Here is a 57671-nt window from a genome sequence, read left to right on the forward strand (position 1 = left end):
AGATCGCATCGGTGGCAAGCGTGGCCGCCAGCGGAATGGTGCCACCGGTCAAGCCTTTCGAGGTGCACAGGATGTCTGGAGAAATCGATGCCTGCTCGCAGGCGAACATGCTCCCGGTGCGGCCCCAGCCGGTCATCACCTCGTCGGCAATCAGCAGCGTGCCGGAGGCTTCGGCAATCTTCTTCAATCCGGTCAGAACCGAGGCCGGATACATCAGCATGCCGCCGGCGCCAAGCACGAGCGGTTCGACGATCAGCGCGGCGGCGCGCCGGTCGCGGGCAACTGCCTCGAACCGATCCAGCGTTTCCTGCTCGCGGCCGGCGGCCGGGAAGGGAATGGTGTCGACCTCGAACAGCAAGGGTTCGTAGGCGGCGTTGAACACGCCACGCGCACCGACGCTCATCGTGCCGATCGTGTCGCCGTGATAGCTGTGCTCCATGACGACGATGCGCGAGCGGGGCGCGCCGATGTTGCGGAAATAACCGAGCGCCATCTTCAACGCGACTTCGACGCAGGTCGAGCCGCTGTCGGAATAGAACACCCGGTCGAGGCCGGCGGGAGCGAGGCCGACAAGCGCCTTGGCCAGGCGTTCGGCCGGCTCGTGCGTGAAACCTGCGAAGATGATCTGGTCGAGGCTCGAGGCGGTCGTCTCGATTGCCTTCATAATGCGCGGATGGCGGTGGCCATGCGTGACGACCCACCAGGATGAGATGGCGTCCAGGATGCGCGCGCCATTGGCTTTGTGGAGATAGGCGCCTTCAGCCAGGACGATTTCAGGGATCGCCGGCTCGAGCGCGTGCTGGGTGAAGGGATGCCACACACGGGATTGCGGCATTATCCGCCTCCGGCAATCAAAGCGAGGTCGAAGCCGGCAATCATCGCTTGTCTCAGCGTTTTGTCCGTCAGCGGATCGAGCTGCGGCAGCCTGCCAAGCTGCTTCGTTGCCGATGAAGGCGATGCCGGCCAGCGGGATGGCGCGCGCCCGCAGGGCCTCGATCGACAGCAGGGTGTGGTTGATGGTTCCGAGCGCGGTGCGGGCGCACAGAATGACCGGCAACTGCCATTGCTCGAATATGTCGATGAACCTTGTCCGGCGGTTCAGCGGCACCATCAGCCCGCCCGCACCTTCGATGACGAGCGGTGTCGGCAGAACCGGAAATGAAAGATCGGCAGCCTCGATCGAAACGCCGTCGATTTCGGCCGAGCGATGCGGCGAGAGCGGCTTCCTCAAACGGTAGATCTCCGGCAGCACGCGTCCCATGGGCAGGCCGGCAAGCCGCCCGACAATCTCGCTGTCGGTCTTCATTGATTGCGACGCCTACCTTCAATGAGATCGACGACCGCACGGGCGGCATCCAGGACATGCGTGCCCGGGCCAAACACTGCGGCCACCCCATGATCCATGAGGAGCTGATAGTCCTGGCGCGGCACCACGCCACCGCACACAACGATGATGTTTTCAGCGCCTTTTGCTTTCAGTGCCTCGACGAGCTGCGGCAGGAGCGTCTTGTGCCCGGCCGCCAGCGAAGATGCGCCGACGACATGAACCTCAGAGGCCACGGCCATGGCTGCGGCTTCTTCCGGTGTTTGGAAAAGCGGCCCCACGACCACATCGAAACCGAGATCGCCGAAGGCCGACGCGATCACTTTGGCCCCGCGGTCGTGGCCATCCTGACCGAGCTTGGCCACCATCAGCTTCGGCCTCCTGCCGAGCGACATGGCGGCGTCCCCGATCCGGGAAACCAGCGTCCTATATTCCGGCTCCTCCCGGAAGGCGGCTCCGTAGACCTCCGCAATCACCTCGGGAACGGCCGCGTGATCCCCGAAAGCGCGGCGTAAGACATCGGAAATCTCTCCCACCGTCGCGCGGGCGCGCACCGCTTCGACCGTTGCCTCGAGTATATTGCCCTTGCCGCTGGCCGCGGTTTCACCAAGCGCGGCAAGGGCCGCGTCGACGCGCTTGGGGTCGCGCTGACGCTTTGTTTGTTCGAGACGACGGATCTGCGCCTCGCGCACAGCCGCATTGTCTATCTCAAGGACATCCATCGGGGCCTCGTTTTCCAACCGGTACTTGTTGACGCCGACGATCACCTCGTCGCCGAGATCGATCGCCGCCTGGCGGCGGGTCGCCGCCGCCTCGATTAGGCGTTTTGGCAAACCTTCGAGAACGGCCTTGGTCATGCCGCCGACGGCCTCGATATCCTCGATGTGCGCCCACGCCTTATCAGCAAGTTCGGCGGTCAGGCTTTCGACGTAATAGGAGCCGGCCAGCGGATCGACGACTTTGGTGACGCCGGTCTCGTGCTGAAGGATAAGCTGCGTGTTTCGCGCGATGCGTGCGGAAAACTCAGTCGGCAGCGCGATCGCCTCATCGAAAGAATTGGTGTGGAGCGATTGCGTTCCGCCGAGAACCGCGGCGAGCGCCTCATAAGCGGTGCGCACGATATTATTGTAGGGATCCTGCTCGTGCAGCGACACGCCTGATGTCTGGCAATGCGTGCGCAGCATCAGCGACGAAGGCTGCTTCGGTTGGAACTCTTCCATGATACGCGACCACAGAAGTCGCGCTGCCCGCAGCTTGGCGGCCTCCATGAAGAAATTCATTCCAATCGCAAAGAAGAACGAGAGCCGTCCGGCAAAATCGTCGACGTCGAGGCCCTTCTTCAACGCCGCCCGGACATATTCGCGTCCATTGGCCAGGGTGAAGGCGAGTTCCTGCACCAGCGTCGCGCCGGCCTCCTGCATGTGATAGCCGGAGATGGAGATCGAGTTGAACTTCGGCATCTCCTTTGCGGTGTACTCGATGATGTCGGCGACGATGCGCATCGAGGGTTCGGGCGGATAGATGTAGGTGTTGCGGACCATGAACTCCTTCAGGATGTCGTTCTGGATGGTCCCAGAAAGCTGGGCCGGCAAGCAGCCCTGTTCCTCGCCAGCGACGATGAAGCAAGCGAGGATCGGGATGACCGCACCGTTCATGGTCATGGAGACGGACATCTCTTTCAGGGGAATGCCGTCGAATAGGATCTTCATATCCTCCACCGAGTCGATCGCAACACCGGCCTTGCCGACGTCCCCCTCCACGCGGGGATGATCTGAATCGTACCCACGGTGGGTGGCAAGATCAAAGGCTACTGACAGACCCTTCTGGCCAACCAGCAGCGCCTTGCGGTAGAAGGCGTTGGATTCTTCCGCTGTCGAGAAGCCAGCATACTGCCGGATGGTCCACGGACGCCCTGCATACATGGTTGCCCGCGGCCCGCGCAGGAACGGTTTTATCCCGGGCAGCGTGCCGAGGTGGCCGGCCGTATCCAGATCGGCCTCGGTGTAGAGCGATTTGACCGCAATGCCTTCCGGCGTATTCCAGACCAAGCTGTCGAGCGACGCCTTGATTTCGTGCTCGGCGAGTTTTCGCCAGTCCCCGTAGGCTGCGCGGTTGGCCATTTGTCCTACCCTTAATCAAATTCCATGATCAGTTCATCGACAGCCATGTTCATGCCGGCAGTCGCGACGATGTGCTTCACCGTGCCCTTACGTTCGGCGCGCAGCACGTTCTCCATTTTCATCGCCTCCACCGTTGCAAGAATCTGGCCAGCCTCGACCGGCTCTCCTTCGGAAACGGCAATCGTGGTGACTACACCGGGCATCGGGCAAAGCAGCAGCTTGGAGGTATCCGGCGGCAGTTTCTTCGGCATCAACCGCGCCAGTTCGGCAATAGGTGGGCTGCGTACATGGGCAACAACATCCATGCCTCGCCAGCGCAGTCGGTAGCCGGTTCCTGACCGTGACGTTTTGACCGTCGTGCTGTCTGCGCCAATTTGAAAGTGCGCGATTGGCCGTCCCGGCAGCCAGTCGCTTGCGACGGTCAGCACCGAGCCGTCATCGAATGACACCGCGGTTCCGTTTTCGTGGTCGCACACGGCGACCGGAAAGGCATGATTGCCGAGCGTGACGATCCAATCGCTGGAGACTTTCCGACGATGATTGTCCATCGCCCCGGAGATCAGGACATTACGGTGCTGGAGTTTCCAGTTGATCTGTGTCGCGACCGCCGCGAGCTTGCGCTCATCCGCATCGGTTGCGGCCACACCTGCGAAGCCGTCCGGAAACTCCTCGGCGATAAAGGCTGTGCTTAGCCGCCCCTCTCGAAACCGGGGACGGTCCATGACAGCGGAGAGAAACGGCAGGTTATTGCCGATGCCTTCTACTTCGAAATCATCCAACGCAGCGGTCATGGCGTTGATCGCGCCCAGCCGGTTGGGCGCCCAGGCGCAGAGCTTGGCAATCATGGGATCATAGTGCATCGAAATTTCCGAGCCCTCCACCACACCGGTATCGTTGCGGATGAGTGAGCCGTCCCCACGTTTACCCGCAGTGGGGGGCCGGTAGCGTGTCAGACGACCGATCGAGGGCAGGAAGTTGCGATACGGGTCTTCGGCATAGAGCCGGCTTTCGATCGCCCAGCCGTTCAGCCTCACATCCTCCTGGGCAAAGCGCAGCTTTTCGCCGGCCGCAATGCGGATCATTTCCTCGACCAGATCGATGCCGGTAACAAGTTCGGTGACCGGATGCTCGACCTGAAGCCGCGTGTTCATCTCGAGGAAGTAGAAGTTGCGCTCGCGATCGACGATGAATTCAACGGTACCTGCCGAGTGGTAGCCGACCGCCTTGGCAAGAGCGATGGCCTGGTCCCCCATCGCATGTCGAGTTGCTTCGTTGATGAACGGTGACGGTGCCTCCTCGATGATCTTCTGGTTGCGGCGCTGGATCGAGCATTCCCGCTCTCCGAGGTGGACGATATTGCCGTACTGATCGCCGAGCACCTGGATTTCGATGTGACGTGGCTCGGTAACGAATTTCTCGATGAAGATACGATCATCACCAAAGGCGTTCTTGGCCTCGTTTCGCGAGGAGTGATATCCTTCGCGCGCCTCGACCTCGTTCCAGGCAATGCGCATGCCCTTGCCGCCACCGCCGGCGGAGGCCTTGATCATGACAGGAAAGCCAATCTCTGCGGCGATGCGCAGCGCTTCCTCTGCATCCTCGATCAGGGCCATGTGGCCGGGCACGGTCGAGACACTGGCGGATGCCGCAATCCTTTTCGACGTGATCTTGTCGCCCATCGCCTCCATGGAGACCGGCGAGGGCCCGATGAAGGCGATGCCATTGGCTTTGAGCGCGTCGGCAAAATTCGAATTCTCGGACAGGAAACCGTAGCCCGGATGAACCGCATCAGCACCCGTAGCGGAGACGGCATCGAGGATGTTCGCGATGCCAAGATAGGACTGGGCTGAGGCGGCGGGACCGATATGGACCGCTTCATCGGCTTGCCGGACGTGCAAGGCGTCGCGGTCAGCGTCGGAATAGACGGCGACGGTGGCTATGCCGAGCCTGTGCGCCGTCTTGATCACCCGGCACGCGATCTCGCCACGATTGGCAATCAGGATCTTCTTGAACATTTTTGCGCACTCAAAGCGGGATCGTGTCGTGCTTCTTCCAGCGCGTCTCGATGCTCTTGCCGCGCAGAGCGGCAAAGGCACGCGCGATCCGCTTGCGTGAGGAATGTGGCATGATCACCTCGTCAATGAAGCCGCGCTCGGCGGCAATGAAGGGATTGGCGAAACGCTGCTCGTATTCCTTGGTGCGAGCCGCCAGCCTCTTGGGATCGCCGAGTTCGGACCGGTAGAGGATCTCGGCCGCGCCCTTTGCGCCCATCACCGCGATTTCGGCGGTGGGCCAGGCGTAGTTGATGTCGGCGCCGATATGTTTGGAAGCCATCACGTCGTAGGCGCCGCCATAGGCCTTGCGTGTGATCAGTGTGACCATCGGCACAGTCGCCTGCGAATAGGCAAACAGCAGCTTGGCGCCGTGCTTGATGACGCCGCCATATTCCTGGGCAGTGCCCGGCAGGAAACCTGGCACATCGACGAGCGTCAGGATCGGGATGTCGAAGGCGTTGCAGAAGCGAACGAAACGCGCCGCCTTGCGGGAGGAATCAATGTCCAGGCATCCGGCCAGCACCATGGGCTGGTTGGCCACCGCTCCGACCGTCCTGCCCTCGATGCGAACAAATCCGGTGATGATGTTGCGGGCGAAGGCGGCCTGAAGCTCGAAGAAATCGCCTTCATCGGCGATCGCGAGGATCAGTTCCTTCATGTCGTAGGGCTTGTTGGCGCTCTCCGGCGCCAGCGTGTCGAGGCGCAACTCGATCCGCTCGGGATCGTCATAAAACGGCCGCACGGGCGGCTTTTCCCGATTGTTCAGCGGCAGGAAATCAAAGAGGCGCCGGACCTCTTCCAAAGCCTCTATATCGTTTTCGAAAGCCCCGTCCGCAACAGAGGACTTTTGCGTGTGTGTTGCCGCGCCGCCTAGTTCCTCCGCGGTCACGATCTCGTTTGTGACCGTCTTGACCACATCGGGACCAGTCACAAACATGTATGAGGAATCCCGGACCATGAAGATGAAATCGGTCATGGCCGGCGAATAGACCGCGCCGCCGGCGCAAGGCCCCATGATCACCGAAATCTGCGGAATGACGCCGGAAGCATCGACATTGCGCTTGAAGACGTCGGCATACCCGGCAAGTGAGGCGACACCCTCTTGGATGCGAGCCCCGCCGGAATCATTGAGACCGATTACCGGCGCCCCATTGCGCACCGCCATGTCCATGATCTTGCAGATCTTCTGAGCGTGCGTCTCGGACAGCGATCCGCCAAGGACCGTGAAGTCTTGAGAGAAGACGTAAACGAGCCTGCCGTTGATCGTACCCCAGCCTGTGACCACGCCATCGCCAGCCACCTTCTGGGCATCCATGCCGAAGTCTGTTGCACGATGCGTGACATACATATCGTATTCTTCGAAGGAGCCTTCATCGAGAAGCACCACGAGGCGCTCTCGGGCCGTCAGCTTGCCTTTGGCGTGCTGGGCATCGATACGCTTCTGTCCTCCGCCCATGCGAGCCTGCGCACGACGGACCTCGAGTTGTTCGAGAACGCCTCGCATCAACGGCCCGTCTCCGCTTCAAAGTTCAAAGCCGTCGGCCACCGCAGTGCGGTAATCTGGCGTTTCCTCAAACTCGGGTTTGCTTCGCTGGAAAATCGCATGAACGCCTCCACTGGAATTACGCACCGCATTAGTTCGTCGGCAATGAAGGGAAAAGGATTGACCGGGTGCGATTGCGAAATGTATGAAATTGCGAACAGCAATATGCGAATTTGCAAATGGCAAACGGTAAGCTTTTCATTGGGCGGCGCGTACGCGAACTGCGGGACGCCAGCAAGGCCACCCAGGCGGTCTTCGCCGAGCGTATGGGGATTTCGACCAGCTATCTGAACCAGATAGAAAATAACCAACGACCAGTGTCAGCCGCCGTGCTTCTTGCGCTGGCCGAGAAATTCCATGTGGATATCGCTTCGATCGGCGGCAGCGAGGCCGACCGGCTGCTCTCGGCACTGAGCGAGGCACTCGCTGACCCCGTATTTGGCGGTGTTTCAGTCGGATTTCAGGAGCTCAAGCTCGTTGCCCAAAACGCACCATCTCTCGCTCATGCACTGATCACCTGTCATCAGGCATATCGCAGAAATAGTGAGCAGCTTGCCAGCTTCGACGACCAGCTGATCAGAACCAATGCTTTTGCCGAGCCGACACCATATGAGGAAGTGCGGGACTTCTTTCATTTTGTTGACAACTACATCGATGAGCTCGACCGGGCGGCCGAGCATCTGGTGAAAGCCCTGGGCGTGCCGGATCGAGATGTCGGTACGGCCTTCGCAGACCACTTGGAAGAGCATCATCATGTTCGTCTAGCGCGCGCTGGCAGTGGCGAGCGGGTAATCAGGCGCTTCGACGCCTCCGCGCGCGTGCTGTACGTGAACTCTTACTCGCCTGCATCGACGCGCTGTTTTCAGATGGCATTCCAGATCGGCGCCTTGGAGCACCGGGCGGAGATGGACGCCATCATCGAGCGAGCGCGATTCCGTACCTCCGAAGCGGCAGAGATATGTAGGATCGGCCTCCAGAATTATTTTGCCGGGGCGCTTATGTTGCCATACCGACCCTTCCTGGCCACGGCAAAAACACTTCGGCACGACCTCCACCTGCTCGCAGTGCGTTTCGGCGCCAGCCTTGAGCAGGTGGCGCATCGGCTCTCAACGTTGCAAAGACCCCGGATGAAAGGTGTTCCGGTCTTTTTCGCGCGCATCGACCGAGCTGGCAATATCACCAAGCGCCACAGCGCCGCGAAGTTGCAGTTTGCCCGCTACGGCGCAGCTTGCCCGTTGTGGAATGCCCACCAGGCGTTCGAAACCCCAGGCCGCATGAATTGCCAGCTGGCCGAGACGCCAGACGGCGTGCGCTATCTCAGTATCGCCACAGAAATCACCAAGGCGGACGGTGGGTTTGGCTCTCCTCATCGACGCTATGCGATCGCGCTCGGATGCGAGATTTCCGATGCGGGCGATTTCGTCTACGCAGACCGGCTGGATTTTGCCAACAACTCAGCGTTCGAGCCCATCGGCGTTTCATGCCGAATTTGTGAGCGGATAAACTGCATCCAACGCGCGGTTCCGCCGCTCAAGAGCACGATTACGATCGACCACGACCGACGCAGTGAACTGCCATACACGATTTGCTCGTTTAGAGTGTGACCGCCGGGAGGGCGCCACAAGCCAACTTCCTTCGGCATGCATCTTGCGGGTGGTGAGGCGGACACGCTCTTTCCCTCTGCTGTCGCAAGGGTGTACCGTACACGCGCCAAGAATGTCGGCTGAGGGGCGCTCGATGGGACGGGACCGTCGGGCTGTTGGTCAAGGGGCTTCGCAGAGGCGTTTGAGGCGATTGTGCAATGGAATTGCGCATCCAGAGTGGTGGGTGGGCTCTTCATACCACCCAATAATCAAAAAAGCCGACGACGGACAATCAACAGAGTGGACCCTGCAAATGTCAATCGAACTCTCAATGTCTGCCAAGCTTCGTGACGCGACGCGCGCCCCGGCCGCGCAAGCCAGTCGGCCGGGGCAGCCCGACACGTTGCTCAACATACGCAACCTCCGGATTGAGGCGACGGTCCACCCACCGGGCGAGAGCCCAAAGAACGCAACTCTCGTCCACGACGTTTCGCTGACCTGAAACGGGGCAGGGTTTTGGGTCTGATTGGTGAATCTGGCGCTGGCAAATCCACCATAGGTCTGGCCAGCATGGGTTATGGTCGTGGCGGGGTGAAAATAACTGGCGGCGAGGTTCATCCTCAACGACCGTGACATCCTGAAGATCGGAGCAAGCGGCATCCGCAAACTCCGAGGCAGCGAGGTCTGCTATGTTGCGCAGTCCGCGGCCGCCGCATTTAACCCCGCCCACCCGCTGATGGAGGCGGCGCTTCTGCACGGCATGTCAACCCGGACCGAAGCCGAGAAGCGAGCGATTGCACTGTTCAAAAAGCTGGGTCTTCCTGATCCTGAGAGCATCGGCGCGTTTCCCCCATCAGGTTTCGGGCGGTCAGCTGCAGCGCGTTATGACCGCTATGGCGCTCTGCTCTGAGCCTGACCTCATCGTCTTCGACGAGCCGACTACAGTGCTCGACGCCACACAAATCGATGTGCTGGCCGCAATCCGGGACGCCATTCGTGATACCGGTGTCGCGGCACTCTATATCACCCACGACTTGGCGGTTGTGGCGCAGGTCGCAGACGAGATCATGGTTCTGCGGCATGGCCAACTCGTAGAGCGGGGAATGACGCAGCAGATCATCAACCAACCGCACGAGCAATACACGCGAGCTCTCGTTTCGGTGCATCACATCGATTATGACCAGAAGGATTGCGGTACTTCGCCTGTTCTATCAGTCAAAGGCGTGACAGCAGGTTACGGCGACGCAGCAGTCTTGCAGGATGTTTCCCTGGACCTTCATCCTGGGCAGACGCTCGCGGTGGTCGGAGAATCGGGCTCGGGTAAATCAACGCTGGCGCGGGTGATCGAGCTCCCCGGCGGCTGGCCGAGCCCTCGAAGGAGGACCTTCGGCGGCTTCAGATGATCTACCAAATGGCCGATACCGCGATGAATTGAATGGGGGGCATCAGCAAAGGATGCCTTATCTCTCCTTGAGTGCGACCCGGCCGAGGGCTACAGGTGCGCCAACTGCAGCTTGAAAGTTGCGGATCAACTCGAGTCGACCACAATAATCGGACGCCATTTCTTAGCCCGCCGGTGGTTCAAGTTAAATGCAACGCCTTTCATCTCGTTCGTCGCCGCTGACCTGCCACTGAACATTCATCCAGCGGCGATTAGAGTCTTGGCGGAGTTGCTCCGATACCATTCTCTGGACCGCCGGAAGGTAGAGTTTCCCGGCAGTATGACGCCTTCGAAGGACATGCGCCTAGCTCCAATTCAACTTCGGTATGTTTTATATGCGGGGAAGCGGGGCTACGCTGCCGAAACAAATTCACTAGGCAGATTACTTTTTTGCGCTCTCCCAATCCTGAGGAGTGATGCTATCGCTGATCTTCGAACCTCTGCAGCTGCGACTTTAGATGCGACATGAAGTAGGCTTGCCGGTGTCGGGCCTGGGCCCGCTGAGCCCGAGATAGAAAGCTGTCAAAAGTTAACCGCCGAAGGAATAGTGTGATGGACCGAATTACCGCTGAGACCACCGAGTATGAGCACCTCCTGTATGAGGTGGATGCGGAACACGTCTGCTGGCTGACCCTCAATCGGCCAGAGAAAATCAACGCCATGAATGAGCGTCTGATCGCTGAGCTCCGGGCCGGCCTTCTTCGTGCCGACCAAGATGACAATGTGAATGTAATGGTTATTCGCGGCGCCGGCCGCGGGTTCTGCTCGGGCCACGATCTCGATGAGGACACGGCCGATGATCGCACGTCCATCTACGAATATCGCCTGAAGTACATTCGTCAGTTTGAGCAATTCACGACCCCTTGGACCGTCAGCAAACCGGTTATAGCTTCCGTCCACAAGTATGCGATCGGCAAGGGGTTTGAGCTATCTCTATTTTGCGACGTCTCCATCGTCACTTCGGATACTAAGATGGGCTATAGCGAGGTTCGCTACGGCCTCTCCGGTCATTGCATGTTCATGCCCTGGCTGGTGAACATGAAGACCGCAAAGGACATTCTGCTCACAGGGCGTGATGTGTCGGCAAAAGAAGCCAAGGAGATGGGACTGGTCACCGAGGTTGTTTCGCCTGAGGACCTTCACGAAGCCACCCGCCGGAAAGCCACGCTCATGGCGCGAATGCCGCGCGAAATGCAACGGATGCACAAGATGTATCTCAATCGCGTTTATGAAATACAAGGTCTCAAGAGCGCGACTGACTTCTACCTAGAGCAGGTAGCAATTATGGGCGCACAGCCGCTTCCCGAGTACGTCGAGTTAACCAAGATGACAATTGAGAAGGGTCTGAGAGCAGCGTTGGACCATGCTCAAGCGCGTTATAAAGGACTTGACTGACGGTTGCTGGAGGCTCGGCTGTCCGCGCCCGACGTCGTCGGCAACACGTTGATCGTCAACGAGATGCTGCGCGGAAGTGACACCTGATTCGGCGTGACTTCGACGATACACGGCGAGGCCGCTCCCGACCAATATCCAAGCTGTGTGGAAATGCGCATCAACCGAATAACGCTCTACTCAGTGCCGGTGCATGTGGGCATGAACCTGACGAGGTATGTTGCGAGCCAGTCCATCGGTCCCACCTTGGACGACTTGGTCGTCAAAATCGAAACGGACAGCGGTCTAGTGGGCTGGGGTGAGGTCTCGTCGGCGCCACCATTCTATCTTCCGGACCTTTCCGCCGGCGCGCGGGAGAGCATCCTCCACGTATCGCCCGTCGTGCTGGGCCGCGATCCTCGACAAATTGCGACGATCCTTCACGACATCTCCGCGGCCCTCCGAGGCCATGGAATGCCAAAACCGGCCTGGAAATGGCACTGTGGGACTTGGCAGCCAAGGCGTATGGCATTCCTCTCGTGGATCTTTGGGGGGGGCGGGTATCCTAGAGCCTTCCGGTCCTGTCCGTCGTCCGTATTGGCACCTGCGAGCAAACGCTCGCTTCTTTCGAAGCTGAACGGGCTAAGGGCTATACGCGATTCAAATTAAGGTGGGAGCTGGCGAAGCCCATCAGGATATAGCGACCATCCGCATGGTGCAGGAGATGACGTTGCCCCACGAGCGTGTCTGGCACGATCCAAACCGTGGATGGCTTGTCGATGACGCAATCCGCATCATCTCGGCCGTCCGGCATCTTTCCCCCATGATCGAAAATCCCTGCGAGGGCTACGAGGAATGTCGAACTGTCGTCAGGCGAACCGGGATACCGATAATGCTGGACGAGGTGATCGACAGCCCCCGTCGCTTTCTTGAGGCGGTTAAAGACGGCGTTCTTGACGTTGCGTCGCTGAAAACCTCGTGCGTTGGGGGAATAGAGGCAACGCGGCAGGCGATGGGTTTGGCAAAAATACTTGGAGTTCCCGTGCGCATCGAAGATTTTCACGGCAAAGGAATTCTTTTGGCGTGCGTCACTCAGATGGCGCACACTCTGCCGCCCAACCTGGTGTTCGGACTCTACAACTATGTCAACGATGAATCGCCGCTGGTAAAAAAGCCATTGCCGGTGATTGCTGGCGAGATCCGGCTTCCGGACGATTGCGGTCCTGGCCTGGGTGTTGAGGTTAATGAGGCAATTCTAAAAGATCTAGTGGCCGTCATCAAAGCGTCTCATACCTGACGCGCCGGATCGATCTAACTAGCAGAAGCTCGATGCGACGAAAACGGACGCTTGCATTGCAAGCTTGGCATCGTCGTCGTCGATCAAGAGAAACCTGGTTTCGACCGGTGGCTCGCTGACGATATCTGCTTGTTTATTAGGAGAGCAGGGATGAGAAGGAGTTCAAAGTGAGGTTCCAGCCAAAGGCGAGCCATTTCATTGACGGGGAATATGTCGAGAGCGCGGCCGGTCAGGCGATCGATGTTATCTACCCAGCCACGGGTGAGACGATCGCTCGACTTCAGGCCGCGACACCTGCCGTTGTTGAAAGGGCGCTGCAATCAGCAACGGCCGCCCGGAAGAGTTGGGCTGCTATGACCGGAACCGAGCGAGGACGCGTCCTGCGTCGTGCCGCAGAAATCTTGCGTGCTCGCAACTATGATCTATCGGTGCTTGAGACTCACGACACCGGCAAGCCCATCCAGGAAACCATCGTAGCAGATGCGTCCGCCGGCGCCGACGCGCTGGAGTATTTCGGCGGGCTCGCCGGCAGCCTGACTGGTGAGTACATTCCGCTCGCCAATGGGGACTTTGCCTACACGATACGAGAGCCGCTTGGCGTTTGTGTGGGTATAGGCGCCTGGAATTACCCCATTCAGATTGCCTGCTTCAAAGCGGCACCTGCGCTGGCCTGCGGCAACGTGATGGTATTCAAACCGTCCGAAACGACACCGCTCTCGGCGCTGAAACTCGCCGAGGCGCTGATGGAAGCTGGCGCTCCGAAAGGCATCTTCAACGTCGTACAGGGCTACGGCGATGTAGGGGCAGCACTTGTATCCGATCGCCGCGTGGCGAAAGTGTCTTTGACAGGGTCGGTCCCAACCGGTCGCAAGGTGTACGCGGCTGCAGCAGAGGGGATGAAACATGTCACTATGGAACTTGGCGGTAAATCGCCTTTGATTATTTTCGACGATGCGGATCTCGAAAACGCAGTAAGTGGCGCCATCATAGGAAACTTCTACTCATCGGGGCAAATTTGCTCAAATGGCACTCGTGTGTTCGTGCAAAGAGGGATTAAGATCGCGTTCCTCGATCGGCTTTCGGCAAGGCTTGCCGCCGCAAAAATCGGCGATCCCATGGATCCGGCAGTGAACTTGGGCCCTATGGTGAGCGAACGCCAGATGGAAATCGTGAAGGCCTATATTGCCAAAGGGATTGAGGAAGGGGCGCGGCTCGCCTACGGGGGGCGCCAACTGGATCGACCAGGTTTCTACCTGGAGCCGACGGTCTTCGCTGACGTGGCAGATGGGATGGCAATAGCGCGGGAAGAGATTTTCGGTCCGGTTATGTCGGTTATGGATTTCGACACGGAGGAGGAAGTGCTGGCGCGAGCTAACGCTACGGAATTCGGCCTGGCTGCAGGTGTTTTCACCAAGGATCTTTCGCGCGCCCACCGCGTGGCGAAAGATTTTGAGGCCGGCACCTGCTATATCAACACATACAATCTTGCGCCGGCCGAAGCGCCGTTCGGCGGTTCAAAGCTGTCTGGAGTCGGCCGCGAGAACTCTAAGTTGGCGATCAATCACTTCAGCGAGATGAAGACCGTTTACATCTCAATGAACGATCTGCGGGCTCCTTACTAGCGGGAAAGCTGGCGGGAATTCGTCGGCCGTGAACTGTCCGCAAGTCGTTGATCTGACATCCTGATTCAGGCGGACAGCGGCTTTGGAATTTCAGGATTTGCGGTGTTTGAGCGCTGTTTTCCTGCAATTCGGTTTTGCGATTCTCTTGTGCTGCGGAGCGTGATTCATGTGTGGATGCCCCCGGTTTTGCAAGTTGGTTTTGAACAGCGCAGAGCATGCGATCGAGTGCGGTCATGTGTCAGGCCTCACAACTGCGGCTCGTTGACATGGCCGCGGGCCGGTATGGAGATGCGCGGATCAGGTTCCAAATCACTGTGGGCGAGCTCGTGGCTCCGTGAATCACACTGGCTTTCCTGATCCCGATCTGATCGATCATTTGCCCTTACCGTTCGCGACCTCCTCGCAACACCGATGGACGATTGGCCCGATCAGGCTGCCGCCACCGGATTCCAATAATTCTCCTTCTTCGTGAGCATGGCCCATACAGCTCGTGCCATCTTGTTAGCCAGCGCGATGGCGACCACCAGGCGAGGCTTGCGACCGATCAGGCCGGCCAGCCAAGATCCCTTCGGCGCGCCGCGGCGGGCGGTCCATCGCACCACGGCCATGGCGCCGATGATCAGCAGTCTGCGGATGTCGCGCTGACCCATTTTCGAGGTCTTGCCAAGGATCTGCTTGCCGCCGGTTGACTTCTGCAGAGGCACAAGCCCGAGCCAGGCGGAGAAGTCGCGACCGCGTCGAAAGCTTTCCATCGGCGGGGCAAACGCTTCGATAGCCAAGGCCGTGACCGGCCCGATCCCCGGCATAGTCTGCAGCCGCTTCGTCACCTCACCCCCTGCCGCATTCGCACGAAGTTTCTTCTCAAGATCGGCGATCTCGTCAGTGTAGACGGCAATTTGGTCGAGATAGGTCCGCCCGATCTCCCGGACCATCGGCGGCAGTCCCGTCTCCAACTCATCGATCGCATCATTCAGCTTCTCGAGATGGACGGGACCCTTCGCCACCACGATGCCGAATTCGGCCAGATGACCGCGTAGCGCATTGATCAACTGCGTGCGTTGGCGCACCAGCAGGTCGCGTGCGCGGAAGATCATCGCCCGGGCCTGCTGCTCCTCGCTCTTCACGGCAACAAATCGCATGGTCGGGCGCGATCCGGCTTCCGCAATGGCTTCGGCATCCGCCGCGTCATTCTTGTGCCGCTTCACGAAGGGCTTCACGTAAATTGGCGGGATCAGCCGGACGGTGTGCCCCAGCTTCATGATCTCGCGTCCCCAGTAGTGCGACGTCGCGCAAGCTTCCATAGCCACGAGGCAGGCCGGCTGCCGGCTCAGGAACGACCGAAACTGCGAACGCGACAGCTTCTTGCGAAAGACAACCGACCCCTCAGCCGCGGCGCCATGAACCTGAAAAGCCTGCTTTGCCAGTTCAACGGCGATAATGCTAACTTCCTTCATGGATGCCCTCTCCGTGTTGGATGATTCCGACATCACCAATTTGGCACATTGCGATAATGCCGTCGGGTGGGGGCATCCACTCCATCACTTGGTCGGCGGGGCGAATCGAGAGGGGATGGCGGTGTCCAGGCCACGCGAGAAGCGCAAGACGGGAGAGCAGGACCTGTTCCGCTCCAGGCTCGATCAGATCATCAACATGAAGCACGAGCTGGTGCGGCTGGCGCAGGCGATCGACTGGCCGGCGCTGGAGGCGCGTTTGGGCGCGGTCTATTCGGACGGCCCTGGCATGCCGCCCTTACCGACCCGGCTGATGGCGGGGCTGGCGATCCTCAAGCTACACCTTCAACCTGTCGGACGAGGTGCTGTGCGAGCGCTGGGTGGAGAACCTCTACTTCCAGTATCTTTGCGGCGAGGCGTTCTTCTGCCATGCGCTGCCGTTCGACCGCTCGTCGATGACGCGCTGGCGCAGCCGCATGGGCGAGGAGCGGATCGTCGCGCTTTTGCAGGAAAGCCTCAGCATTGCAGTCAAGACCGGGGCGATGAAGCCGACCGACACGTGCCAAGTGATCGTGGACACGACCGTGCAGCCGAAGAACGTGATGTTCCCTACCGACGCCAAGCTCATCCATCGCGCCCGCGAGCGGCTGGTGCGGCTGGCGAAGAAGACGCGGCTCGACCTGCGCCAGACCTATGTGCGGGTCGGCAAGCTGGCGCTGACCAAGCACCAGCGCTACGCCCACGCCAAGCAATTCAAGCGGGCCAACAAGGCCCTGCGCAGGCTCAGGACGTATCTGGGGCGCACCGTCCGCGACATCTCCCGTCAGATCGCCAGCGACGCGGAGCTGGACGCGATCTTCAAGTGGCCGCTCTACCAGGCCTCCACCGTTCTCGAGCAGCGGCAGCGCCAGCGCGGCCGCAAAATCTACAGCCTGCATGCGCACGAGGTGGAATGCATCGGTAAGGGCAAGGCGCATGCGCCCTACGAGTTCGGGGTGAAGGTGTCGGTGGCCACCACGCTGAAGCGCTCAAAGGGTGGCCAGTTCGCCCTGCATGCAAAAGCGCTGCCCGGCAATCCCTATGACGGCCACACGCTCGCAGCGATCATCCCTGACATGGAAAAGACCATCGGTAACGAGATCGGCGGCGTTCTCGCCGACGCCGGCTATCGCGGCCACAACGCACCGGAAAGCCACACCTTCAGGGTCTGTAAGCGCCACGCCGCTCCCCTCGTGCGGCGCATGAGGTGAATGTGCGAAGAATCCCCCCGATCGCGAGAGACGGAGGGCCTACGTGGGAGCAGACGGCAAAATGGACGTCGATTTGGACGTCCCAACAGCTGGCTACGCAGGCCGGCTCGAGGTTCTGGACGGTCCAACGGGACGGCGGGTTCGCTCGGAGGCCGAGAGAGCCCGGATTGCGGCCGAGAGCCTGATGCCGGGGGTGCAGGTGGCGGCGGTCGCGCGCAAGCATGGCGCGACCCGCTGGCAGGTCTATGATTGGCGGCGTCGCCTTCGTCAGGGGCAACTGGCACTGCCGGAAAGCATGGGGCCGATGTTCGCGCAGTTGATGGTGGACGACTCATCGGCGCCTCAGCGGAGGATGAGGCCATCGAAATCGACGCCGGCGAAGGTGGAAATCGTGATCGACGACATGGTGATCCGAATGGCGGTTGACCTCGAGCAGCTGTCGCAGGTGATCCGAGCGGTTCGGGCCTCGCGATGATTGCACCGGGCAACGATCTGAAGATCTACGTGGCGACCCGGCCGGTTGACTTCCGGCGCGGCATGGACGGATTGGCATTGGCTGTGCAGGAGATGCTAGGCCTCGACCCGTTCTGTGGGGCAGCCTTCGTCTTCCGGGCCAAAAGGGCTGACAGGATCAAGATTTTGGTGTGGGATCGCACCGGCCTTGTGCTCGTTCACAAGCGGCTCGAGGGCTCGAAGTTCGTCTGGCCGCAGGTTCGCGACGGCGTGATGCGCATGTCGCCGGCGATGTTCGCGGCCTTGTTCGAAGGGCTGGATTGGAGACTGGTTCGCCCCGAGCGGGCACGGCGTCCGCAGCTTGCCGGATGAGTGTGGCACAGTGACTCAGGTGCCTTGTCTCCAATGGCGTTATCGGCACTCATGTGGTTGATTTAGTGCATGAATCTGACGGTTCTCCAGGAAGAGAACGAGCGTTTGAAGGCGCTCTTGGCCCAGACGCAAGCGACCCTGGCCGAGCACCAGGCTGCCTTAGCTGCATCCGAGGAGGCGCGCCGCCGGCTGGAGAGCGTCGTCAGCCAGCTCAATCACGAGAAGTTCGGCGCCAAGTCCGAGAAGCTGCATCCCGATCAATACCACCTGCCACTCGAAGACGTGGAGATCGCGCAGGGTGTGCTCGATGCCGCGCAGGAAAAGGCGCAGCGGGTCATCCAGGGGCGTTCGGACGGCTCGTCCGGTTCGCGCCAGCGCAATCGCGGCCACTTGCCTGCCCATCTGCCGCGAGTGGAGCGGATCATCGAGCCCAAGAGCACGCTGTGTCCGTGCGGCTGCGGCGAGATGGCCAGGATCGGCGAGGATGTCAGCGAGCGGCTCGACGCAATCCCGGCGCAGTTGCGCGTGCTGGTCACGCGCCGCCCGAAATACGCTTGCCGGCGCTGCTCGAGCGCCGTCGTGCAGGCGCATGCGCCCGAGCATATCGTGTCTGGCGGGCTGCCGACCGAGGCGCTGATCGCCCAGGTCATCGTCGCCAAGTTCGGTGATCATTTGCCGTTCTACCGGCAGGCCGAGATCTACGCCCGCCAGGGCATCCAGCTGGATCGGGCGACACTGGGCAACTGGGCAGGCCGGGCCTGCTTCCATCTCAAGCCCATAGCCGACCACATGCGCGGGCATCTGGCTGCGGCCGAGCGCCTGTTCATGGACGAGACCACCGCGCCGGTACTCGATCCCGGACGCGGCAAGGTCAAGAAGGGCTTCTTCTGGGCAATCGCTTCCGATGACCGCGGCCATGGTGGCCAAGGCCCGCCCATCGTGCTGTTCCACTATGCGCCGGGACGCGGCGGCGAGCATGCCGAACGCTTCCTTCAAGGCTTCGGCGGACAATTCCTGCAGGTTGACGCCTATGAGGGCTATGACCGGCTGACACGCCTGGAGCGGCCACAAGGACCGTGGCTGCTCGTCCATTGCTGGAGCCACCTGCGCCGACGTTTTGTGAAGCTGGCGCGCAACACCAAGTCCCCGATCGCCGAAGCTGCCGTGCGCCAGATCGCTACGCTCTACGCCGTCGAGGCGACGGTGCGCGGCATGACGCCACAAGCTCGGCTCGCCGCCCGACAGCAGTACTCCACCCCGATCATCGCCGCCTTGAAGCCGTGGTTTGAAAAGCAATTGTCGATGATCTCCTCGGGCTCAAAGCTGGCCGAAGACATCCGCTATGGTCTTGCCCATTGGGAAGGGCTCACCCGCTTCCTCGGCGACGGCCGGCTCGAGCTCGACACCAACCCGGTCGAAAACGCCATCCGGCCCGTATGCTTGACCAGAAAAAATGCTCTCTTTGCTGGCCATGAGATCGGGGCCGAAAACTGGGCGCTGCTCTCATCCGTCGTGGCCACCTGCAGGCTCAACGACGTCAATCCCGTTGCCTACCTTGCCGAAACCCTCGAGGCCATCATCAACGGCCATCCACAGAGCCAGATCGAGGAACTCATGCCCTGGCGATTCCGGAAAACATCAAGCCCAAACCCATAGGTGATCGGCGAGGCGCTTACCAGGGTCTTCACCAGCGGCCAGAAACGCCGTGTCACCCCAGCCATCAAGCGCCAGCTTGCGGCGCCGCGCCGCGATCGAGCCCGTGATCGGGCCACATCAAGGCTGAGCACCGTATGGGCCGCAATTATCTCGCCGGCCAGCAGGGCGACGCCGTCAACGCCATCCTGGCCGCCGCCGGCTACAACTTCTCGCTCCTGCTCAGGTGGCTGAAGGCTCTTTTGTGGCTGCTCATCGCCGCCCTCCGAAGTCAGCCGAATTGGTAGCCTTTGGCGGCACCGACATGCAGACCAGCGAGCCCTAGTCCTTCAGCCCACTCGCAGAGTGTAGGAACCAGTCCACGACCATATTGACGCCTACCGCGAGCAGGCCGATCGCGCCAGCTGGGAGCAACGGTGTGATATCGCCATAAACAATCAAGGTGGCAGTATCACGTACCATTGAGCCCCAGTCCGCAGTCGGCGGCTGGATACCCAGGCCAAGAAAGGAGAGCCCGCTAATGAGCAGGAAAACGAAACAAAACCGCAGGCCAAACTCAGATACGAGCATGGGAGCGATGTTCGGTAGGATCTCTCGTGTCATAATCCAAATCGGCCCTTCACCGCGGAGCCTGGCTACTTCAACGTAGTCAGAAACGGCGGCGTTAATCGCAACGGCCCGCGTGAGCCGAAACACGCGCGTGGAATCCAGAACGGCAATAATGATCACGAGCGTGGGAATCGATGTGCCGAAGATGGACAGAAGGAGCAGTGCGAAAATTAGTTGCGGTATCGACATCAGAACATCGACGAGGCGTGACAGGATCTGATCGGTCCAACCTCCGAAGGTGGCAGCAGTCAACCCAGCTGAAGCGCCAATAGAGAAGGCGAGGGCAGTTGTCATCAACGCTATCCCGATCGTGTTTCGGGCGCCGAACACAAGTCTTGTGAACATGTCGCGGCCTAAGTTGTCAGTGCCCAGCCAGAACTGAGCGCTCCACGGTTCGAATTGTGTGCCGACAATCTCGGCTTCACCGTACGGCGCCAAATGAGGAGCGAAAAGCGCCGTCAACACATATAGTGTGACGACGGCGATCCCGAATTTTGCGCTCAGTGGTGCCGAAGCCAGTTTACTGGCTCCTGTCCTAATGACCCTTGGCGCCTGCAGAAATGTCATGGTGTATAGCCCAAGGTTGTCCGCGAACTGATTGCGCGTTATTTCGGATGCATCAGGCGCGGATTCATGATTATTGATAATACGTCGGCCGTTAGATTGAGCAGAACATACGTTGCCGCGAATATAAGACTGCAGGCCTGGACAACCGGAATGTCTCTCTTCTGCACTGAATCGACAATTAGCTGCCCAAGTCCTGGATAAACAAAGACGACCTCAACTACCACGACGCCGGTAATAAGATATGCGAGGTTGAGGACGACGACAGTGGCGATGGGCGCCAGTGCATTAGGCAATGCATGTCTGACAAGGACGCGCCACTCCGGCAGCCCCTTAAGCCTCGCTGTCTCGATATACTGATTGCCCAGCAGATTGACAATTGAGGTTTTTGTCATCCTCATCATATGCGCCATCACTACCACCGCAAGGGTGAGCGCTGGCAGGGCAGTTGCAGTCAGACGGTCAAGGAAGGTCGTATCGGAATCGACGTCGGAGAGGCTAGGAAGGACGCCGGCATGAACCGCAAGAATCAAGATAAGGATGTAAGCCACAAAAAACTCAGGGAATGAGATGGAAGCAAGTGTGACAACATTAACCGCACGATCGATGAACGTGTTCCTGTAGAGCGCGGCCACGATCCCCCCAAGCAGAGCCAGAGGAACCGAAATCACTGCAGCACTCGTGGCAAGAACCAGAGTATTAAAAAGCCGCGGACCGATGAGCTCAGCTATGTCCCTGCCGCTGGCGAGCGCCGTCCCGAAATTGCCGTGCAGTATCGATCCCAGCCAGTCAAGGTACCGCAGATAGACCGGTATATCGAGTCCGAGGCTCTTCCGGAGCGCTGCGACAGCCTCGGGTGTCGCCGACTGCCCAAGTAACTCCGTCGCAAGATCACCGGGAAGGAATTGAATCCCGGCGAAAATGATGAGCGACACGATCCACAATGTCAGCGCGCCCAAGGCGACGCGCTGACCGATTATTTTTGCTATTGAGGTCATTGTTTGGCAAGCAACCCCTACGCGTCCGTGAGCCACCAGCGTTCCAAGCAGCGGAAACTGTCCAAATCCCAATTCGAGCCGATCTTGTTGTGGCCGACTTTGGTCGACAGCCCGTTGGTGTAGTTCGCAAACACAGGAATTACGGCACCACCGTCGTCCCGGCAGAGGCTTTGCATCTCAGTGTACATCTCGAGCCGCTTGGCATCGTCGAGTTCTCCCCTCGCAGCTATCAGCAGCTGGTTGAAGCGCGGATTTTTCCAATGGGTTTCGTTCCATGACGCTCTCTCAGCATAAACCTGTGAGAACATCCAGTCCGCAGTAGGCCGGCCGCCCCAATAGGCAGCCCACCAGGGCTTCTTCATCCAGACGTTGCCGTAGTAGCCGTCAGCCGGCTCGCGCACGACCTCAATCGTGATGCCCACCTTGGCGGCGTCCTGCTGATAGAGCACTGCTGCGTCTACGGCGCCGGTGAAGGCAGCATCGGAAGTTGACAATTTCACCTTCAAGTCAGATAGCCCGGCCTTCTTAAGATGGAATCGTGCCTTGTCCAAGTCCTGCTCGCGCTGCGGGAGGTTCTTCGCGAAGAAGCGATTCGTGGCGGCGATGGGATGGTCGTTTCCAAGCTCCCCGTAGCCCCCTAGCAGGGTGTCTAGCAGGCGCTTTCGATCGAGAGCATATTTGAGGGCGAGACGCACATCCAGTTTGTCGAATGGAGCAACGTCAACGACCATTGGAAATATGTAATGCTGTGTGCCTGCAATCGACGTTATCTCAAGGCTTTTATTCCGTGCAAGAAGGTGGATGGTCCTTAGATCGCACTTGTCCATTGCGTGGATCTGTCCGGTCGTCAGGGCGTTCGTCCGCGCTGCAACGTCATGTATCGCTAGCACCTCAATTGAGTCGAACCAAGCCGCATTCGGCTTCCAATAGTTCGCAAAACGTTTGGAAGTGGCTTTCACGCCGTAGTCGATGCTATCCAGCAAATAGCCACCGCAACCCACCCCAGAAAGATCAGGTTTTCCATCCTTGACCGGCATAATGGGCAGCTGAAAATGCTCCAAGAGGTACGGAAAATCTACGTTGGCTTCCCGTAGCGAGATAACAACAGTCCCAGGGCCATCCGCACCGATTTCTTCGACAGCGTTGACGACGACCTTTGCACCGGATGTGGACTCCTCGCCCCTGTGATGATTGATCGAAGCGATAACGTCATCTGCCGTCAGCGTCTTGCCGTTGTGGAACTCTACGCCCGGGCGCAGTTTGAACGTCCAGGTTTTCGCGTCCTTCGATGGCTCCCACGATTCTGCGAGTTCACCGATCAGATTGCCGTCGGGGTCTATCTCGGTCAGGTAGCCATGCAGACCATGGGCGAATATGTACATGAACGACTCTAGATACCTGGTTGGATCGAGCGAATCGGATGTAGACCCAGAGCCCACGCCAATTTTGAAATGCCCACCCTTCTTTGGGGCGGGCACTTGAGCGACCGACGGAAGAATTCCACTGGATGAACCGATAGCCATAGCTCCGGCAGCCGCCGCGGATTTGAGAAAACGCCTGCGGCTAACGTCCGAGACGAGCGGCGAATAATTACCCCATTTGACCATTGTAGTTCTCCTCTCTTGATCGTCTTTTCTTGGTGACGTCCGGTTCTTTTTTTAAACCCGGCGGAAAAGTGGCAGCGCGATAACGCGCCAACCAGCGTCTTCAGCGGACAACCGGTCGTTGTCGATCAATCCTGCACGAAGGATCCCGCCCTCAGCCGGTTCAAAACTCACGCTATCACGAACTACAGGCCCGGGAGTCGCACAAAAAGTCATCTGCCGAATGAGATTAATTCGGATTTCCAGGCCCCCTTCGTGCATATACCCAGTTCGTCATTGATTTCAGTGGGCAAAACCACGCATTCGACACTAGCAGGAGTTATCGATTGGATTACCAAGCAGGGCCGAACAGCCGGAGTGAGCGTCTCAAGCGCATGTTAACGCCGCGAAGCGCGGTATTTCTCGGCGGGGCAGCGATGATTCCTGCAATTGAGTATTGCCGTGCTCGCGGCTTTCGTGGCCGCATCCATGTTGTCAATCCGCGCCGGAGCGAACTGGCTGGCATTCCTTGCTTGCCCAGCGTAGCCAGCTTACCAGACGCGCCGGATATGGCCTACGTGGCCGTGCCGCGAGAAAATGCGATCGACCTCGTCCGAGAGCTGTCACAATTCGGTGTGGCGGGCGCGGTTTGCAACACCTCTGGCTTCTCTGAGATGCAAGGTGGGCAACGATCCCAACTCGATCTTGTGGAAGCGGCAGGCGACATGCCAATCATCGGGCCGAATTGCCCAGGAGTGGCCAACTTTGCAGATCGATCCGTCTTCATAATGGATCATTTCGGTGATCATGACACGGACGGCAGCGTTGCAGTCGTGAGCAACGGTGGCGCCTATCTTTCTGACATGGGCTGTTCTGACCGGGGGCTTCCTTTAGCCTATTCGGTCGGCTTGGGCAATCAGGCGATGGTCACTGTCGCCGACATTATGGATGTCGTTCTTGATGATGGTCGTGTGCGAGCGATCAATCTCTATATCGAGGGCATTGCTGACGCGGCAGCGCTCGCCACTGCCGGCCTGAAGGCCGCACGTAGGGGTATTCCGGTCGTCGTCGTTAAGGGCGGCCGTACAGGCGCAGGCCGCCGCGCCAGTCAATCGCACACTGCCTCACTTGCGGGTGACGACGTTGTTGCGTCAGCATTGTTCCGCCGGCTCGGGTTCGTCGAAGTGCGCACACCGAGCGAGGCACTGGAAACATTGAAGATGCTGTTGTGTACGCCACGCCCGCAAGGTCGGCGGACTGCATTTGCGACGAGTTCCGGCTCATATGCAGTTCTGGGCTCCGACATCGCTGAGACTAACGGCCTTGATCTGCCGCCGCCGTCATTGGAAGCGGCGGCGGAATTGAAAAAAAACTTGCCGCCTTTCGTCCATCCAGCCAATCCGCTCGACATCTCTTCCGCTCACGGCGCAGAGTTTGATCTGCAACTCAGCATATACAGAGCCTACCTGTCCGATGAACGTGACATGGCTGTGCAGGTGATGTGTTTCCCACCTGTCGGCGGCTCGGATCCGGAAAGCTGGATGACAACGACCAAGGCGTTTGCTCAAGCGGCATCTGAGCGGCGTATTCCTGCTGCTTTCGTCAACACTTTGCCCGAGCCCCTACCCATTGCCGCCCGAGAGCAAATGTTGGCTGCTGGTGTGGCGCCTTTGAGCGGCATCGAGGACGGGTTGCGTGCCGTCGCAAATGCAGCGCGTTTCTCGGAAGTGGCAAACGACCTTGCTCAGCGGCCCGACGAGGAAATTCTCCTACCTGGATGTATAGGGGATGTCAGGGAGGGGAGTGCTCTTAATGAAGCGGCTGCCAAATCGGAGCTAGCCCAAGCTGGAATTGCTGTGCCGCGCGGCCTCGTCGTCGGGCCTGATGAAGCCGCTGATTTGAATGAGCTTGCATTTCCGGTAGTGGTCAAAGCACTTAGCGCGGAGCTGGCGCACAAAAGCGAGCTCGGAGCCGTTGCACTGCGCTTGGCTACACCGGATGACGTCCGGCAAACCGTGCGCGAAATGGCCGAAAAGTTGAAACTTAGCGTCCCCGACCTTTCCATTCGGAACTACCTAGTGGAAGAGATGGTGAAAGACGGGGTCGGGGAGTTACTCGTTGGAATACGCAGAGTGGATTCCGTCGGCCTCGCCCTAACGATTGGAATGGGCGGCACGGAAGCCGAACTCCTACGGGATACTGCTACGGTCCTGTTGCCGGCTTCGCGCAGAATGATTACCGAGGCACTCCGTAGCCTGAGGCTTTTTCCTCTCCTCGATGGTTGGCGCGGTCGGCGAAAGGGCGACGTCGAGGCGGCAATTGACGCCATCCAGAATTTCGCACGGTTTGCGATCGCAAACAAAGATGTTTTCATCGAAGCCGAAATCAATCCGCTGATCGTGCGCCCAGAAGGCCTGGGAGCGGTTGCCGTCGATGCGGTGATGCGGCTCGCCCAACCGCAACGAGGCGCTGACCTGTTGAGTGTGGACGTTCAGATGGAAACGGATTGATTGATGGGCGTTTTGGAAGTGTGAAGGTCGTCGGCAGGAGCCGGCCTCTGGCCGCATCCTGCAGAGTGTTGCTTACCGCTCAGCCGGATTCCGACTTCGGCTAGATCGAGGATGGGTCTATGTCGCGGCCTGCTGCAACTGCATTGGCACGGTCAAGGATATGCTCTGTGGAATGCTGATTGGAGACCTTGCGACTGGCACTGGGGAACCCTTGGCCGCCGATGCTCTGAGAACCCGCTTCCGTTGAACTTCATCCGAAGCCCTGATTTCGGTCACCGTGCCCTTAAATTTAGCCATGGGAGGCGCACTGGCCAGAGCCTTAGGTTTAAGCGTTTCGCTCTTCAGCCGCTTCTCCCGTAACCCTTCGCGCAGTAGCTCTGGCCGCCGGCGACAGCCTCCTGGCCTGCTGCCGGTTCCATAGACCCCGAGTTAAGGTGTTGAAGATGGAACCGGAGTTTTCCCATGGAGAGAAGAAAGTTCAGCGAGAGTTCAAGCTTGAGGCTACGAGGATTGTGAAGGAACGAGGTGTTGCGGTCGCCCAGGCGGTGCGGGACCTCGACCTCCAGGAGAATATGCTGCGCGAATGGATTCGCGATCTGTCGGCCGATCGGCAGCATGCGTTTCCCGGTCATGGACAGATGAAGCCCGAGCAGCTCGAGTTCGACAAGCTGGGGCGCGAAGTGGCGAAGCTGAAGGCGGAGCGCGATTCCTAAAAAACTCTGGCAGGCCTTTGCCCGCCTGCGCGCCGTAAACAGCCCCATGAACTCGTACTTTAGAGGGTAGCGGCCGTCAGCTTATTGGAGGCACAGTCCCCGTTAAAAAACGTGGTCCACGGGTGCATGCGAACTTGGCGGCTGATTAGGAAGATGATGATTGGCATAGCCCAGACCCTCCTGCCGACAATCGGATGGAGGATTTGCTATGCCCAAAAAGACGACTAGCTAAGCTAGTGACCGCCCGGAATTGAAACCGATCAACGTTGGTGCCGCCGCCATCGACATTGATCAAAAATGCACACGCCGCGGTCGACCCGACCTGCAATGACACGCCAATACGTGCGTTCGGCACATTTACGCATGATCTGCACGATTGGCGGGCTGGTTCAAAGCGTGTGGCGTGACCAGTGTGGCGACGGAATCCACTGGGGTCATTGAATCGATGCAGGCGTCGGCAAAGCGCAGTCTGGCAACGGCGAGCCGGTTGGTCAGACGCTTGTCGGCACGCATAGCGGCTTCACGATCGAGCATCAAGCCGAGCCACTCGTCGGCTGAGATCGTCGGCGTTGCTCTGGTCGGCCAGGTCCCGGTAGGCGGCCATTCCGCCAAGGCCGAGAGCCTGCATCGGGTCGAGGGTTGGATGTGTCAGCATGGTTGGTTTGATTTCCTGTAATAGGAGCCGCCGCGGATGTTGGTGTGCAATGGCGTGGGCTTGACCGGCTCGGCCGCGGGCGGCACGCGGTCGAGGCCGGATTTGAGGATGGCGTTGACGGAGGAGTAGGTGATCGCATTGATGGTCAGTGCCCGCGCGCAGGCCGCCTCGAGCCGACCCCGCTCGTAGCGACGAGCCAGCGAGAGGATGCCAAACGCGGAGCGGTATCCCTGCTCGGGATGGGGACGGTCGCGCATCACCCGCTCGACCAGAATGGCGGTGTTGGCGCCGATCCCGACTGCCTGCCGGATCAGGTTCGCCGGCGTCGTATTGGCATAGCGCTGGTGCGCCTTGGGCATGTGCTCGTTGACGGTGACATGGCCGCACCGCTGCGAACGGCGGACATGGCTGGCGACGCGCGTGTGATCATGGAAGAGCTCGACCACCCGGTGGGTGAGACGCACATCCACGCGCCGCCCGATCAGCGCGTGCGGCATCGAATAGAAGGTCCTGTCGATCTCGACATGGTAGTCGGGATGCACCTTGGCCGATTTCCACTCCGCATATTCGAACGGCGCCGGCGGCAGCGGTGCCAGAGCCGACCGCTCGATCTCCTCGAACAGTTCGCGGCGGCTTTTGCCGACATGGCGCATGGGGCGGTTGTTGAGACCCTCCAGCAACCCCGCAATAGCGGCGTTGAGATCGCCGAGACTGAAGAAGCGCCGGTTGCGCAGCCGGGCTAGGACCCAGCGCTCGACGATCAGCACCGCGCCCTCGACCTTGCCCTTGTCGCGCGGCTTGCGGCTGCGGGTCGGCAGGATCGTCGTGTCGTAATGTTCGGCCATGGCGAAGGTCTGGTTGAGGGTCGGCTCGAACCACAGCGCCTTGGCGACGCCGGCCTTCAGATTGTCGCAGACGATCGCCTTTAGTTACCCCGCCGAAGAAGGTGAGTGCCCGGCACTGGCCCTCGATCCAGTCGGGCAGTTTTTGGCTGAAGCTGGCATAGGCGAAGGTGAAGGACGAGGCGCCCAGCACCGCGACGAAGATCTGCCTGGTAGATGACGCCAGTATCGGGATCGACAATGGGCACGGTGTGGCCCGCATAGTCGGTCTGCATCACCGCGCCCGCCTCGTAGCGGTTGCGGAACGTCGCGCTCGACCGGCGCTGGAAAGCCGGTCACAAAACCAGGTGTAGCCATAACCATCGGGGTGCGCCGCGCGGTATTCCTGCCACAACAACGTCAGCGTCACGCCCTTGCGCTTCAGCTCGCGCGAGATCATCGCCCAATCGGGCTCGTCCAGATGCTGCGGCGGACGGCCAACCCGGCGAAACAGAAGCCGCTCAAGCAATACGTCATAGCCCGGCGGCAGCGGCCAGTCCGAGATGCCAGCCTCACGCGCCCGCAACAGATAGGTCGAAGCCGAAGTCTTGCTGATCTTCAGCCGTTCCGACACCGCTCGCACCGAGAGGGCCTGCTCATGCGTCAGGCGCAGGATGGATCGTAGGCTTTCACTGTCGTTCGTCTCGCTTGCTTCCGTCTTAGGCCCCTCTCAACCCGATGATGAGAGGGCAAAATGCCAGAACGGCGCTCCCGAGAACCGACCGTTATCCGCCCCGAAGACTGTCCGCGATTAGCGGAATCACTGTCCCGTAATTACTGAAATCCGTGTCCGCGAATTAGCGGAATGGGTGTCCGCGAATTTCTGAAACACGCACGCGTTACGCCAAGAACGTGCCTGGGCGCAAGACAGATGTGAGCGATGCCGCATGGCTGCAGCTCCATTCCTCCGATCTGTTACGCGGGAGCTTCCGCCCTGATGCTGAGGTTGCGACCCTGCGCGCCTATCTGCGTCAACGGGGGCGGCTCGTGGAATACGCAGCCGCCCACATTCAGCACATGCAAAAGGCCCTGATGGAGATGAACCTGCAACTTCATCACGTCGTCTACGACATTACCGGTGCGACCGGGATGCGAATTATCCGGTTAAGGGCAATCCCGACGTGTTGGCGACCTACCGCGATGTGCGCTGCCATTCCTCCATCGAGAGGATCCGCGCCGCGCTCGTGGGCAACGGTCGAGACGAACATGTCTCGCGCTGACCCATTCGCTGGAGCTACGACGCCTACCAGGCCAAGATGCTGGACTGCGATCGCAAGCTGGAATCCTTGGTAGCGGCGCTGCCTGACAAAGGTGCCAACGCCGGTCGGGAAACTATCCAAGGCATGCGTTAAGACCAAGCAGGTCAATACACCTCGTTCAATGTGAGGACCGCTCAATACGGCGTGCTTGGCATCAATGTGACCGAGATGGATGGGTTGGGTCCTCACTCGCGTTGAAGCTCATTGGCGAGTGCGGGATGGATCTGAGGCCACGGCCGACCGCGAAGCACTTCACCTCATGGCTGTGCCTGGCGCCGGGGGACAAAATCTCGGGCGGCAGGGTGCTCTCCTCCCGCAAACGGAGATCGTCAAGTCGGGCAGCAGCATTGTTGCGGTTGGCGGCCGCGACCATTGGGCGGAGCGATATGGCGCTTGGCGAGCACCTACGGCACACGTCGGGTCTGGCGCGACGTCCTGGCGGAAGGGCCTGCCCTGCGGCCTCATGCAGGAGAACGGTGCGCATTTCGCAAAAACGGGACAGTCGTTCCGCTAATTTTGCGGACAGCAGTTTCACTAGACTAATTCCCGGACAGCTGGATGTGTCGGTTTTCGGTTGCCTGGTATGGCAGCTTCACGATCGAGCATCAGGCCAAGCCACTCGTCGCGGCTGAAATCGTCGGCTTTGCTTTGTTCGGCCAGCTCCCGGTAGGCGCTCGCCATTCCGCCGAGGCTGACGGCCTGCATCTGGTCAGGGTAGGATCTGTCAGCATGGGTTGGTTCCTTTCATTCATTTATAGTAGGAGCCGCCGGGGATGTTGGTATGCGGCGGCGCGGGTTTGCTCGGCCGAGGGCCTTGCCCGATCAAGGCCGGATTCGAGGATGGCGGTCACCGAGGAATAGGTGATCGCATTGATGGTCAGCGCCCGTTCACAGGCCGCTTCCAGACGCTCCCGCTCATAGCGGCTGGAAAGCGAGATGATGGCGAAGGCGAAACGATATGCTTGCTCTGGATGAGGACGATCCCGCATCATCCGCTCGACCAGCGGTGTTGGCGCCAATCCCAGCCGCCCGCATGTGCTCGTGACGGTGACATGGCCGGAACGCTGGGAACGCCGCACATGGCCGGCGATCCGCTTGTGGTCATGGAAGACCTCGACCACCCGGTGCGTGAGCCGCACGTCCACGCGGCGGCCGATCAAGCCATGCGGCAGGGAATAGAAGGTCCTGTCGACCTCGACATGATAGTCGGGATGAACCTTCGCCGATTTCCACTCGGCATATTCGAAGGGCGCCGGCGGGCCGTTGTTCAGATCCTCCAGCAACACCGTGATTGCAGCATTGAGATCGCCGAGGCCGAAGAAGCGCCTGTTGCGCAGCCGGGCCAGGATCCAGCGCTCAACGATCAGCACTGCGCCCTCGACTTTCCCCTTGTCGCGTGGCTTGAGATTTCGGGTCGGCAGGATCATCGTGTCGTGGTGCTCGCTTAAGTGCCTGTCCACCGAACCGGCCGCACGCCAGTACGCCTCGCCACGAAGGCCTTGATCGCCTGCGATCCTCACGATCCATGGGTGGTGCCGATACCTTTATAGCTCGTTGGATCGTGGTCGAGGTAGCTCAGCCATTCGGCTTTCGCCCTCGGCACCTAGCGGTAATCACAACGCTGCAACAGATCCTTCAAACAAATTCATAGAAACTTTGCGACCGCTGATCGCTGACAGTGGTACGCTCACCACAAAGTCTGAGGTACAGGCAAAGTAAAAAGATGATGCCGATTCTTGGACCGCCGCAAGCAACCTCGGAGTTACCAGCCAATGGCAGGAAGAGCATTTATTCTGGTTGAAGGCCATCCAAGAGGTAACGGTTTGCGAGACGTCCAAGCGGCCAAGCGTCTTGGTCTTGATCCAACTACCCAGTCGGCTGATCCAGCTCAATACGACTATGTTGCGGCGGAAAGAAGTGAGTCAATCCGTGTCGATACAGACGATCTCGATGCGCTGATCCGCGAATGTTGCCAGCTAAGTGCGACGTATGACGTTGCTGGCATTACTGGCTTTTCGGGCGACGACGAGTCAGTCTATGCGGCAGTTGGCAAGCTCTGCCGGCATTTCAATCTACCCGGACCGGACCCCGTATCCATCGAACGATGCTGTGACCAATTCGTTCAACGTCAGCTCCTCGCGGAGGGCGGCGTTCCAATGCCTGCTTATCGCTTGGCAGCGAATGCGACGGACGTAGAAAGTTCTGCCGCGGAGATCGGCCTGCCGGTGAGCAGCATCGGTCTCGGATTGTGCCGCAATGCCGACGAGTGGGCCGAACATACCACCTATCTGCCAAAGCCGGCCAGGCCAAGCATACGATCAAGCGGATCGTCGTCTCCTATGAGGCGGCCGCGGCTTCTGGCTGGCGCACTGGCTGCGGGCGCGCGACATCGAGGCCTACGCGATGCACCCTGCCAGCATTCCGGTGTGGCGTGAGCACCCGGCGTGCCAAGCCCGATCGGCTCGATACCGAGCAGCTATTGCGCGCCTTCTTCGGCTGGCTGCGTGGCGAGAAGCGCCTGGATGCGACATGAGTACGCTTGAGGCCCGCGAATCCGAGATAGACATCTGTCAACGAGTTAACCGCCCCAGGAAGAGAGTGATGGACCGAATTGCCCCTGAGCCCACCGAGTATGAGCACCTCCTGTATGAGGTCGATGCGGAACACGTCTGCTGGCTGACCCTGAATCGGCCAGCCAAAATCAACGCCATCAACGAGCGCCTGGTCGCTGAACTCCGGGCCGGGCTTCTTCGGGCCGACCAGGATGACAATGTGAATGTGGTGGTTATCCGCGGCGCCGGCCGGGGATTCTGCTCTGGCCACGATCTCGATGAAGATACGGCGGATGATCGCTCGTCCATCTACGAATATCGCCTGAAGTACATCCGTCAGTTTGAGGAATTCACGACGCCGTGGACTCTTAGCAAGCCCGTTATAGCGTCCGTTCACGGGTATGCTATCGCCAAAGGGTTTGAACTTTCGCTCGTATGCGATGTCTCCATTGTCACTTCGGATATCCGGATGGGCTACGGCGAGGTGCGGTACGGACTGTCCGGTCATTGCATGTTTATGCCGTGGCTCGTGAACATGAAGACTGCAAAAGACATTCTGCTCACTGGGCGTGAACTTTCAGCACAAGAGGCCAAGGAGATGGGACTGGTCACCGAAGTCGTGGCGCCTGAGGATCTTCACGAAGCCACTCGCCGGAAAGCCACGCTCATGGCGCGAATGCCGCGCGAAATGCAACGAATGCACAAGATGTATCTCAATCGCGTTTACGAAATGCAGGGGCTCAAGAGCGCGACCGATTACTATCTTGAGCAGATGGCGATCATGGGCGCACAGCCGCTTCCTGAGTATGTCGAGCTAACCAAGATGACGGTCGAAAAGGGCCTGAGGACGGCTTTGGACAATGCGCAAGCGCGTTATAAAGGACTTGAGTGACGATTGCAGGCGGCTCGGGCTGTCCCCGCCCGACGTCGTGAGCGAGAAGTTGATCCTCAGTGAGATGCTTCGCAGGAGGATCGACGAATTCTGCGCGAGTTGGGACTGTCAGGAATTCTGTGCGTGAGGCCATGATGATGGAATATCATCACATGGCGATCGAGAAAGAACTCCTGGACCAATTGCTTGCTGAGCGCGATCCGAATGAGGTGTTTGCCAAGGACAGTCTGCTTGAAGATCTGAAGAAGGCGCTGTCGAAGCGGATACTGATCGCGGAGCTTGACCAGCGCATTGAGAAGGAGCGGGCCGACGGCGGCGCCAATCGCGGAAGGCGGCTTCGTTTCACGACGGCCAAGCACACGGGGCGTGCTTGCGGTGATAGCCGGTGACCGCGACAAACTCATCCAGGATCCGCTGCTTGTCAGTCCGGCAGCTCGATCGATAACGCTCAATAATTGCTTCAACCAATTCCGCCCGTGTTGCCATGCTGATCCGATTTGCCATCCATCGTCCCCCGAGCCAGAATGGCAAATGACGCTGCATCCCGTTCGGGACCGCGAACCTACCGGTAACGTTCAGCGTGAGGCAATGCGGGGTCAATTTCTCACTTCGCGACAAGAGCCTTGTCGCTGTTGAGGCGGGCTAGGTTGCAGGCTGCGCGGAAAACCACATTGAGCCCTGTCTTCGACAAACGGTTGCGGCGCGACCTGAGGAAAAACGCCACATCCTTTGGTGTGGGAAATGCGGCATCGCGATGCCGCGAATAGTTCGTAGCGCCGCCGGCGTGACCAGGCGATTCCTTGCGGAACTTGGTCCTCCGGATGTGCAGTACACCATCGACCAGATCGACATCGGCGCGATCGAGGCGGAGTGCCTCGCCGGAACGCAGGCCCGTACTCGCCAGCAATCCGACCAGCATTGTCAACACCACGCTCCGCTCGGGATATTCCGGCAAAACTCGCCTGCACGCCAACATGAGCGAACCGAGTTCCTCGTCTTTATGCGCGGCAGCGGAATGGCGCGATATCTGGGGAGCGCGCCGGGGGTCAAGCGGCTCGGTCCGCGCGTCATAGCGGCGAGGTACTCGCAAAAGCGACGGATCACGCCATGACGAATGGGACGGCCATTGGCTGTCCCGTCCCCCGAAAGAACGAAGTTGAGCACCATGTCTGGCGTCAGGGGGCTGTCAAGCTGCTCCGCCTTCACATAGCGCGCCAGCGCCCGCAAGGTCGCGGCCTGCTTCTGGAACGCGTAGCCGAGCGCGCGACGCAACGCGATATATGCCTCGATCATCTCGGCCAGCATTGCCGCAAAGGCGTTCATGACGCGCCTCCCGGAAAGGCCAGTGCAACGTCGATGAGCTGCGGCAGCGCCACCTTCAGATGGCCGTGGCATCGATGCTCCGATGACCCAGCAGGTCGGCGACCCCATTGATTGGGCGCCGTTTCCAGACGAGCTGTGTTGCCAGGCTATGGCGCACCGGATGGGCACCGGCCATGCGGGGAAGCTCAAGCCCGCTTTGCTCGAATCGGGATTGAACGCTTTCCGAAATAGAGGCTGCACACTCAAACGGACTCTGGCGGAACTTAGGACAGAAAAAAAAGCCGCCGACTTCGACCTCTGGCCTTGCATGCAGCACATGCGCGGCGAGCGCCGCGCCCGGTTCGTGCAAGAGCGACACGACCCGGTCGCGCCGCGACTTGGTCCGCGCACGAGCACTCCCGCCGCGCGCCAGCGAATGTCCTTAAGCTCAAGCAACGGCAGCTCCTTGTTGAGAAGCCAGTGGCGAGCAAGAGCTGGAGCGCGCGATCACATACACCTGACGGCGACGACACGTCGATTACGTGGCTGGCGCGCCTGACATCGTCCCATGTGAGTCTCGGTGGCAGATGGGCAAATCGATAGCAGGGTGTACGCGGGGCGAAGCGAGCAAGATCCTGGCTGTTGAGCTCCGACCAACGCACAAACCGCGGAAACCTCGGACGTTGGACGTGATCGAAGCCCGCGTGTATTCGTTGGAAGACAGCGTCAGGAGATGCTCGACTAGGGCGAGCACATGCTCGCCCAACATAGTGGCAAGCGACCTGCCCGGAACATGCGTGTCGTACCAATTGAGAATCCGGCGCGCGGCGAGGAACGGTCCCTCGCAGGTTCTTAGGCGCCAAGCCACGGACCCGTCGCAGGTGATCTCGATAATCGTCGAGCAATGGCCCGAGCGGATCCGGCTTGACGCACAGGTTGAAAACCGTTCGGATGCGACGCGGTCGTGCGTGCTCGATCGCCGTTCGCGCTCCGAGGCGTGGTGTTGCTGTCCGGAGACTGTGTACGAAACGACACATCCTGATCGATCGTCGCCGCTCGGGTATGCGGGCTGCGAAATCACTGACCCCTGCCAAGTCGACTGAGATAAATCTTCTAGGCCAAGGCGTGCCTATAACCGATCTGGGAAAAATGTGCCGAAATGCGGTCCATCTCTCCACCCAGCGCCGAGCGTGGCCCGCGGGGTGGTGTAGCTGACGGCGTTGGTCGCCGCGCTCTCCGGCATGGGGCCGGGATGATCAGCGGGCCACGGCTGGGAGACTGATGAGAGGATCATCGCTCATTTGGCTGATGATTTCCAGTGTCATCTATCTGGCGCGCTGCACGGCCCATTCGTCATTCTGCTCGAGCAGGAGCGCGCCGACGAGGCGGGCGATGGCGTCGTCGTTGGGGAAGATGCCGACGACCTCGGTTCATCGCTTGATCTCCCCGTTGAGCCTTTCGATTGGGTTGGTGCTGTAGAGCTTGGCGCGGTGCTCCTTCGGGAAGGTCATGTAGGCCAGCACGTCGGGCTCGGCATCGTCCATAATGGCGGCGAGCTTCGGGACCTTCGGCCGGATCTGGTCGGCGACGGCGCGCCATTGGGTGCTGGCGGCTTCCGGCGTCTCCTGGGCGAATGCGGTGGCGATGAAGGCGGAGACAACACTGCGCCCGCTCTTGCCGCGTGCGCCAGCACGTTCCGCATAAAGTGAACGCGCGGCACCTCTGCCAGGTCGCGCGCAGCACCCTGGTGACGGCGGCCTTGGGGCCCTCATGCGCGTCGGAGACGACGAGCTTGGCGCGCAGACCGCGGCGGGTCAGCTTGGCAGGAACTTCGTCCAGACCGCGATGTAACGTTAAATTTCTCTTACAATACTGCGAATAAGATACCACGCGCGATGCGACACAGAAAATCTCTAAAGATCTATTGATGAACGAATAATTGACGCTGCTTTCTCAGCGATCGCCAGAGTTACGGCATGTGTATTGACGGAGGATGCCATCGGCATGATCGACGCATCGACAACTCGCAGTCCACTCAATCCGCGAACTTGAAGTTTGGGATCGACAACAGCCCGTTCATCATTGCCCATTCGACAACTGCTTGAGAAATGAAGACCAGACGCACCGTATTCTCGTGCGTATTCCAGCAGCCCCTCATCGCTCGTTGTTGCAGGCCCTGGCAGTGTCTCGCGAACGCTAAAGCGGACGAGTTCCGGCCGCTCGAATAGTCCGCGTGCCAGTCTTATCCCTGAGAGGAGGCATTTACGATCCAAAGGTGCCGAGAGATAGCCAAGCGATATTGCCGGAGGGGCATTCGGGTCAGCAGAAACGATACTCACTTGTCCACTGCTCTCGGGAAAGGATTGCCATAAGCCGATTGTCATGCCCGGCAGTGATTCAAGTTTGCCCAGGCCAGCCCAACTGCCTGGAGTGAAGCTCAGTTGGAGGTCTGCAGCGACCACACCCTCCCAGCTACGAGCGAAAAGAACTGCGTTGCTCGCTCCTGATGACAAAAGGCCTCGCCCACGCAGAGCATATTGCAAGAGCTCGCGGAAAAATCGCGCCCCTCTTGCCATTTCATTGAGGGTTACGGAGCCTCGGACCCGGTGGGCGACGTAGACAAGGAAGTGATCCTTTAAATTTTCGCCAACACCAGGCGCATGGTGGACCACAGGGATGTTGTGACTGGACAGAACGTCGCAAGCCCCAACCCCAGACAACTGTAATATTTGGGGTGACTTGAGAGCTCCCGCAGAAAGGATGACCTCGCGATTAGCCCTAACGTGGAATAGACGACCGGCTCGTAGGAATTCAGCCCCAATCGCGCGACGATCTTTAAATAGTACGCGCGTACACAGTGCATTAGTCAACAATTCAAAGTTCGAACGTGCCCTCGCTCTACTTAGAAATGTGCGGGCAGTGCTTGCCCTGAAGCGACCTCTGCGGTTCTGCTGAAACCATCCTACGCCGACATCTCGGGGGCTATTGATGTCTTCGAGCACGGGAAACCCTAGAGAGTTGGCACTCTCGATGAACGCCGAGGATAACGGATGACGGACTGCCAAAGTCGTCACCGGCAAAGGTCCATCACCTCCACGGTTGGCGGTGCCGCCACCGTCGTGTTTCTCAATCGATCGAAAGTGGGGCAACAACTCGTTGTAGCTCCAACCTGTGCACCCAAGCTGGGCCCAGCGATCGTACTCTTCCGGATGCCCGCGAACAAACAGCATTCCGTTTATCGAACTGCTACCGCCCAAGACTTTTCCCTGAGGCAGATCAAGGCTACGACCATTGAGCTCCGGAGACCGTTCACTTCGGAACCTCCAACTGACTGTCCTGTCGTTCTGGAGTTTGAGAAACCCGGCCGGCACATGGATCAATGGGTTCTTGTCAACCGGACCCGCTTCGAGCAGCAGAACTCTGAATCGACCATCTTCAGACAACCGGTCAGCAACAACACTGCCGGCTGACCCTGCCCCAATAATGCAGAAGTCGCATTCGATATGATTGGCTATATCCATATTACGCTTGATCGCAATCGCTGCCGCTGTGCGACTTCAGGTCGAGGTGGGCATCATCAAACCTCCCCAGAGGCCCCATTAGTAGCCGAACCGTGAAGGACGGGCGGTCAGTTCCAAACTCAACTCGCAGGATAGCTTCAAATCGTCCTCGCGAATGTGAAGTTCATTGAATATTCTGCTACACTCCGTTTCGATGACTGTTGATGGGATCTAGCGTCGCCATGGCGACGCAACGGGCCGCCACGCGATCGACGATGTTAAAAATCTCCATATTTACACGAAATCTTATCACCGCTGTCACATTCAATAAGATAAGCTCCGACTAATCGGTGATGCGCTCAAAGAATGCTGTGCCCAACTTGGCGAGACTGTCTGGGGCTTCTCATGATCGGATCCCTACTGGAAGGAGTGAGAGTAATCAGCCTCTGCAGAACAGTATGCTGGACCATATGCAACCCTACTGCTGGCGGAATCTAGGCGCAGGTGTCACTCTTATCGAGAGGCCCAACGGAGGTGATGCCGCCCGGAAAGTTCAAAGCCTCTTTTCTTTGTTGAACCGCAACAAGTGTTGTCCTTGATCTCAAGTCAGCCATCGGTCGGGCACGGTTTTTTAAGTAGAGCAGAACTGCTGTGGCGTCAAAACACTAAACGCGAGCCTCTCGACGCTCACAGGGAGAGAGCGCTCGTCAAACAAATCGCTGACGACAAGCATCGCCTCTTCGTCAGGGAGCCTCTCGGCAATCGCCCCGCCCTATGACTGATTGCCACCGGTGACGATGACAACTTTGCCTGATAGCCGATTACCCTAAAATCCCTCTTATCCTGCAGTGACGCCGCCATCTATCGGAAGAGCAACCCCTGTAATGTGCCTGGCTGCCTCGCTCGCGAGGTACAGCGTCAAGCTTGCTATTTCTTTCGGAGTAGCCACGCGACCCTGAGGTATCGCATCAACATTCCTTTGAAGGACCTCGTCGAGGCTAACCGGCTTAGTATGTGCAGACACAAGCATGGGCGTATCAACGGCGCCAGGACAGACGGAATTGATGCTGATTTGCTCTTTGGCGTGATCAAGGGCCATGGCTCGCGTCAGAAGAACGACCGCGCCCTTCGACGCACAATAGGCAGCCAGGCCGGAACAGCCAACCAGCCCCACATTCGAGGCTATGTTGACAATGCTGCCGCCGCCGGTCCTCCTCATAGCCTTCACCGCGGCGCGGCTGAAGTAGAACACACCGTTGACGTTGGCGTCGAATGTCTGATGCCAATCATCATCCGTGGTCTCGATGACGGTTCCACGCCGTATGATACCTGCGCTGTTGACCAAGACGCTGACCTTTCCAAACCGCTCTACGGTGGAGTTAATCACTTGGCCAGCGAAGGCCGAGTCAGCCACATCGCCTAGCATCAATTCGGCCGGACAATTGAGTTTCTGAACCGACTCTAAGGCTCGTTGGCCCCGCTCTCGATCGCGGCCGACCAATACGAGTGACGCCCCTGTCGCGGCGAAGGCCTCTACGACGGCCTCCCCTATCCCCGACGTCGCGCCAGTAACGATAACAACCTTCTTGGAGTGCGTCATGGTAGTGATTCTCCAGCCGAAGTGACGTTGGCCCAATCTGATAAGCCAAGCGGATGCTTGCGCCCACGGCGCCTCCCATGAGCTCCGGCAACTGCCGCAGCCGCGCCGAGAGCTAATCCGCTAAATTGCAACCAGCAAGTTCTCATCAAACCAGGCCTCTACGGTTCCGTCCATGCACCTGGTTTGAACGACATTATTCTCATGTTTCTATTACTCCCTAGGCGCAATGCCGCTTTTCAGAAAATTCCTATTTGCCACCATTGGCTCAACCGAAAGTAAAACGCTCCGCGTAGCGCGTAGAACTCGCGCCGATAGCATTCCTCATATTCTACATGTACTTTTCGTATCGGCATCCTGTGCAATTTTGACGTGTCGCAGGTTGCTTTCTGAACGCATTCGTGCACGTGAGGCACGCAACTGAAATGCCCTCGCTATTCAATTAGCGCACGCTCCACCACTGGTAAATACCGTTAAGTTAAGAGTTTTGTTAAGTATTTATAAAGAACTATTGTGCCATATGGACGTTTCGCCTCTATTCGTCACGACGCGCTCCAATTCCAAAGAGATCAAAGCCTCCTTCGTTCGCCCCAGAAAGACTGCATCGCTCTTGCACGGTCAGTCACGAGGCGGGTCAACGACGTTGCCGTCGTTGGCCACAATGGGCAGATCCGGACCTTGTTATCCTTGCCGTGGAGTCGCTCTGACGGGAACGCGCGGAGGCAATATGCCGACATGGCGAGCAAAGCCATGCCGAGCTTGGCCACGAAGTGCGTCAGCCAGCATACAATTTGGCACACGACAGCCGTCCACATCCTGCGCGCTGGTGTTGACATCAACACAATCCGTGCCTGGCTTGGCCACGTGTCGTTGGATATCACCCACATCCACGCCGAGGTCGACCTGGAAGGAAGGCCAAGCGTTGGCCAGCGTCGACATCCACAGGTTGAGCGGGCCGCCTCGGCAACGTACTCTGCCGTCATTGATGGCATTCCTGAAAGCCTTGTAGCCGCCAACCGACGCCTCCTTATGTCGCGGGCCGGGGCAGGGAAACCGCCGACATCTTGGCCCGCCCCGACAGCCACAACATACATTTGGATACATTGACCGCCTTTTGTGAACTTCTACGGAGATTTAAGTAGGGCTGTCGTCGACGATGCGTCAGAAGCATGCGGCCGGCGACAGGATCTTCGTGGGTTATTCCGGCAAGGAGCTACCGATTGTCGATCGCAAGACCGGTGATGTCCGCGAGGCGCAGAACTTCGTGGCGCTGCTGGGTGCTCCAGCTACACCTTTGCCGAAGCGACCCGGACGCAACGCTCCCCGACTGGTATGGCTCGCATGTCCGGACGTCTCGGTTTTTCATGGCATTCCCAGATCTCCGATTCCGACACAGAATCGGGAGGCTCACAGGTCACTCGCATTCCTGAAAGCTTGACCCGAAACAGCACTTACTGCTCGTGCGGCCACAGGACCAAACGCCGGCAGCATTAGGTTGATGATCGCCACCTCCTTGAAACCGGCTATCCGGGAGCCGACTCCGTATGGTCGGACAGCCATGCTCAGCAACACGGCAAGGAACAGCTATAGATCAGCCGCGGCCATTGCGCCGCCAATGACCATCTGCCCCTATACGGAGAAGTGTCACGAACGCGCTCGATCAACAGACCGAACTGGACGTTGCGCCGAACCCCCATTTTGTCAAAGGCTGCGCGAAACGCGATCCAGTGGCAGGGTCATTCCTGCGACGGAAGCCCACATGATCCAGCTGATCGCACCCGCTTGCCATGGCGATTTTGCGGACGAACCTCACGCAATGCATCAGAATCCACTCTTTCCGATCACGACGAAGGTCCGTTCCCGCGAACAACGGAAGTGCGCAAGGGCCCGCGCGGCGCAAAACAAGAATCAGTGGAGTTATGTCGACTTCGAAACCTTCCATTGCCATCCGCTGGCAGGAAGGAATTAGCGTCGATGTGCTTTTGTACGGCGAAATTGAGCGCAACGATATAGTATCGTCCCTTCAACGAACAGCTTTCACTTCGCCTTCACGAAAAACGCTTGAGCTGCAGCTCAGGTATGTCGGCCCGCCAATCATCTATGGCGACACGTTGAAGACGTCGGCGAGGCGGCGGCTCGCCGTGCGCTACGAGCGGCCAGCACGCATCACGGGCCTGTGGCCGCAAGAAATAGCCGCATGATTGAGGCCAGAAGCGCCGCGATGCCGTGAGGATCTGCAAACGCAGCAGATCGAGATGACGAACGATTCTGCGAGCGCGAGAATTGCGATGACCTCAGTGCTTTCCGCTCTTTCTTCCAGCCAGGAAACTCGGACGGAAAATTCTAATCCAAATCGGGGCGTTTTATCAGGGGGCTCATCACTCCATCAGCGCGAGGTTGCAACGAGCCCGGGCCATTTTCAACGTCTCAGCTAGCAGACTTTCGTCAGGCCCGAGACGAAAGTCTCATGGGTTCACCTCCTTATGTGCAAAGAGTTGTTAATATTAATTCTCGAATATATTAAAATACGTGCAACAAACGGAAATGAAATTAACAGTAATTTTAACTTATTTATACTTCCTTGTTAGCGTCAGAGTCGATATATATTGTTCTGTCGTTACGTATCAGGCTTAAACCAGCCTACCATCAACTTGCTCGTGAAAGGAGGAAGTCCCATGTCTGCTGGAGAGGCTGGCAGAAGCGCCCTTGCGGCCACTCGGTTCGTAGGACCGAACGCGGGCAGCATTAGGCGACCTGATGATCGCCAGCTCCTGGAAACCGGCTATCCGGAAGCCCACTCCGTGTCGTCGGACAGACATGCTCAGCAACACGGCAGGAACACTAATAGATCAGGCGCGGCCATTGTGCCATCTGCCCCTACACGGAGGAACTGTCATGAATACCCTCGATCAACGGACCGCACTGGAGCAAGCCGCGCGAAAGCGCATCAAGGATTCGCATGCCCTCGGCGGCCACTCCGGGCGCTTAGCCCATTTCTATCGCGGATGGGCGAACTCCTATGATCTCGATGTCGGTCGCGAGGAGTACTGCGGGCCGACAGTCGTTGCGGAGCTCGCGAGCGCCGTGCAGGCAGCGTATTTGGCCAATGACCGAGCGGCCATCGCAATCCTAGACGCTGGGTGCGGTACAGGTCTCGTCGGCGTGCAGTTGAAGCGCCTCGGTTTCCAGTTGCTCGACGGGTTTGACCTTTCCGAGGAGATGGCCGAAAAGGCCCGGAAAACTCTCGTCTACCGCCATGTCCAAGGCGATGTTGACCTTAATGGGCCGCTCTCCGACTACTCCAGTGCGACTTATGACATTACGGTCTGCTGCGGCGTCTTCACGCTCGGGCACATACGACCGGACGCACTACGCGAACTGGCTCGCGTCACGCGCCCCAACGGATTCATCGTTGCAAGCACCCGCAAGAGCTATGCGGAGGCCGCATCCTTTGGCGATGAGGTGCGGCGTCTGCAGGATGAGAGCGTGCTTGTGACGGCACAGTGTCTAAACGATGGCAAATACGTCGCGGAAGAGGGCGCACACTACTGGGTTTTCCGAGTGTCCCAAAGGGCCAGCGCACCGGCAGGATAGTGCCCAATTCGGACGGGAAATGACGCAGGTGCCGCATAGGACCGGTTCTATAACGGAATCTTCATTGCAAAGGTAGTCAGAAATGAAACACTCTCTTGCTGAGGCCAAAGGCTTACTGAACATCGTAAAGAGCTCGCCCGAACCGTCGTATCGGATTTTTTGCTTCCCGCATGGAGGTGGCAGCGTCCAATCGTTCCGTAATTGGTCTGACTATCTTCCCGAAGACGTTGAGCTGATTTGCCTGGATCTTCCGGGGCGCGGTAAACGGTCAGCTGAGGCCGCCATTCGCAGCATGGACGTCCTGGCTTCCATGATCTCTGATGCGCTCCGCGGGTATAGCGACCGGCCTTTCATATTCTTCGGTCATAGCACGGGTGCCCTCGTGGCTTACGAGATCGCCCGCTCGCTTGAGAGCGAAGGTAAGCCCTCTCCCTTTCATGTGGTCGTGTCTGCTCACAAATCGGCGGATGTGCCGGCGGATGAGCGACCGATGTATCGGTACACGGATGATGAGCTGACTGATCTGGTCCGGAACCTCGGAATGGTTCCTCCGGAGGCGCTGGCAAACGAGGAACTCCTACTGAACTTCATCTTGCCGCCTCTGCGGGCCGACTTCGAACTTGCAGAGACTTACAATCGCAACCTGCCAACGCCTCTGAACGCAGCAATCACGGCAGTAGGGGGAGTTCAGGACGAAATGCTGGATGCTGATGACCTGGACGAATGGCGTCGACTTACGACATCGCGCTTCGCCCGGGTTATGTTTGAGGGCGATCACTTTTTCACCCATTCCCGGACTGAGGAAGTGGTGTCTACCCTCTTGCGCGAGGTGCGGGAGGTGAAGGCACAACTCCCGGCTTCTATTCGAATTGCCGAGGCCCTGCCTTATCCTGATCTGCCATTGCATGACTGCCTCCGTAAACAAGCTGCCCTCAGCCCGGAGGCCCCTGCCGTTGTCTCTGAGGCTGCGACCCTCACGTACCGAGAGCTCGATGATCTGAGCGAGACCCTATCCAGGCACCTCCTAGGAAGCGGGCAGAGCCTAGGTTCGCACGTGGGTATTCTTATGGATACGTCACCCGAATACGCTGTCGCAATGTTCGGCATTCTTAAGTCCGGGGCGGCGTATGTCGTGCTTGACAAAGCCCAGCCCGTTGCGGCGCTCAAGCGGATACTCGAGAAGGCAGCTGTCGAAATCGTTGTGACCAACAACCGGTTTGCAACTAGCCTTCCGCCTGACTGGTCGGGGCTTGCGCTTTCGCTCGACAAGGGTTGGGATGCGCAAATCGGCAAGGCCGGTCCGGCCAGTCCGCTAGCGGTCCATCTCGATGCCCCGGCCCAGATCGTATTTTCGTCTGGCACGACTGGTGAACCGAAGGGGATCGTCTGCCCCCACCGAAGCGCTGTATGCTCTTACCAGTGGCGCTATCAAGCGCTGCCGTACGCGCCTAATGAGCGCGAGGCGGTTAATATCTTCTTGGTTTGGGAGATAATGCGGCCGATCCTCGCCGGGACGCCAGCCTATCTGATTCCCGACGACGTTATTTACGATCCAAACCGGCTGGTCGCATACCTGGAGCGGAACCGAATTTCTAGAACACTGTTGACGCCCTCATTGCTGGATGTGCTTGTTGGCAGCGGCGTCTTTGACGTCCCCTCCCGCCTCCCGGATCTTCGGTTGATTTATCTATCAGGTGAGGTGGTAACAGCAGCGTTGGTTTCGCGTGTGAAGGATGCGCTGCCCCATGTCAAAATCATCAATCATTATAGCGTAGCGGAGACTTATGACGTCACGCATATTGACCTGAGCGAGATCGATCCTGCGACCACACAAGAGGTCGTCCCGGTCGGACCGCCTCAGCACAACGTCAGTGTCTATGTCCTGGGGGAGCAGCGTGACCCGCTCCCGCTGGGCTTCGTGGGCGAGATTTTCGTCGGAGGCGATGCAGTGGGTCAGGGATATCTGAACAGCCCGGAGATGACACGGGAACGCTTCCTTCCCGACCCGTTCCGCGATGATGGCATGATGTTTCGCACGGGCGATCTTGGCCGCATGCTGCCCAGCGGCCAATTGGAGATTATCGGCCGCTGCGCTTTCATGGTGAAGATCCGAGGTTATAGCGTCGTCCCGGGGTCTGTAGAAGCTGCTTTGCTACGGCACTCCGCCGTCGCCTCCGCGGCCGTCGTGCCGGAACTCGATCCGACGACCGGCCAGCCTGATCGACTGATCGCCTATGTAGTCTTGCGAAATTGGGACAAGGGGTGGCAGGCATCTTTGCGTGCGCATCTGAAGTCGGAGGTTCCGCACTACGCGATACCGTCAGGCTTCGTCGCTGTAGCGGAATTGCCCCTCGCGGCGAACGGGAAACTTGATCGGCCGCGCCTCCGCGACGTCGCGGAAGAGGCGTGCACTCCCGTGACAAGTACCGGCGAGGTCGAACCTGCACTTCGCGCTGCTTGGCGTGACCTTCTGAAGGCAGACGCTACCGATCCGGGCGACAATTTTTTCGATTGCGGCGGACACTCCCTTCTGGCTGCCCGTCTCTGCACGCAGCTTCGCGAGAGCCTCAAGGTGGAGCTCCGCGTAGTGGAGGTTTTCCTGAACCCGACTTTCAAAGAGCTTGCGGCTCTTCTCGGCAAGCGCCGCGGCGAGCAGGGACGTCCCCAATACGGGAAGCTCCCCAAAACATCGTCAGTATCGGCGAGCAAGTCGCCGACTAAGTCGGTCGACCGGCAACGCCGCACCGGCGTGGACATTGCAGTGATCGGCATGGCGGCGCGTTTCCCCGGCGCGGAGACAGTCGATGAGCTCTGGGAGAACCTTTGTCAGGGGGTCTGCTCGATCGTTCCGCTCTCCGAGCAGGAACTCAAGGCCCGGGGCATTCCGGAGGACGTCCTGAGGCGTCCCGATTATGTGCGCATGGGCGCCCATCTCGATGGGGTCGACGTCTTCGATCCTGGGTTCTGGGGCTTATCGCCGCGCGAGGCGACGTTAATGGACCCGCAGCATCGCCTCTTCCTCGAATGTTGCTGGAAGGCAATCGAGTCTGCAGGATACATGCCAACCGAGCACGAGGGCCGAACCGGCGTCTTCGCCGGTTCTTTTCTGCCACTCTATCTGCTGCATCATCTGAAGGGGGGAACCCTCATCGATCCCACTGACGCGCCCCTCGCTTGGCTGACGGAACTCGGCAACGACAAGGACTATCTTGCCTCGCGCGCGTCTTACATGCTGAACCTCAGCGGCCCAAGCATTGTGGTGCAAACCTCATGTTCAACAGGGCTGGTCGCGATCGCTACCGCCGCTCAGTCGCTCGCGGCTGGTCATTGCGATATGGCGCTGGCAGGTGCGTCCAGCATCATCTTCCCTCAAGCAGGATATCAGTATGTAGAAGATTTCATCAATTCCGCGGACGGCGTATGCCGCGCCTTTGATGCCGATGCCAGCGGCACGGTGGTCGGAGATGGGGTGGGAATCGTCGTTCTCAAACGCCTTGAAGATGCGCTCGCGGCGGGCGATCCGATCCACGCAGTGGTGAAAGGATCTGCCATTAATAACGATGGCCACAACAAATCATCTTTCTCGGCGCCAAGCGCGCAGGGACAGACCGCTGTTGTGCGCCAAGCACTTGAGTCCGCAGCTCTCAACCCTGCCGACGTGGAATACATCGAAGCTCACGGCACTGGCACTAAGGTCGGTGATCCAATTGAGGTCCGCGCTTTGGCAGAGGTCTTCGCTGGGCAGGCGGAGACTGGCAAGACCTGTGCGCTGGGGTCAGTCAAACCGAATATCGGTCATGCTAATATCGCCGCTGGGGTCGCGAGCTTTATAAAAACAGTGCTCAGCCTTCAGCAAGGCGTGATCCCCCCGACCATTAACATTAACCGGCTGAACGAGGACTTGAATCTGGAAGAGACCCCCTTCTTCGTCAATGAGCAGCTTAGGCGCTGGCCCCGTAGGCAGGGTCGCGCCCGAACTGCCGGAGTGACCAGCCTTGGAATCGGTGGAACCAACTGCCATGTTGTGCTGCAGGAATGGACCAGCGATGACGCAAGGGCTTGGCCTGGATCGGTCGAACGCGGATCTCACGCCCTTTCCCTATCTGCAAAGACGCCGTCGGCCCTAAACCGGGCTTGCCGAAATCTAGCCGCGTTCCTGCGGCGTAACCAGGATATCAATCTTGGTGACGTCGCTCACACGCTACGGGTGGCGAGATGCCATTTCGATCATCGGACGGTCGTCGTGGCGCGCAACCTGGACATGGCCATCAAGAGACTAGAGGAAGAGGCGGATCGCACGGCTGATCGGATTCTTTCCTCGCCGTCGATTGCGTTCATGCTGCCGGGCGGCGGGGTGCAGCACCCGGAAATGTTCAAGGACCTGTTTGATCACGTGCCGGACTTTCGCGAGGCGTTCCTGACTTGTGCCGCCGCTAGTCGCCCGGTCCTGGATCGTGATCTGGAGACACTCGTCTTCGGGGAAGACGACGCATACGCCGCCGCTTCCTTCGAACAAATCAACGTCATGCTTTTCTCGGTGCAGTACGCCATGGCACAATTGCTGCAAGCGTGTGGCGTGCGTCCCGACTACCTTGTCGGACACAGCATGAGCGAATACGTCGTGGCCACCCTAGCGGGCATTCTGAAACTTGACGACGCTATAGCCCTAATGGTCGCTCGTGGTCGCGCGATGGCAAATCTTGGCGTCGACGGTGCTATGCTTGCGGTAAAATGCAGCCCGGAGGAGGCTGAAAGCATTCTCGAGGAAAATGCTTGGCGTGACCGGGCTGAATCCGGCGATATTAGTGTCGGTGTCGTGAATTCCAAAACCAGTGTGGTGTTCACCGGGAGACGGGAACTGATTGAAAGGCTTCAGGGGGGGCTCGAAAAAGCAGAGATCCCCAACCAGATCCTCAATACAGCTGGCGTCCCCAGCCATTCTCCGCTGATGAAACCGGCAGCTGATACAATCGACGCACATGTCCGCACGCTCGAGAAGCGAGTACCGGATTTGGCCATCGCTCTGAATTCAGGTGGATATCTCCACCGGGCGAATGTGCCTCTACCCGAGACCTATTGGAGCAGGCAAGCAAGCGAAACGATCCGATTTGATCGGTCTCTCGCGGCCATCATTGCGGCCGGTGCAACTGCGCTCATTGACGTTGGCCCCTCGTGCAATCTGGCGCGTTTCGCACATGAAACAATTAATTCAGAGGATCGTAAGGCCAGAATCTCTGCGGTGGTTTCAGCCACGCGCGGGAAGGATGACCGGGAGTTCACCGATCGTCATGTTCTTCTGGAATGTCTTGGGAACCTCTGGTCCTTGGGTGTTGCGGTGGATTGGAAACGAGCCAGTGATCAATTGGAACCGTTCGGTTCTCGTCGCAGGATCTCGCTTCCGACGTACTCGTTTGATCGTCACCGTTGCTGGCCGGACGGTCAGCCTGCTGGCATGGCGGTTCTGCCGCAGACCGGGGAGCGAGAGCGGCGCAGGGGAGAAGCGTTCATTTACGCACAGAGTTGGACAGAGAAAATGCTTCCCCGCACGATTCTCGGTGACGGGAGTACAAAGGCGCAGCGTTGGCTGATACTCGCCGATGAATCGTCCGGAGATGTGGATTGCGCGGGAGACGCGCTGGCAAACAGCGTAACGCAGCAATTGGCGGATGCTGGTCATGAGGTTGTTCGTGTTTGCCGACGAGCCAGACCCTTGGACCCGCCCATGAAAGTCAAAGGGTCAACCGTGATGATTGATCCAACCCGAGAAGGTCTGAAGGCGCTCTTCGACGCCGAGATCGCATCGAGCCGTCCTGCTGACCGCATTCTCTGCCTCTGGCACCTGAGCGGCCGCGCCGACGCGTCCGGGGATTCCGGTACGGTGCAGACCGATCTTTTCCGGAGCTACCACGCGATATTCGATTTTGCGCGAGTTCTCTCTACACTGGCATTGCAGACTCCGGTCGATGTCTGGGTTGTTGGTGACCGGATGGTCCAGGTCGGTGAAGAACCTATAGATCCCGAAAAGGCATGCATCTTCGGCCCCGCCATCGTCCTGCCGCAGGAGAATCCGATGGTCGATTGTCGGGTTGTGGACCTGAATATCGACGACCCGGGTGTCACTGATCGGCTCTTTGCTGAAATCGGGCGCGACGTGCCAGGTCCCGATGGGGTCATCGCCCTCCGAGGGAACCGGCGGTGGGTGCTGCACTTCCCGGAGGTGACCCTGGCCGAACAAACTCCAGGGGGAGGGGAGGTCCTGCGACCAGACGGCGTTTATGTGATCACAGGAGCCCTCGGAAAGATCGGTCTTTCCCTGACTGAACATCTTGTAGCCCTTGGAGCGACGGTAGTCGCGATAACCCGCCGTGCGGTACCCGACAGTTTGGATTGGAAGTACGCGGGTCTCGATGACAACGGTTGGATGCCTCGATTGGCCGCTCTGGATAGCGCAAGAGGTCAGGTGATTCTGCGCCAGGCCGATGTATCCGATTTCGACAGCCTGTTTACGGCGCTCGACACCACGATTCGGGACCTGGGGCGGATCGACGGTGTCTTCCACGCCGCTGGACTGGCCGATCTGAGGTTCCTTTCAGAGATGGAAGATACGCCCTTCGCCAGCGAGTTCGCCCCCAAAGTCATCGGAACCCGCAACCTTTACAGTGCGATCAAGCGGATCAAGTCCACCTACGCCCAAATACCTGAGTTTGTCTTCCTTTTCTCATCGCTGGCGTCCGTTCTAGGCGGGCTAGCGATGGCAGATTTTGCGGCGGCGAACAGGTTCATGGACGCTTTTGCACGCCAAATGCCGGCCAAACTCGGCGTCCGGTGGATCAATTCCAACTGGGATGACTGGGATTATTCCTACGGGGAGCAGGTAACTTCCGCGTACGAGACATCTAAGGCGAGGGATCTGGCACTCAGTCCCGACGAGGGGATCGAAATCATCAGACGAATACTGGCAACAGTCGAAAGCAGCCAAGTAATAATAGCGACGAGACCGTTGCATCCCCGAATAAGGCAATGGGTCGACCAGATTCGGACAATTAGTACCGACGAGCAGGACGGCAATAAAATATCCCAGTCCAAAGTAATCGAAAACAATAAGGAGAACGCGCTCGTTGGCGATAGTAATGCATTTTTGGATGAAATTAAATCTCTCCTGAGTGTAGAAGAAATAGGATTGGACGATAACTTCTTCGAGATAGGCGGAGACAGCCTGCTCGCCACAGCACTTCAAGTCCGTTTGACGAAAAGCGGTCGCTGGAGGGCGCCTCATCTGCATGAGATTTTTAAGGCGGCAACGTTCGGAGACCTCTACGAGCAGGTCTGTCAGACCTCTTCGCACTAGTCGCAATAGCCATAGCGGAAGGAGAGAAGCCTCATACAAAGGCGAATTCGTCCGTCGTGGGACGTATCGTCGAAGACGTCCGACCATGAATCGGAGATCTAAACCACATCGCGGGCGGCTCGATCTGGAGGAGGAGTTCGATCGCATGGGACGGCTGCTGGATCTCATCGATCCGACACCGGATACGCGGCCGAACAGCATGTCTGGTTGAGGGACAGCAACCCGGCCCTGTGGCGAGCAACGGTTAAGGTCAGTCACGGCCCCTTCAGCTTCAATGTTGGGCACCATTGTTGGGCACCATTCTGCTCCCTAGCAATTAAGGATCACGGTCAAAAAATGGCCGGCAAAGACTCTATTGTGGCCCAGTTCGCGGCGGCGGGCTACCGATCCAGTTTCGTCAATCCGCGACGAGATCATCAGTTGTTGGCTGCTCTTCGCTCAGTCAGTCGGTCGCGTTTTAGTCTATAACCATTCTGGGCTTCATGCGGGGGCTATCTGTGCGACGAATATCTATTTATGGATATAACGTCAGGCCGGCGGCAAAACGGCCCGCGTTCTCCTGCCGTAGGTTACCACTCGATGACAATTGGGCAGGTCACTTCGGTCTGAGGCGATATTCCAGGCTGCGCGCTGCGGCTGCGGTGCCCCCTCAGGTTCCAGAATGAGCACCACGCACCTCATTATGCTCTCAGCCCGCTCGCGCGGATTTCTCAACAATGTGACCTTGCATGATACTGGCTACGGGGATGCGGTCTTGGTGCATGGCCGGTTCGATTTCGAAAGGTACACGGAGAACTTGTTTCAAGAACTCGCATTAGCCTGCCCTGCCAGCCTGTCCACAGCGTTACCGATACGTCGTGCCGAGTTTCTGGCCGGTAGAGCGATCGCGCGCGCAGCATTGCTCGCGCTGGGCCAACCGGCCCCCCAGATACCTATCGGTCCCGACCGCGCTCCACTTTGGCCTCGATATTCTGCCGGTTCAATAACTCACGCGCGAGGTCATTGCGCATGTTTCGCCATTGCCGATGGAAGCTGGCAAGCCGGTGTGGATGTCGAGGCGCTGGCCAGTGGTCATGCGCTGGAGTCGATCCTGTGTATGACTGCGAACAAAGATGAACGTGCCTTAATCGCTCGACAGACGGCTCTCCCTCCAGATCGGCTGGCGACGCTGCTTTTTTCCGCCAAGGAAACACTCTTTAAAGTGCTCTACCCGTTGGCCAGGCGTTTTTTTGGATTCGATTGTGCCGAACTACGCACTATTCCTGCAAACGGGCGCCTACAACTGCATCTGACTCAAACTCTTTGCCAGGAATTACGCGAGGGCGAACAATATGACATTCGCTTTAGTATTGCCGGTGACCACGTATTGACTTGGTTGGCAGTGCGCCGCTTTGCAAGCGAATAGGATTTACCCGATGCGTATGTCAATCTCCAGCCATCCTGCTTCAATTTGATTCGGTAGAGCCAGCGGCGACTATGGCCGAGGCGGGAAGCAGTTCGTCACGACTGACATGAACGGCGTGCCGTCGCCTCTCGTTCGAGAAGCGAGGCAATTGGTGCAAGCACGGATGTGACGCGGGTTACCCTCGGGAGAGCCGGTTGCGAGAAATCCGCCCGCCCGGATCTGTGAGGGCCAAAGCCGAATGGCTGAGCTACTTGACCACGATCATCGCGGCAGGCCTTGTTTCCTCAATTCGTGCCCCGGCCGATAGTGCGCCACACACACATCGGCCAGAAAACGCTTGTCGCTCGCAAACAAGTGGCGTGCTTTAATGTTATCCCACAGCGTGGCAGTTCCCAGGAACGAAAATAGGCATCATCGTCGACCTGCGCTGGTGCGGAGAGGGCGAGGAGTTGCAGCTCGTACCTAGACTATTCGCCAAGCGTCGAAAATGGTGTGATTGACCAATCGATCAAGTACGGCACGCTGAAGTATCGCCCCGGTCCGAGCAAGGTTGGGCGAAGCGGCGATGACATGTCCGAGCCAGTCTCGGAAATCGCCGTTCCTGACGATCGGCGTCTTGGGTTCAACATAAAACTTGACCTCGGCAACACCTGATACAGCGGCCGCCCGACTGTCACCGTCTATGCAATCGAGGATGCCGTTGCGATCAGGCAGTAGGAACCGCGAGCCCGCAGTCTGCGAACCCTTCTGCGCAAATTACATTCCTCGCCGGTGGCAAGCTGTAAGCTTCACGTGTTCACTGATGAGATCGACACCGTAAGCCAGCTGAACCACTTGAGGACTGGGCGTGCCAGCAAGACGCGGATTGACTTGAATGATGACTGGGCCACGCTCGTCCACCGGAATTCAATGTTCGTTGGCCCCCAACCAAGGCCGAGAGTTCGCAAACAGCTTAGAGAAACATCGGCGATACGCTCGTGGCCCTCATCAGTCAGCTGGGCCGGAAAGCTGCTCTCACAAAATACAAAACGCGGTAGGGCCCCCAGGTCGGCTTCAATCCCAATGACCTCATTTCCCATTATCTGAGCGAGATAATAGGGGCCTTGTGCGAAATCTTCGACCAGTATCCTCGGCGAAGACCGCCATATGTGCTTCCCGCCCAACAGATAAGACGTATGTCGGCTAACTCCTCGACGGTGCGGCACAAACGGACACCGCTGCTGCCGCTGCCTACGGCTGGCTTAACAATCACCGGCAGGCCGATCTCCGCGGGAGAGCTTTCTACGTCCGCCGCATGTGGCGGCAAGCGTTTTGCTTGCTTGAGAGCGCCCACGCGCCCATATGCCCTGACGGTCGAAATCGGCGGCACGACATAGAAATTCGATTCCAGCGGGCAACGCCATTCCACCGCCGAGCTCCGATATGCCCAACGAATGCACCGTAGAGTCAATTTCGAGTCGGCCGAAAGACCATCCGTACCGCCTTGAATCGTGGCCAGTGAGGCGCAGGAGCGAAGTCCTCGACGTTCTTCCAAAGGAGCACCTTGAACCCGCTTTGGGCGATTTGCTGCGCGACGCTCGACTCGAGCCACTAGCACAACTGTCGATTACACTTACATTAGCAACATTGGCCATTATCGTACCGCCTTCACTTGATGCAAGCCAACCGGCCTCGTGACCCCCGCGGCTAGATGGGGTACGGCAACCTGTTTTTTTCGGCTCAAGCGGGTAGATCCCGCCTTGGGGCGCTCCCGCACCAATCTCTTCTGTCCCAGGTCGACACGGCGGGGGAACGCATCTACGCGACTGGTGAACCTCCTGACCCGTCTCAACTCGGGCGATGTGAACTCACGCCGACCTGACATGTTGCTTTATCCTTCATTTCATTGATTTCGAGATGGCTCCCAATCTGAATCTTGACCGGAACCTCCGGGCGCATTTGCAACAAGGGAGTATCAAACGTCGTGCCAACTGTGCAGACGGAGGCCAGACAGAGGTTTCTTGGTATTATTCAATGGGCTGCATGAAATTGGGACAGAACTGCTGCCCTGTGTCGCGCACTCGACGAAACCGACAGCGGGTGCCGGTCGTTTGATGTTTTCCAACAATACGGCCGAGCAGGCGGAGCGAGCGCAAATGGAAGCCGAGATCTGGCCGCGCACAATGAACGCCGGGAGCATTTTGGGGCGTGAACTCCACCACGCGTCCTTCCAGCCGTAGATCGAAGGAGCTCGATCCTGATCAGCTGGCGCTCACTTCGAGCAGCCTTGAGATCAACGTGGTTCCCTCCGGACCGCACCGTAGCCAAATCTCGACCTCTCGCGGCTGCCGAATAGGTTTTCCTTAAACCGTCAGGGAAAAATGTCGCCTAGATACAAATATTGTGTTGAAGAATTGTGACAAAACTCCGACATAAAAACTAGCTCAAGTAGATTAATATTAACACAATTAAATGTATCATTAACACAAACTAACTTGCTAGTCATACAATTCGAATGATATCCATTGGCAACGATGGAACGTGGCCTGAGGTCTCGCCGACTGACTTGTGAAAGGAAGTACCCATGTCTGCTGTAGAAGCTGGAGGAAGCGCCGTGCGCGCCGCTCGTTTTTCACAATGAATCGGATTCATTCTACCGAAAGCGTGGGACCGACCGATGGCCAAGCTCCTGGACGCCGGCGATCAAATAAAGAAGACATCAATCTCGCGGTCGCGAACGACTTGCTCGAAAAGGACACCCGGTGACAAGACGCACTGCGATGCGACCAGCGATGGCGGCATTTGTCGTCACCTGCCTGCCACGGCCAGGCGACGTCTTCGATAAGTTGATAGACGAACAGGGCGCCTTGGCCGGAATGCCGGAGAGCGCTCAAAGACCACACATCCCCAGTGATTCCCGGAATACGTTTGAGATCCCCGGTCCGGCCGCAGCAGTTTGCGTGCATTTCGCTGGAAGCGCCTGGGACAGCCATGTTCAGCAATACAACGACGAACAGCTCATGGGTTGAGCCGCGGCCATTGCCGCCGATGAGGACTGTACTGCATCTAACCTGCCACTACACGGAGGAACTGTCATGAACACCCTCGATCAGCAGACGGCACTGGAGCAAGCCGCACGAAAGCGCATTAAGGATTCCCATGCTCTCGACGGCGACGCCGGTCGCTTGACCCACTTTATCGCGAATGGGCCAGTTGCTACGAGCTGGATGTTGGCCGCGATGGATACTGCGGGCCGATGATCGTGGCGGAACTGGCGGGTGCCGTGCAGACGGCCTATTTGGCTAGGCAGCGAGCAGCCATCGCAATCTTGGATGCTGGCTGGGGAACAGGCCTCGTGGGCGTGGAACTGGAACGCCTCAGGTTCCGGTTGATCGACGGGTTCGATCTCTCCGAGGAGATGGCCGATAGGGCCCGGCAAACTCGCGTCTACCGTAATGTCCGAGGCGATGTCGACCTCAACCGGCCGCTCTCCGACCGCTCCAGCGCGAGCTATAATATCACGGTCTGCTGCGGCGTCTTCACGCTCGGGCATGTCCGACCGGATGCACTGCGCGAATTGGCTCGCGTCACGCGCCCGAACGGATTCGTCATCGTCAGCACCCGGAAGAGTTATGCGGAGACCGCATTCTTTGAAGATGAGGTGCGGAGTTTACAAAAAGCGGGCATCCTTATACCGGCACAGCGTCTAAACGACGGCAGATACGTCGCGGAGGAGGACGCGCACTACTGGGTTTTCCAGGTGACTCATGACCCCAGCGCACCAACGGAGGAGCGGCCATGATGACGCTATCGCAAAACTCGCTGGCGATGACTTGGGGCCTATTCAAGGCGACACGAAGAGCGCGAGCGCCTACGCATGCCCTGCTAGGAGTTCGGGCTCTTCTACATTGTTGAGCGCGGCACCACGAAAGAACGCATCGCGCTAGACTAGGTACCGTCCTTCCCGACAATTCTTGATGCTGCCAGTCAAAAATCCCCAATTCGTTGTTCGGTCCCATCGTCAAACTAAGGTGACTAATGCGCAAAGATCTCGTAGCCAAACTGGACGACAAGCTGCGCGCGAAACGCGAAAGCTTTGACAAGCTGCCGGTGGTTGACATCGCGCCGCTTCTCGATGGCAGCAACAAGCAGAGGGTGGCCAAGGAGATACGTTGGGCCTTGTCGAACACTGGGTTCATGTATGTGAAGAATCACGGTCTTGCTCAGGATTTTGTGGATTCGGTGTTCGATGTGAGCCGTCGGTTCTTTGATCTGCCCACGTCGCAGAAGATGACATTGCACGTTAGCAAATCCGATGTGGCCCTGCGCGGATACATTGAGCCGTTCGGGGAGAACACCGATCCGGGCAAAACGAAAGATCTGAAGGAGTGCTTTGACTTCGGACCTGAACGTTCGACGCTGGAAGGTCCGTTCTTTGGCCCCAACCAGTGGCCCTCAAGTCTGCCCGAGTTTCGGGAACTGACATACGGATACCATCAAAAGATGGTGGACCTCGCGAAAAAACTCTTGCAGGGCATTGCGCTCAGTCTGGACCTGTCGGAAAGCTATTTCGAAAGCCTTATGCGGAACCCGATCAGCATTCAGCGCCTGCTTCATTACCCGCCGCAGAGTGGCTATATTGGCGAAGAGATCATCGGTATCGGCGCCCACACGGATTACGGCAATCTGACCATCCTGGCGCAGGACGACGTGGGTGGTCTTCAGGTCATGAACCGAGATGGCGATTGGGTCGAGGGCATTCCGATCCACGGCACATTCGTAATCAACATTGGCGATCTGATTCAGCGGCTCACGAACGATCTTTACCTGGCGAACATGCACCGCGTGGTGAATAGCTCGGGCCGCGAGCGATACTCGATCCCCTACTTTATCGACGCTGATTTCAATGCGATCATCGAACCATTGCCCTCTTGTGTCACGGACAGCAACCCGCTTCGCTACAAGCCGGTGACGTGCGGGGAGCACAAATTTGGGCGTTTCGCAGCAAGTTACGCTCACTTGGCCAAAGCGCGATGAGAGCGGACTTGGCAGTTACTTACGTGACACTGCCCAGCCGCACTTTAAGGCCCAGACTGGCGGAGCTTGGTGAAGACGGCACCGAGAAATGAAGGTCATCCTGCACCAGTTTAAAGTGATCCAGACCGAGCCCGAGAAGTTCCCGTCAGGAATGCGGGGGCGATCGCGCGGCCGCCTAAATTCGTCCGTGTGGCGTCGCAAGGCTTTGCCGGGCCGAACCTGTTGGCGATGATCCTGTTTGAGAGGTTCCCCAGCATTTGCAGTTGAACCGGCGGAGCGCGCTGTCATCGGGCCACCGATCTGAGCCTCTCCAGGCTGGCGGACCAGGTCGGCGACTGTACCGCGGTGCTGAAGCCGGCGCACGCGCTAATCGAGGTGCATGTGCTTGCTGCCAAGCGTCTGCACGAAGACCGCGCCACCGTGCCGATCCTAGCGAGCGGCAAAGCCTATATCCGAACTTCTCCCTACGGGAACCGTGTCGGGGTCGCCCCCAACGCTGACCACCTCGGCAGGGAAAAAGATGGCGGATATAACCCGAGTGACGGGCTTCTCATACTCCTCACAGGGTGGCCGGATCTCACATCGTCAACGTGAAATCCCACGCATGTCTATCCACAAACCTTGTGTCTGGAGCTGGACAAGAATGTCGGAACCCAACGAAAAGTCGCCAGGGGCGCGAAGTCGGTCTGGAAGTGGTGCAGCTGAATCGGTGCGTCAATTCGGCACGCAACTTGCTTGGGTCACGGCGGACGGCCGCACTCCGTTGTGATTGATCAAAATGGCGGGGTCTTTTGTGGGCCAGAGGACGAACGGATACCCTGTGTTTGGTTCGCGACTCCCGATCTGATTGGATTCTTCAATGGTTCCTCAGTACTATGATCTCCCGTCACTGACTGCTCTCACGGCATTCGAGGCCTCCGCACGCCATCTCTCATTCAAGCTTGCGGCTTCCGAGCTGGGCGTGACATCGGGAGAAATCAGTCGGCAGATCAAAGCCATTGAGGACGACCTCGGTGTTCCACTGTTTGAGAGGCGAGGAACCGGCGTGATGCTTACCAGCGCGGGCAAAGACATCTACAGCGTGCTGGCAAGCAGCCTTTCCAAGGCGTCCGAGGTCGTCAGGACCATTAAACGCGATGGTTCCGGGAGCGTCACGATG

At 58.7% G+C, this 57671-nt stretch carries 36 protein-coding genes and 14 pseudogenes (1 of these 50 running past the window's edge); 30 read left to right on the forward strand and 20 right to left on the reverse strand.

What is annotated here, in order from left to right:
• The 4 genes from NKI24_RS22870 to NKI24_RS22885 all read right to left on the reverse strand — a co-directional run.
• Window positions 1–1306, reverse strand: a 1306-nt coding sequence (locus NKI24_RS22870; RefSeq protein WP_352748490.1) for an aminotransferase class III-fold pyridoxal phosphate-dependent enzyme, incomplete at its 3' end; no start/stop codon positions are given.
• A complete protein-coding gene (gene scpA / locus NKI24_RS22875) occupies window positions 1303–3444 on the reverse strand; it encodes a methylmalonyl-CoA mutase (RefSeq protein WP_352748493.1) in 2142 nt (713 codons plus the stop codon). The genes NKI24_RS22870 and scpA, both read right to left, overlap by 4 nt.
• Before the next feature lie 11 nt (window positions 3445–3455).
• Complete coding sequence (locus NKI24_RS22880; RefSeq protein WP_352748496.1) at window positions 3456–5459, reverse strand: acetyl-CoA carboxylase biotin carboxylase subunit; 2004 nt, start codon at window positions 5457–5459, stop codon at window positions 3456–3458.
• A 10-nt stretch (window positions 5460–5469) separates the two neighbouring features.
• Entirely contained in the window at window positions 5470–7002 is a 1533-nt protein-coding gene (locus NKI24_RS22885; protein ID WP_352748653.1) for an acyl-CoA carboxylase subunit beta, read from the reverse strand.
• A gap of 218 nt (window positions 7003–7220) precedes the next feature.
• On the opposite strand from NKI24_RS22885, the gene NKI24_RS22890 reads away from it, so the two are divergent.
• The 7 genes and pseudogenes from NKI24_RS22890 to betB all read left to right on the forward strand — a co-directional run bounded on the left by NKI24_RS22890 (window position 7221) and on the right by betB (window position 14355).
• Window positions 7221–8645, forward strand: coding sequence for a helix-turn-helix domain-containing protein (locus NKI24_RS22890; RefSeq protein WP_352748499.1), 1425 nt, complete (start codon window positions 7221–7223; stop codon window positions 8643–8645).
• A 310-nt stretch (window positions 8646–8955) separates the two neighbouring features.
• Window positions 8956–10056, forward strand: a pseudogene (locus tag NKI24_RS22895) (ABC transporter ATP-binding protein); the annotation flags it as partial.
• Between the two features lie 561 nt (window positions 10057–10617).
• Window positions 10618–11460 carry an enoyl-CoA hydratase/isomerase family protein gene (locus tag NKI24_RS22900; RefSeq protein ID WP_352748502.1) on the forward strand — a complete coding sequence of 281 codons (843 nt, stop codon included), beginning with the start codon at window positions 10618–10620 and terminating at the stop codon, window positions 11458–11460.
• 198 nt (window positions 11461–11658) lie between these two features.
• A pseudogene (locus tag NKI24_RS22905) lies at window positions 11659–11877 on the forward strand (hypothetical protein); the annotation flags it as partial.
• On the forward strand, window positions 11829–12005 hold the full coding sequence (locus tag NKI24_RS22910; protein WP_352748656.1) for a hypothetical protein: 177 nt from the start codon (window positions 11829–11831) through the stop codon (window positions 12003–12005). The pseudogene NKI24_RS22905 and the gene NKI24_RS22910, both read left to right, overlap by 49 nt.
• A 95-nt stretch (window positions 12006–12100) precedes the next feature.
• Window positions 12101–12733, forward strand: a complete 633-nt coding sequence (locus tag NKI24_RS22915; RefSeq protein ID WP_352748660.1) for an enolase C-terminal domain-like protein — start codon at window positions 12101–12103, stop codon at window positions 12731–12733.
• A gap of 167 nt (window positions 12734–12900) precedes the next feature.
• Window positions 12901–14355 carry a betaine-aldehyde dehydrogenase gene (gene betB / locus NKI24_RS22920; protein WP_352748505.1) on the forward strand — a complete coding sequence of 485 codons (1455 nt, stop codon included), beginning with the start codon at window positions 12901–12903 and terminating at the stop codon, window positions 14353–14355.
• Window positions 14356–14783: 428 nt separating this feature from the next.
• Here the strand turns inward: betB and NKI24_RS22925 are convergent, their stop codons facing one another.
• Window positions 14784–15809, reverse strand: a complete 1026-nt coding sequence (locus tag NKI24_RS22925; protein WP_352748508.1) for an IS110 family RNA-guided transposase — start codon at window positions 15807–15809, stop codon at window positions 14784–14786.
• 121 nt (window positions 15810–15930) lie between these two features.
• Here NKI24_RS22925 and NKI24_RS22930 point away from each other — a divergent pair.
• The 5 genes and pseudogenes from NKI24_RS22930 to NKI24_RS22950 all read left to right on the forward strand — a co-directional run.
• A pseudogene (locus tag NKI24_RS22930) lies at window positions 15931–17014 on the forward strand (IS5 family transposase); the annotation flags it as partial.
• 103 nt (window positions 17015–17117) lie between these two features.
• A complete protein-coding gene (gene tnpA / locus NKI24_RS22935) occupies window positions 17118–17531 on the forward strand; it encodes an IS66-like element accessory protein TnpA (protein WP_352748511.1) in 414 nt (137 codons plus the stop codon).
• Entirely contained in the window at window positions 17528–17881 is a 354-nt protein-coding gene (tnpB, locus tag NKI24_RS22940) for an IS66 family insertion sequence element accessory protein TnpB (protein ID WP_352480788.1), read from the forward strand. Before tnpA ends, tnpB begins: the two co-directional genes overlap by 4 nt.
• Window positions 17882–17950: 69 nt before the next feature.
• Window positions 17951–19537, forward strand: a complete 1587-nt coding sequence (tnpC, locus tag NKI24_RS22945; RefSeq protein ID WP_352748515.1) for an IS66 family transposase — start codon at window positions 17951–17953, stop codon at window positions 19535–19537.
• Window positions 19538–19558: 21 nt separating this feature from the next.
• Window positions 19559–19821, forward strand: a pseudogene (locus NKI24_RS22950) (transposase); the annotation flags it as partial.
• 34 nt (window positions 19822–19855) lie between these two features.
• Here the strand turns inward: NKI24_RS22950 and NKI24_RS22955 are convergent.
• Genes NKI24_RS22955 through NKI24_RS22965 form a run of 3 tightly spaced genes read right to left on the reverse strand, consistent with a single transcriptional unit; the run spans window position 19856 to window position 23312 of the window.
• Window positions 19856–20710, reverse strand: coding sequence for an ABC transporter permease (locus tag NKI24_RS22955; protein ID WP_352748518.1), 855 nt, complete (start codon window positions 20708–20710; stop codon window positions 19856–19858).
• 38 nt (window positions 20711–20748) lie between these two features.
• On the reverse strand, window positions 20749–21705 hold the full coding sequence (locus NKI24_RS22960; RefSeq protein WP_352748521.1) for an ABC transporter permease: 957 nt from the start codon (window positions 21703–21705) through the stop codon (window positions 20749–20751).
• A gap of 17 nt (window positions 21706–21722) precedes the next feature.
• Complete coding sequence (locus tag NKI24_RS22965) at window positions 21723–23312, reverse strand: ABC transporter substrate-binding protein (RefSeq protein ID WP_352748524.1); 1590 nt, start codon at window positions 23310–23312, stop codon at window positions 21723–21725.
• A 323-nt stretch (window positions 23313–23635) separates the two neighbouring features.
• Between NKI24_RS22965 and NKI24_RS22970 the strand changes: the two genes are divergently transcribed.
• Together NKI24_RS22970 and NKI24_RS22975 are read left to right on the forward strand one after the other, a co-directional pair.
• Window positions 23636–25798, forward strand: a complete 2163-nt coding sequence (locus NKI24_RS22970) for an acetate--CoA ligase family protein (protein WP_352748528.1) — start codon at window positions 23636–23638, stop codon at window positions 25796–25798.
• Window positions 25799–26260: 462 nt separating this feature from the next.
• Window positions 26261–26505: pseudogene (locus NKI24_RS22975) on the forward strand (transposase); the annotation flags it as partial.
• Window positions 26506–26868: 363 nt separating this feature from the next.
• Here NKI24_RS22975 and NKI24_RS22980 read toward each other — a convergent pair.
• The 3 genes and pseudogenes from NKI24_RS22980 to istA form a co-directional block, all read right to left on the reverse strand.
• Window positions 26869–27048 carry a hypothetical protein gene (locus NKI24_RS22980; RefSeq protein WP_352748531.1) on the reverse strand — a complete coding sequence of 60 codons (180 nt, stop codon included), beginning with the start codon at window positions 27046–27048 and terminating at the stop codon, window positions 26869–26871.
• Complete coding sequence (locus NKI24_RS22985; protein ID WP_352748534.1) at window positions 27032–27166, reverse strand: hypothetical protein; 135 nt, start codon at window positions 27164–27166, stop codon at window positions 27032–27034. Before NKI24_RS22985 ends, NKI24_RS22980 begins: the two co-directional genes overlap by 17 nt.
• Window positions 27160–28740 (reverse strand): annotated as a pseudogene (gene istA / locus NKI24_RS22990) (IS21 family transposase). The gene NKI24_RS22985 and the pseudogene istA overlap by 7 nt, the downstream one beginning before the upstream one ends.
• A 784-nt stretch (window positions 28741–29524) precedes the next feature.
• Between istA and NKI24_RS22995 the strand changes: the two are divergent.
• A pseudogene (locus NKI24_RS22995) lies at window positions 29525–29626 on the forward strand (transposase); the annotation flags it as partial.
• 214 nt (window positions 29627–29840) lie between these two features.
• On the opposite strand, the gene NKI24_RS23000 reads toward NKI24_RS22995, so the two are convergent.
• Window positions 29841–30011: a hypothetical protein gene (locus NKI24_RS23000; RefSeq protein WP_352748673.1), complete on the reverse strand. Its 171-nt coding sequence runs from the start codon at window positions 30009–30011 to the stop codon at window positions 29841–29843.
• A gap of 43 nt (window positions 30012–30054) precedes the next feature.
• Window positions 30055–30754 (reverse strand): annotated as a pseudogene (locus NKI24_RS23005) (Mu transposase domain-containing protein); the annotation flags it as partial.
• Window positions 30755–31078: 324 nt separating this feature from the next.
• Here NKI24_RS23005 and NKI24_RS23010 point away from each other — a divergent pair.
• The 3 genes and pseudogenes from NKI24_RS23010 to NKI24_RS23020 all read left to right on the forward strand — a co-directional run.
• Window positions 31079–31597: pseudogene (locus NKI24_RS23010) on the forward strand (ATP-grasp domain-containing protein); the annotation flags it as partial.
• 310 nt (window positions 31598–31907) lie between these two features.
• Window positions 31908–32750 (forward strand): enoyl-CoA hydratase/isomerase family protein, encoded by an 843-nt coding sequence (locus NKI24_RS23015; protein WP_352748537.1) that lies wholly within the window; start codon window positions 31908–31910, stop codon window positions 32748–32750.
• A 152-nt stretch (window positions 32751–32902) separates the two neighbouring features.
• A pseudogene (locus tag NKI24_RS23020) lies at window positions 32903–33076 on the forward strand (transposase); the annotation flags it as partial.
• Window positions 33077–33354: 278 nt separating this feature from the next.
• Here the strand turns inward: NKI24_RS23020 and NKI24_RS23025 are convergent.
• The 6 genes and pseudogenes from NKI24_RS23025 to NKI24_RS23050 all read right to left on the reverse strand — a co-directional run bounded on the left by NKI24_RS23025 (window position 33355) and on the right by NKI24_RS23050 (window position 39152).
• A complete protein-coding gene (locus NKI24_RS23025; protein ID WP_502901484.1) occupies window positions 33355–33726 on the reverse strand; it encodes a tyrosine-type recombinase/integrase in 372 nt (123 codons plus the stop codon).
• Window positions 33672–34073, reverse strand: coding sequence for a hypothetical protein (locus NKI24_RS23030; protein WP_352748543.1), 402 nt, complete (start codon window positions 34071–34073; stop codon window positions 33672–33674). Before NKI24_RS23030 ends, NKI24_RS23025 begins: the two co-directional genes overlap by 55 nt.
• Before the next feature lie 55 nt (window positions 34074–34128).
• Window positions 34129–34431 carry a tyrosine-type recombinase/integrase gene (locus tag NKI24_RS23035; protein ID WP_352748546.1) on the reverse strand — a complete coding sequence of 101 codons (303 nt, stop codon included), beginning with the start codon at window positions 34429–34431 and terminating at the stop codon, window positions 34129–34131.
• An 877-nt stretch (window positions 34432–35308) separates the two neighbouring features.
• A pseudogene (locus NKI24_RS23040) lies at window positions 35309–35890 on the reverse strand (IS256 family transposase); the annotation flags it as partial.
• Window positions 35891–35965: 75 nt separating this feature from the next.
• Complete coding sequence (locus NKI24_RS23045; RefSeq protein ID WP_352748548.1) at window positions 35966–37573, reverse strand: GMC family oxidoreductase; 1608 nt, start codon at window positions 37571–37573, stop codon at window positions 35966–35968.
• Window positions 37574–38390: 817 nt separating this feature from the next.
• Entirely contained in the window at window positions 38391–39152 is a 762-nt protein-coding gene (locus tag NKI24_RS23050) for an SDR family NAD(P)-dependent oxidoreductase (protein WP_352748551.1), read from the reverse strand.
• A 1153-nt stretch (window positions 39153–40305) separates the two neighbouring features.
• Between NKI24_RS23050 and NKI24_RS23055 the strand changes: the two are divergent.
• The 6 genes and pseudogenes from NKI24_RS23055 to NKI24_RS23080 all read left to right on the forward strand — a co-directional run.
• Window positions 40306–40513 (forward strand): annotated as a pseudogene (locus NKI24_RS23055) (IS21 family transposase); the annotation flags it as partial.
• A 395-nt stretch (window positions 40514–40908) separates the two neighbouring features.
• On the forward strand, window positions 40909–41118 hold the full coding sequence (locus NKI24_RS23060) for a hypothetical protein (RefSeq protein WP_352748675.1): 210 nt from the start codon (window positions 40909–40911) through the stop codon (window positions 41116–41118).
• Window positions 41069–41350, forward strand: coding sequence for a hypothetical protein (locus NKI24_RS23065; protein ID WP_352748554.1), 282 nt, complete (start codon window positions 41069–41071; stop codon window positions 41348–41350). The genes NKI24_RS23060 and NKI24_RS23065 overlap by 50 nt, the downstream gene beginning before the upstream one ends.
• 694 nt (window positions 41351–42044) lie before the next feature.
• Window positions 42045–42743 (forward strand): class I SAM-dependent DNA methyltransferase, encoded by a 699-nt coding sequence (locus NKI24_RS23070; protein WP_352748557.1) that lies wholly within the window; start codon window positions 42045–42047, stop codon window positions 42741–42743.
• Window positions 42744–42825: 82 nt separating this feature from the next.
• Window positions 42826–50091: an alpha/beta fold hydrolase gene (locus tag NKI24_RS23075; RefSeq protein WP_352748560.1), complete on the forward strand. Its 7266-nt coding sequence runs from the start codon at window positions 42826–42828 to the stop codon at window positions 50089–50091.
• Between the two features lie 661 nt (window positions 50092–50752).
• On the forward strand, window positions 50753–51496 hold the full coding sequence (locus tag NKI24_RS23080; protein ID WP_352748563.1) for a 4'-phosphopantetheinyl transferase family protein: 744 nt from the start codon (window positions 50753–50755) through the stop codon (window positions 51494–51496).
• Window positions 51497–51963: 467 nt separating this feature from the next.
• Here the strand turns inward: NKI24_RS23080 and NKI24_RS23085 are convergent.
• Window positions 51964–52805: pseudogene (locus tag NKI24_RS23085) on the reverse strand (ATP-grasp domain-containing protein); the annotation flags it as partial.
• Between the two features lie 1462 nt (window positions 52806–54267).
• Between NKI24_RS23085 and NKI24_RS23090 the strand changes: the two are divergent.
• The 6 genes and pseudogenes from NKI24_RS23090 to NKI24_RS23110 form a co-directional block, all read left to right on the forward strand.
• Window positions 54268–54504, forward strand: coding sequence for a hypothetical protein (locus NKI24_RS23090; protein WP_352748566.1), 237 nt, complete (start codon window positions 54268–54270; stop codon window positions 54502–54504).
• A gap of 66 nt (window positions 54505–54570) precedes the next feature.
• A complete protein-coding gene (locus tag NKI24_RS23095; protein WP_352748569.1) occupies window positions 54571–54735 on the forward strand; it encodes a hypothetical protein in 165 nt (54 codons plus the stop codon).
• Window positions 54732–55277 (forward strand): class I SAM-dependent DNA methyltransferase, encoded by a 546-nt coding sequence (locus NKI24_RS23100; RefSeq protein WP_352748572.1) that lies wholly within the window; start codon window positions 54732–54734, stop codon window positions 55275–55277. The genes NKI24_RS23095 and NKI24_RS23100 overlap by 4 nt, the downstream gene beginning before the upstream one ends.
• Before the next feature lie 236 nt (window positions 55278–55513).
• Window positions 55514–56512 (forward strand): isopenicillin N synthase family dioxygenase, encoded by a 999-nt coding sequence (locus NKI24_RS23105; protein ID WP_352748575.1) that lies wholly within the window; start codon window positions 55514–55516, stop codon window positions 56510–56512.
• A 53-nt stretch (window positions 56513–56565) separates the two neighbouring features.
• Window positions 56566–57010, forward strand: a pseudogene (locus NKI24_RS35990) (IS66 family transposase); the annotation flags it as partial.
• 361 nt (window positions 57011–57371) lie between these two features.
• Window positions 57372–57671: the 5' portion of a LysR family transcriptional regulator gene (locus tag NKI24_RS23110; RefSeq protein ID WP_352748578.1), read on the forward strand. Its footprint extends 33 nt past the window's final position; 300 of the gene's 333 nt are visible here — the first part of the coding sequence; the start codon lies at window positions 57372–57374; its stop codon lies beyond the right edge, outside the window.

The organism is Mesorhizobium sp. M0701, from assembly GCF_040320365.1.
GTDB lineage: Bacteria > Pseudomonadota > Alphaproteobacteria > Rhizobiales > Rhizobiaceae > Mesorhizobium.

Coding starts and splice junctions, on each gene's coding strand:
- NKI24_RS23100 (WP_352748572.1), top strand. CDS start 54,732: ATGATCGTGGCGGAACTGGCGGGTGCCGTGCAGACGGCCTATTTGGCT.
- tnpA (WP_352748511.1), top strand. CDS start 17,118: ATGGACGTCGATTTGGACGTCCCAACAGCTGGCTACGCAGGCCGGCTC.
- NKI24_RS23050 (WP_352748551.1), bottom strand. CDS start 39,152: ATGACGCACTCCAAGAAGGTTGTTATCGTTACTGGCGCGACGTCGGGG.
- NKI24_RS23015 (WP_352748537.1), top strand. CDS start 31,908: ATGGACCGAATTGCCCCTGAGCCCACCGAGTATGAGCACCTCCTGTAT.
- NKI24_RS22955 (WP_352748518.1), bottom strand. CDS start 20,710: ATGACATTTCTGCAGGCGCCAAGGGTCATTAGGACAGGAGCCAGTAAA.
- NKI24_RS23075 (WP_352748560.1), top strand. CDS start 42,826: ATGAAACACTCTCTTGCTGAGGCCAAAGGCTTACTGAACATCGTAAAG.
- NKI24_RS22925 (WP_352748508.1), bottom strand. CDS start 15,809: ATGAAGGAAGTTAGCATTATCGCCGTTGAACTGGCAAAGCAGGCTTTT.
- scpA (WP_352748493.1), bottom strand. CDS start 3,444: ATGGCCAACCGCGCAGCCTACGGGGACTGGCGAAAACTCGCCGAGCAC.
- NKI24_RS23000 (WP_352748673.1), bottom strand. CDS start 30,011: ATGCAGGCCGTCAGCCTCGGCGGAATGGCGAGCGCCTACCGGGAGCTG.
- NKI24_RS22885 (WP_352748653.1), bottom strand. CDS start 7,002: ATGCGAGGCGTTCTCGAACAACTCGAGGTCCGTCGTGCGCAGGCTCGC.
- tnpB (WP_352480788.1), top strand. CDS start 17,528: ATGATTGCACCGGGCAACGATCTGAAGATCTACGTGGCGACCCGGCCG.
- NKI24_RS22900 (WP_352748502.1), top strand. CDS start 10,618: ATGGACCGAATTACCGCTGAGACCACCGAGTATGAGCACCTCCTGTAT.
- NKI24_RS23095 (WP_352748569.1), top strand. CDS start 54,571: ATGAACACCCTCGATCAGCAGACGGCACTGGAGCAAGCCGCACGAAAG.
- NKI24_RS22965 (WP_352748524.1), bottom strand. CDS start 23,312: ATGGTCAAATGGGGTAATTATTCGCCGCTCGTCTCGGACGTTAGCCGC.
- NKI24_RS22890 (WP_352748499.1), top strand. CDS start 7,221: ATGGCAAACGGTAAGCTTTTCATTGGGCGGCGCGTACGCGAACTGCGG.
- NKI24_RS23090 (WP_352748566.1), top strand. CDS start 54,268: ATGGCGGCATTTGTCGTCACCTGCCTGCCACGGCCAGGCGACGTCTTC.
- NKI24_RS23025 (WP_502901484.1), bottom strand. CDS start 33,726: ATGTTGGCGTGCAGGCGAGTTTTGCCGGAATATCCCGAGCGGAGCGTG.
- NKI24_RS23060 (WP_352748675.1), top strand. CDS start 40,909: ATGATCCAGCTGATCGCACCCGCTTGCCATGGCGATTTTGCGGACGAA.
- tnpC (WP_352748515.1), top strand. CDS start 17,951: ATGAATCTGACGGTTCTCCAGGAAGAGAACGAGCGTTTGAAGGCGCTC.
- NKI24_RS23070 (WP_352748557.1), top strand. CDS start 42,045: ATGAATACCCTCGATCAACGGACCGCACTGGAGCAAGCCGCGCGAAAG.
- NKI24_RS23105 (WP_352748575.1), top strand. CDS start 55,514: ATGCGCAAAGATCTCGTAGCCAAACTGGACGACAAGCTGCGCGCGAAA.
- NKI24_RS23065 (WP_352748554.1), top strand. CDS start 41,069: ATGTCGACTTCGAAACCTTCCATTGCCATCCGCTGGCAGGAAGGAATT.
- NKI24_RS22960 (WP_352748521.1), bottom strand. CDS start 21,705: ATGACCTCAATAGCAAAAATAATCGGTCAGCGCGTCGCCTTGGGCGCG.
- NKI24_RS23080 (WP_352748563.1), top strand. CDS start 50,753: ATGAGCACCACGCACCTCATTATGCTCTCAGCCCGCTCGCGCGGATTT.
- NKI24_RS23045 (WP_352748548.1), bottom strand. CDS start 37,573: ATGGATATAGCCAATCATATCGAATGCGACTTCTGCATTATTGGGGCA.
- NKI24_RS22985 (WP_352748534.1), bottom strand. CDS start 27,166: ATGCTGACACATCCAACCCTCGACCCGATGCAGGCTCTCGGCCTTGGC.
- NKI24_RS23030 (WP_352748543.1), bottom strand. CDS start 34,073: ATGAACGCCTTTGCGGCAATGCTGGCCGAGATGATCGAGGCATATATC.
- NKI24_RS22880 (WP_352748496.1), bottom strand. CDS start 5,459: ATGTTCAAGAAGATCCTGATTGCCAATCGTGGCGAGATCGCGTGCCGG.